This window comes from Leifsonia sp. Soil_N53 (assembly GCF_057655165.1).
In genome coordinates this window covers 1-56531 of record NZ_JBDGMM010000055.1, presented here as the reverse complement: position 1 = coordinate 56531, position 56531 = coordinate 1, and the positions used below count along the sequence as shown (strand labels likewise).

Here is a 56531-nt window from a genome sequence, read left to right as displayed (position 1 = left end):
CGGCTCGACGACGGCGTGCTGGACGTGCGCATCCTCGACGCCGGCCGGCGGCCGAAGACCCGTGGCGCGGTGGCGCTCGCGTTCGGCGGCCGGACGGACTCGCTCGTGGCGCGCCTCCCGTTCCTCCAGGGGCCGCCGGCGGTCGATGGCTTCACCGCCGAGGAGCTCTCGCTGCGTGCGCGCGGCGAGGACCCCGGCTACGCCCACGACGGGGAGGCCTCCACGACGACCCCGGGCGACGCCCTCCTGCTGCGCATCCTGCCGGCGGCGCTCGCCGTGTACGCGCCGGTCAGCTCTCCCTGACCACCTGGTCCACCCGCTTGTCGGGCCGCAGGCCGCGCCAGGACGGCTGGCGCAGCCGGTCGGTGCTCGTCCACTCGGCGAACTCGACCTCCCCGACGTACTCGGGTCGCACCCAGTGCGCGCCGCGGGCGTCGAGCGAGGGCACGCCCTCCAGCGGCGGCGTCGCGCGCGGGTGCGCCGCCAGCTTCTTCGCCAGGTCGTCCAGCATCGCGTCGGTGAACCCCGTGCCCACCTTGCCCACGTAGCGCAGCCCGTCGCCGTCCGGGATGCCGAGGAGCAGCGCGCCGATGCCGTTCGCGCGACGGCCGTTCCCGGGGGTCCAGCCGCCGATGACGACCTCCTGGGCGAGGTGGTGCTTGATCTTGATCCAGGTGCGCGAGCGCCGGCCGGTCGCGTAGGCGCCGTCGCGCTGCTTCGCCATGACGCCCTCCAGGCCCAGCTCGCGGGACGAGGCGATGGCGTGGTCGACGTCGCCGGCGAAGGCGGGCGGCACCTGGACCGGGTCGTCCTTGGGCGGCCGCAGCACGTCCTGCAGGGCGGCGCGGCGCTCGTCGTAGGTCTCGCGGCGGAGGTCCTTCCCGTCGAGCTCCAGCAGGTCGAAGACGAAGTAGTGAGCGGGCGCACGCTTGGCCGCAGCCTCCACCTCCGCCGGGCGGGTGAGGCCCATCCGGGTCTGCAGGAGGCCGAAGTCGGGACGGCCCTTCGGCGTCAGCGTCACGATCTCGCCGTCCAGGACCAGGCCGTGGTCGCCCGCGAGGTCGACCAGTCCGGCGAGGTCGGGGTAGGTGCGGGTCACGTCGTTGCCGTTTCGGGTGGTGAGGCGAACGGCGCCGTCGCGGACGACGGCGATGGCGCGGATGCCGTCCCATTTCATCTCGAACGCCCAGTCGGACTCGTCGTGGATGTCGGCGCGCGAGCCGAGCGTGGCGAGCATGGGGGAGACGGGCTCATCGGTGATGGGCTTGGCGGAGGCCGTGCGGGGCTTCGCCGGAGCCGTCTTCGTGCCGGGGACCTTCGGTGTGCCCGACTCCTTCATCAGGTGGATGAGCCAGTTCTTCTCGTCGCCGTCCTGCTTGGTCGCGATGAGGGCGAACTTCCGCGGCTCGCCGCCGAGGCCGCCGTCCGGCTGCCCGTGCAGGGTCGCGATCACCTCGTCGTCGCGCCACTTCTCGAGCTCGTACTCGCCGTGGTCCCAGATGTCGACGTGGCCGGCGCCGTACTCCCCGTGCGGGATGTCGCCCGCGAACGTGCCGTACTCCAGCGGATGGTCCTCGACGTGGACGGCGAGGTGGTTCTGCTTCGGGTCCGTCGGCGGGCCCTTCGGCAGTGCCCAGCTGACCAGCACGCCGTCGTGCTGCAGCCGGAAGTCCCAGTGCAGCCGCCGGGCGTGGTGCTCCTGGATGACGAACGAGCGGCCATCGGCGGCGTCCGGGCTGACGCTCGGCACCGGCTCCGGGGTCTTGTCGGCGTCGCGCTTCGAGCGGTACGTGGTCAGGCGGTCGGTCGCCTCGGCTGCCGCACGTCCCGCCGACAGGTCGGCCAGCGGATCGCCCCGGCGCTTCACCCGGTCCAGCACCTCGGTGTACTCCAGCTGCCGGAGGTCCTTCGACGCCAGCTCGCGCCAAGTGCGAGGCGCGGCGACCGTCGGCCGGAACCGCCCGCGCAGCGAGTACGGCGCGATCGTCGTCTTCGCCCCGTTGTTCTGGCTCCAGTCGACCAGCACCTTGCCCGAGCGCAGCGCCTTCTTCATGTCGCTCACGACGAGGTCGGGATGGTCGGCCTCCAGCGCCCGCGCCAACTCGTGCGCGACCGCCGAGACCTGGTCGCTGGTCTGCGAGCCGTCGAGCGGGGCGTACAGGTGGATGCCCTTCGACCCGCTCGTGACCGGCAACGGGTCGAGCCCCATGCCGGCGAGGATGGCGCGGGCCAGCCGGGCGACCTCCGCGCAGTCCTGGAGGGTCGCGCCCTCGCCCGGGTCGAGGTCGAGCACCAGGCGGTCGGGGTTGTGCCGCTGGTCGCCGCGGCCCACGCGCCACTGCGGCACATGCAGCTCCAGCGACGCGATCTGGGCCAGCCACACGAGGGTGGCCCGGTCGTTCACGAGCGGGTACGTGTTATCGCTGGTCTTGTGCCGGATGGTGCGGGTCTTCACCCAGCCCGGGGTGGAGGCCGGGTCCAGGTTCTTCTGGAAGAACACCTGGCCGGGATGGTCGGGCGTCCCGACGCCGTGCACCCAGCGCTTGCGCGTCGCGATCCGGTCGCGCGTGTGCGGGATCATCGCGTCGGCGATGGCGCTGTAGTAGCCGATGACGTCGGCCTTCGTAGTCCCGGTCTCCGGGTACATCACCTTGTCGAGGTTCGTCAGCCGCAACCGGTGGCCGTCGATCGAGACCGTCTCGGTGTCCTCCGCAACCATGTGGACACCGTACGCGCCCGCGCCGTCCCGCGGCAGATACCGCTTCCACTGTTGTTTTTCCGCGGAAGCGCGGACACGATGGTCCCATGAGGGCCATATGGACGGGAGCCATCACCTTCGGACTGGTCAACGTGCCGGTGAAGGTCTACAGCGCGACCGAGGATCACGACGTCGCGCTGCACCAGGTGCACGACGCCGACGGCGGGCGCATCCGGTACAAGCGCGTGTGCGAGATCGACGGCAAGACGATCCCGTACGAGCACATCGCCAAGGCGTACGACGACGGCGAGCGGACGGTCATCCTGACGCCGGAGGACCTGGAGTCGCTGCCCGCCGAGCGCAGCCGCGAGATCGACGTCGTGGAGTTCGTGCCGAACGACCAGCTCGACCCGATCATGTTCGACCGCAGCTACTACCTGGAGCCGGACTCCAAGTCGCTCAAGGCCTACGCGCTGCTGCGCAAGACGCTGGAGGACGAGGACCGCACCGCGATCGTCAACTTCGCGCTCCGGCAGAAGACCCGCCTCGGCGCGCTGCGGGTGCGCGGCAACGTCCTGGTGCTGCAGACGATGCTCTGGCACGACGAGATCCGCGCGGCCGAGTTCCCGTCGCTGGAGACGGCCCCGCGCATCACCGAGCGCGAGCTGTCGCTGTCGAGCGCGCTGATGGAGAGCTTCGCGGGCGACTTCGAGCCGGAGAAGTTCAGCGACGAGTACCAGGAGGAGCTGCGCAGGCTGATCGACGCCAAGCTGGAGCAGGGCGAGAGCATCGACACGGCCGTGACCTTCGGCGAGGAGGCCGAGGAGCCGAAGAAGGGCGGCGGCGAAGTCATCGACCTGATGGAGGCGCTGCAGCGCAGCGTCGAGCGGAGCAGGGGAGGCGCGTCCGCGGCGGACGCGGCCGGGACCAAGGCGGCGCCGAAGAAGAGCGCTGCGGAGAAGAAGGCGCCGGCGAAGAAGGCCAAGAAGCCCGCGTGACGCTGCTGGGGCTCCTGGCGAGCTGAGCGGCGCGTCACGAATCCCGCGGGGACTGCGATCCCGACTGCGCCGGCGACGCGGACTGCGCCGGAGTCTGCGCCGACAGCGGCGCCGCGATGTCCTCCAGCGACTTCCGCTCGGCGTCCACACCGAGGAAGAGTTCGACCAGTCCCGCCGCGATCATCAGTCCGGCGCCGATGTAGTACCCCAACGCGACCGCCTGCACCCCGCCGCCGATGAGCTGGCCGAACAGGATCGGGCCGACGATGCCGCCGGCGGCAGTGCCGACCGCGTAGAAGAACGCGATCGCCATCGCGCGCGTCTCCATCGGGAAGATCTCGCTCACGGTCAGGTAGGCCGCGCTGGCGCCCGCCGACGCGAAGAAGAAGACCACCATCCAGCACGCGGTGAGCCAGACGGCGTCCAGCGCTCCGGCCGAGAACAGCAGCGCCGTGCCGATCAGCAGCACGCCGGAGCCGACATAGGACAGCGTGATCATGAACCGGCGGCCGATCGAGTCGAAGAGCCGGCCGAGCAGCAGCGGCCCGAGGAAGTTCCCGATCGCGATCGGGATCAGCGACCACGGCGCGACATCGGCCGGCACCTTCAGCAGGTCGGTCAGGACCAGCGCGTACGTGAAGAACACGGCGTTGTAGAGGAACGCCTGCCCGACGAACAGCGACAGCCCGAGGATCGAGCGCTTCGGGTACTGGTGGATGCCGACCCGGATGATCTCGCCGAACCCGGTCGAGCGGCGCTGCCGGATCTCGATCGCCTTGTCGTCGGGCACGGCCTCCAGCTCCGCGCCGCGCTCCTCCTCGATGTCGTGCTCGATGCCGTCGACCTCCTTCTCGGCAGCCTCGTCGCGCCCGTGGATGAACAGCCAGCGCGGCGACTCCGGGACGTTCCTGCGCACCAGCAGGATGACCAGGCCGAGCACCGCGCCCAGGCCGAACGCGATGCGCCAGCCGACGTCCGCCGGGAAGATCGCCGTGTTGAGCAGGAACACCGTGAGGATGGCGCCGAACGCGGTGCCGAGCCAGTACGACCCGTTGATCGCGAGGTCGACGACACCGCGGCGACGGGCCGGGATGAGCTCGTCGATCGCGGAGTTGATCGCCGCGTACTCGCCGCCGATACCCGCGCCGGTGAAGAACCGGAAGACGAAGAACATCCACGGCGCGACCGAGAACGCGGTGAGCACCGTGGCCAGCAGGTAGAGGCCGAGCGTGACGATGAAGAGCTTCTTGCGGCCGTAGCGGTCGGTCAGGTAGCCGAACACCAGCGAGCCCGTGCACGCGCCGGCCACGTAGATCGCCGCCGCGAGCCCGACCTCCCCGGTGGTCAGGCCGAGACCGGAGGCCGACTCGGTGAGCCGGGACGCGATCGCGCCGACGATGGTGACTTCGAGACCGTCGAGGATCCAGACGGTGCCGAGCCCGACGACGACAAGCCAGTGGAAGCGGGACCAGGGGAGGCGGTCCAGACGGGCGGGGATCTTCGTCCGGATCGTCTTCAGTTGCTGAGAATCCGATGAATGCGCGCTCATTGCCAGAACAGTACGAGCACCTGTTTCCGGCGCGAGGCCCTTGACAACCGAACATTTGCGAGTCAGCAAGCGACACGCCTAGCGAGTCGCATCACGGCTGTCAACCCCTTGTTGGGGGACTGAGCAATCTGATTGCCTTGGCTCACGAATCGGGGCAGAAAACAGCTGCGCACGACGAAATGGGATGACACGATGACGACGCTCGAAGTGACCAATGATCCAGTTCGCGACTACCTCAATTCGATCGGGAGGACCCGCCTGCTGACGGCGGACGAGGAGGTCGCCCTGGCCAAGCGGATCGAGGTCGGCGTCCTCGCCGGCGACCGCCTGGCCACCCGCCCCGGATTGACCCCGCGCGAACGGCGGGAGCTGCAGTACCTGGCCGATGACGGCAAGCGCGCTTTCGAGCGCTTCATCGAGGCGAACCTCCGTCTCGTCGTCAGCATCGCCAAGCGCTACGCGGGCCGTGGGCTCGCCGTGATGGACCTGATCCAGGAGGGCAACCTCGGCCTGGTCCGCGCGGTGGAGAAGTTCGACTACCGCACCGGCAACAAGTTCTCCACCTACGCCACGTGGTGGATCCGGCAGTCGATCCTCCGCGGCATCGCGGACACCGCACGCCTGATCCGCATCCCGGTGCACACGGTCGAGAAGATCGACAAGCTGGACCGCATCCGCCGGGACCTCGGCGGCGAGCTGGGCCGCACGCCCACGCTCGAGGAGATGGCGGAGGCCGCCAACCTGACCCCGGCCGAGGTGCACAAGCTCCGCATGAGCGACTCGGAGACCGTGTCCCTGGCGGTGCCGGTGGGCGAGAACGAGGGCGCGGAGCTCGGCGACCTGATCGAGGACGGCGACGCCCCCGGCCCGTCGGAGTCGGTGGAGGTGGAGTTCCGCCACCGCGACCTGGAGGACCGGCTGCGCGAACTACCGCCGCGCGACGCCAAGGTCGTCCGGATGCGCTTCGGGCTCGACGGCCACAAGCCGATGACGCTGGACGAGGTCGGTGCGGTCTACGGCATCACGCGCGAGCGCGTGCGCCAGCTGGAGACCCGCAGCCTCAAGCGCCTGCGCTGCCCCGAACTGCTCGAGTACCTGCGCTGAGGCGCCGGCGCACCACCAAGACCGCCGGAACCCCCGGGCTCAGCCGAGCTCGGGGGTTTCGTGTTCGATGACCGCCTGGTCGAACGGGATGTCCCCGGGGCGATCCCCGGGGGCGGCCTCATCCGCACCGGCCTCCGCGTCCGCGGGGGCGGCGACGGCCTCCGCCACAGGCGCTTCCGCCGGAGCGGCAGCGACGAGCGGGTCTTCTGATTCCGGTGACATGGCGCGCCTCCCATCTGCCATGATCACGGCCCACACTAGGCGTGGGCCGGGAGTGGATCAAGCGTGGCTGAGGTTCTTTCAGCGAGTTTGTGGCAGCGCCGGGGCGAGGCGCGGGATCAGCGGCCGGGAGGCGAGTCCGCGTTGACCTCGTCCGCGCCCAGCGCGCCGATCTCCTCGGTGAGCTGGAGGCCCTGGGCGCTGTTGGAGGAGAGCGTGAGCTGCTCGAGCCACTGCTTGTTGATCGACGGCGGCCGTCCGCCGCTGTAGCGGAACAGCAGGGGGATCGCCGGGTCGATCCAGACCGCGCTGCGGCCGTCCCCGACCCCCTGCTCGTCGCGCCAGGAGAAGAAGAAGCCTTCCTTGCGCCGCAGCTTGAGACCGACGACGATCTGCAGGTGCGCGAGCACTCTGTCCTCGAACCCGATCTCGGTCGTGCCGCCGTATACGAGCTTTCCCATGCCAGAACCGTACCTGAACGAGCGCGAATGCTCGCATTCGGCGCGAGAACGTCGTCCGTTCAGTCGACGGGAGCCGTGACGAGCGTCGTCGCGCTCAGCTCGGTGAGGAACCGGGTGACGATCTCGCGCTCGGCCGGGCTCAGCGACCGGGCGACCTCGAAGCGCCTGGCGTGCTGGAGGCCCATCGTCCGGCGCACCTGACGGTGCGTCTCCGGCGTGATCTCGACGGTGACCGCGCGGCGGTCGGTGGGGTGCGGCTTGCGGACGATGTGCCCGGCGCGCTCCAGCCGGTCCAGCAGCTTGGTGACCGACGCGGTCGAGATGTGCAGGTGCTCGGCCAGCGCGCCCGCCGTCACCGCGACGTCGGCGTTGCTGGAAGCGATGACGTAGCGCAGCGCCTTCATGTCGGTCTCGTTGAGCTGCATCGCAGTGCGCGACTCGAAGCTCAGCCGTTGCTCGGCCTCCCGCCAGTCGCGCACCGCCTCGAGGACCGCGATGATCTGCTGAAGCTCGTCATCGCTCAGGTCGTCGTGGCGCACGAGCTCCTGCCGCGGGTCGATCACCCGCGGGTCGGTCAGCGACCCGGAGATGCGCCGGGCCTCCTCCTTCGAACTCATGCGCTCATCCTATTGCCCACGATAAGAATCGTGCTAAGTTATTTGCTAACCAGGCTAGGTAAAGGAAGCGACATGACCCAGCTGCGCCCGGATCTCACGGAGCCCCGCACCGGTGCGGACTTCGCGGTTCCCGACTCGGTCGAGGCGGACCTCCGCAGGGTCGAGCGCGAGCTGGCCGCCTTCCTCACGACCCGCGAGCACGACGCCGCGGAGTACGGCGAGGCGTACCGCCGGCTCTGGCTGGCCATCGGCGACTCCGCGCGCGGCGGCAAGCGCCTGCGGCCGCGGCTGGTGCTCACCGCGTTCCACGGCCTGACCGGCGCCTCCGCGGACCCCGCCGCGAACGACGGCGCGCGCCAGGCCGCGGTGCAGACCGCGCTGGCCTTCGAGCTCCTGCACAGCGCGTTCCTGCTGCACGACGACGTGATCGACGGCGACACCGTGCGGCGCGGGCGCCCGAACGTCGCCGGCGAGTTCAGCGCCGATGCGCTCCTCCGAGGTGCAGGCCTTCCCCACGCCCGCCTCTGGGGGGAGTCCGCCGCCATCCTCGCCGGCGACCTGCTGCTGCACTCCGCCGCCCAGCGCGTCGCCCGGCTGACGGTTCCGGAGGTCACCCGCTCCCGGCTCCTCGACCTGATCGACCGGGCGGTGTTCGTCACCGCGGCCGGCGAGCTGGCCGATGTGGGCCTGGCCACCGGGATGTCCGCGAGCGGGCTGCCCGACGTCCTGGCGATGACCGCGGACAAGACCGCGGAGTACTCGGTGTCCGGGCCGCTCGCGGCGGGCGCCGTGCTCGCCGGCGGTGGCGACGAGGTGGTCGAGCTGCTGGTCGGGTACGGCCGGCTGGTCGGCGTCGCGTTCCAGCTCGGCGACGACCTGCTCGGCGTCTACGGCGACGAGGCGGTGACGGGCAAGACTGCCGTCGGCGACCTCCAGCAGGGCAAGGAGACCACCCTCATCGCCTTCGCGCGCGGCACGGCGGAGTGGGCCGACATCGAACCGTTGTTCGGCCGGGCCGACCTGACGGCCGCCGAGACGGCCGAGCTCGCGGCGGCCCTGGAACGCTGTGGCGCCCGTGCCTTCGCCGAGCGCCTCCTGTTCGACCGGGTGTCCGCCGCGGTCGCCGCCCTGGACTCGCCGCTGCTGCCGTCCGCGCTCGCCGGCGCGCTGACCCGCATCGCCGTCGGCTGCGTCGGGAGGTCGGCATGACCCGCACCGAGCCGTCGGCGTCGGAGCTCTCCCCAGGGGAGCCGTCCGCTCCCGGCTCCGACACCGACCTGGCCTGCTACGGCCGGGCCGCGCACCGCAGCGCGGCCACGATCATCCACGAGTACTCGACGTCGTTCGGGATGGCCACCCGGCTGCTCTCGGCGTCCGTCCGGCCCGGCGTGGAGGACGTGTACGCGCTCGTCCGGGTCGCCGACGAGATCGTGGACGGTGCCGCGGCGGAGGCGGGGCTGTCGGTCGCTCAGATCCGCGAGGTCCTGGACGCCCTGGAGGCCGACACCGAGCAGGCGCTGCGCACCGGCTACAGCGCCAATGTCGTCGTGCACGCCTTCGCCCGCACGGCGCGCTCCGCCGGCTTCGGGGCCGAGCTGACCCGGCCGTTCTTCGACTCCATGCGGCGCGACCTCGACCCGGTGGACTTCTCCGCGGACGAGCTCAGCGCCTACGTGTACGGGTCGGCGGAGGTCGTCGGCCTGATGTGCCTCGCGGTCTTCCTGGCCGACTCGCCTGCGCCGGAGGCCACCCGGCGTCGGCTGCAGGCGGGCGCGCGCCGGCTCGGGGCGGCGTTCCAGAAGATCAACTTCCTGCGCGACCTCGCGGTCGACTACGCCCAGCTCGGCCGCAGCTACTTCCCCGGCATCGACCCCGCGCACCTCACCGAGCGGCAGAAGCTGGCGCTCGTGGTCGACATCGACTGCGACCTGGGGGCCGCAGCCGACGTCATCCCCGAGCTGCCGGACAACTGCCGCCGGGCCATCGCCGCCGCGCACGGACTGTTCTCGGAGTTGAGCGACCGGATCCGCGCCACTCCGGCGCGCGAGCTGCTGGAGCGGCGGATCCGCGTGCCCAACGGCGTCAAGCTCGCGATCCTGCTCCGGGCGTCGACCGGGACGCTGCGGTGACGGCGGGTCCGGTGCACGCACAGCGGGTCGTCGTCATCGGGGGAGGGATCGCCGGGCTCGCCACCGCCGCCCTCCTCGCGCACGACGGCCGCCGGGTCACGCTGCTCGAGCAGCAGGACGTGCTGGGCGGCCGGGCCGGGCTGTGGGAGGCCGACGGCTTCCGCTTCGACACCGGGCCGTCCTGGTACCTGATGCCGGAGGTGTTCGACCACTTCTTCCGGCTGCTCGGCACGAGCGCCGCCGAGCAGCTCGACCTGGTCACCCTCGACCCCGGCTACCGGCTGTTCGCGGAGGCCGGCGGCGCACCGCTGGACATCCGGGCCGACGGGGCGGCCAACCGCGCCCTGTTCGAGAGCGTGGAGCCCGGCGCCGGCGCCGCGCTCGACCGCTACCTGGCGAGCGCGGCCGAGACGTACCGGCTCGCCGTCGACCGCTTCCTCTACGCGACCTTCGCGTCCCCGGGCCCCCTGCTCGCCCCTGCCGTGCTCCGCCGCGCCGGCCGGCTCGCCCGCCTCCTCTTCGAGCCGCTCGACCGCTACGCGGCCGGCTTCGTGCGCGACGACCGGCTCCGCCAGCTGCTCGGCTACCCTGCCGTCTTCCTCGGCACCTCACCGGCCCGGGCGCCCAGCATGTACCACCTGATGAGCCACCTCGACCTGGACGACGGCGTGCGCTACCCGCTGGGCGGCTTCGCCGAGCTCATCCGGCGGATCGCCGCGGTCGCGGAGGACGCAGGCGCCGAGCTGGTGACCGGCGCTCGCGCGACGGAGATCCGTACCGAGCCGGTGGGCCGGCGGCGCGCGCGCACGGCGGGGGTGGAGTACGTCGACCGCGCCGGTCGCCGCGCGACCGTGGACGCGGACGTCGTGGTCTCGGCCGCCGACCTCCACCACACCGAGACCGAGCTGCTGCCGCCGCAGCTGCGCACGCATCCCGAGCCCGCGTGGGAGCGGCGCGACCCGGGACCCGGCGCCGTGCTGGCGATGCTCGGCGTCAGCGGCGCGCTCCCGCAGCTCGCGCACCACAACCTGTTCTTCACCTCCGACTGGGAGACGGGATTCGATCACATCGTCGGCCCCGGTCGCGACTCCGGCGGCGGTGCGAGCATCCCCGATCCGGTGTCGCTGTACGTCTGCAAGCCGAGCGAGACGGACCCGGGGGTCGCCCCGGCGGGCGCCGAGAACCTCTTCGTGCTGGTGCCGGTCGCCGCCGATGTCTCCATCGGGAGCGGCGGCGTGGGCGGCGCGGGCGACCGCCTGGTGGAACGCACCGTCGACGCGGCGGTGGCGCAGATCGGCGGCTGGGCGGGCATCGCGGACCTGGCGGACCGGATCGTCGTGCGGCGCACGGTCGGTCCCGACGACTTCGCGCAGAGCTTCAACTCCTGGCGGGGCGGGGCGCTCGGGCTGGCGCACACGCTCCGGCAGAGCGCGTTCCTGCGGCCGGGCAACGCGTCCCGCCGGGTCGACGGCCTCCTCTACGCCGGATCGTCCACGATCCCGGGGATCGGCCTCCCGATGTGCCTGATCAGCGCGGAACTCGTCCTCAAGCGCCTGCGCGGCGACGGCAGCGCCGGGCCGCTGGCGGAGCCGTTGCGTGCCGCGACCGCCGGGGAGCGCGTGCCGTGAGCGCCGCCTACCTCGCCTGCCTCCTGGTCTCGCTCGGCGCCCTCGTCCTGGTCGACCGCCGGTTCGCGCTGGTCTTCTGGCGCGGCGGCCGGGGCGCGGCGCGGCGGGCCGGTCTCGTACTCCTGGCCGGCGTGGTCTTCTTCCTCGCCTGGGACCTGCTCGGCGTCGCCCTCGGCGTCTTCGCCCGAGGCCGGTCGCCCTTCATGACCGGCATCGAGCTCGCGCCGCAGCTGCCGCTGGAGGAACCGGTGTTCCTGGCGTTCCTCTGCTATCTGACGCTCGTCCTGCTGTTCGGCACGCGCGCGCTGCTCGACCGGCGGAGGCACGGATGACCTACCCGCTCCTCAGCGCGGTGTTCCTCGCGCTCGCCGCGACAGTGCTCGTCGCGGGCCTGGTGCGCGCTCCCGACCGGTCCCGGCTCCTGACGCGCTGGCTCGTCCCGGCCCTGGTGACCGGGGTGCTGCTGGTGCTGCTCACGGTCGTCTTCGACAACGCCATGATCGCGGCCGGCCTGATGACCTACGCCTCCGCCGCGATCTCCGGCGTGCACCTCGGTCTGGTCCCGATCGAGGACCTCGCGTATCCCGTCGCCGGCCTCCTGCTGCTGCCGGGACTCTGCCTGCTCCTGCGGCGGCGGCCCGACGATCCCGGCCGGGCGCGCGACCGGGCGGGCGACCGCGGCCGGGAACGGAGCCGTCGATGACCACCACCGTCGCGCCGTCCGCCCTCCGCCAGCTCGTCCTGGCCTCCCGCCCGCTGAGCTGGATCAACACCGCGTTCCCGTTCGCCGCGGCCTACCTGCTGACCACCGGCCGCGTCGATGCGGTGCTGGTCGTCGGCACGCTCTACTTCCTCATCCCGTACAACCTGGCGATGTACGGGGTGAACGACGTGTTCGACTACGAGTCCGACCTGCGCAACCCGCGCAAGGGCGGTGCGGAGGGCGCCCTGCTCGACCGCGGGATGCACCGGCGCACCCTGGTCGCGGCCGCGGCGACCAACGTGCCGTTCCTGGTGTTCCTCGTCGTGGTCGGCTCGCCGCTGTCCTGGCTGGTGCTGGCCGCGAGCGTCTTCGCCGTGCTGGCCTACTCGGTGAAGGGGCTGAGGTTCAAGGAGGTCCCCTTCCTCGACTCGGCGACGTCGAGCTTCCACTTCGTGAGCCCGGCGCTGTACGGGCTCGTGCTCGCCGGGGCCGTGTTCACTCCCGGGCTCTGGCTCGTGCTGCTCGCCTTCTTCCTGTGGGGTGTCGGCAGCCACGCCTTCGGCGCGGTGCAGGACGTGGTGCCCGACCGGGAGGCCGGCATCGCCTCGATCGCGACCGCGCTCGGAGCCGCGCGGACCACGCGGCTCGCGATCGTGGCCTGGGCCGCCGCGGGCGCCGCGATGCTCGGGACGGCGTGGCCCGGCCCGCTCGCCGCCGTGCTCGCGGTGCCGTACATCCTCACCGCCGCGCCGTACTGGTCGGTGCCGGACGAACGCGCGAGCGCCGCCAACCGGGGCTGGCGGCGCTTCCTCTGGATCAACTACGCGTGCGGGTTCGTGGTGACGCTGCTGCTGATCGCGTACGCGATGGGGCTCTAGCGGTTCTGCGGCACGAGCTGCTGCAGGGTCCAGCCGTTCCCGTCCGGGTCGGTGTAGGAGACGAAGCGCCCCCAGGGCTGCTCGTCGACGCCCTGCGCCTCGATCCCGTTGGAGCGCAGGTGCTCGAGCGCCGCGTCCGCGTCGGGGACGACGATCTGCAGGCCCTTCATCGTGCCGGGCGCCATGTCGGTGAGCCCCTCGCCGAACGCGATCGAGCAGGCCGACCCGGGCGGCGTCACCTGCACGAACCGGAGCGTCTCCGAGACGCGCTGGTCGAAGTCCGCGTTCCAGCCGAGCGCGTCCACATAGAACGCCTTGGCCCGGTCGACGTCGGTGACGGGGACGATGATGAGCTCGATGCGCCAGTCGCTGATGGTCATGATTCCTGCCCTTTCGGTTTCCTGCGGTGTGACTCCAGGCTATGGCGGCATGCGGTCAGGTTCCGGCCTCAATCGAAATCGAGCGAATTCGCGGATCCGACCGCTACCCTCGGGAAACATGAGCGACAGTCCCGCCGCGCCGAGCGCCTACGAGGTGCTCGGCGTCAGTGCGACGGTCAGCCAGGAGGAGCTGCGCCGCGCGTACCGCCGGCTCGCCCGCCTCACGCATCCCGACACCGGCGGCTCCGCGGAGGCGTTCCAGGCCGTCCAGTTCGCGTGGGAGCAGGTCGGCGACCCGGAGGACCGGGCCCGCTACGACCGCGGCGAGAGCCTGGTGGTCGACGCGGTCTCCGGCGAGTCGGGAGGCGGCGGCTTCAGCGCGACCGTGCACCCGACCCGCTCGACGGGACGCGGCCCGACGGTGCGCGCGCGCAGCTACGGGCACCCCGGCGGCCGCGCCCGCGAGCGCTTCCTGACTCTGATGCGCGAGTGGCAGGGCCGCGGCTCCGACCTCCCCGACCCGTACGACCCCGCACTGGTGCGCTCGGCGCCCCGGGAGATCCGCATGCTGCTGGCGGAGGCGCTCGCCGAGGAGGCGACCGCGCGCGCCGTCTCCGGCCTCGGCATCGGCTTCACCATCTGGAACGACGTGGCCGTGCACCCGGCGACCGACGCCAAGCTCGACCACATCGTCCTCGGTCCCGCCGGCCTGTTCGCGATCCGCTCCGCCGATTGGGGCGCCCCGGTCAAGCTGGCGAAGGGCGAACTCGTGGGCGAGGGGATCGGCCGGGACGAGGAGCCGTTCCGCGAGCTGTACAACTCGGCGAAGAGCTTCGGCCGTCAGGCGGGCGTCCGCTTCACCGGCCTGATCGTGGTCGTCCCGGACGACGCCCTGGCCGTCCCGCTCGACGTCGTGCAGCGCGGCCGGCTGGCTGGCGCGACGGTCGTGCGCCGCTCGCTGCTGCCCAAGATCCTCCGCGACGGGGCGGACGCCGCGGGCCGCGCGAGCGTCGACCGCGCGTTCGAGCTGCGGCCGCGCCTGCAGGAGGCCGTGCGCTTCGTCTAGACGTCACCCCGACCTAGACGCCACCGCGCTCCGGGGGCAGAGTTGCCACCATGGTCAACGCAATCGACATCTTCAGCGGCTTCAGCGTCAACGACATCGACGCCGCCCGGGACTTCTACCGCGACGCCCTCGGTCTGGACGTGAGCGAGGGCCCGATGGGCAACCTCGACATCGCCCTCCCGAGCGGTGGTCACGTCTTCGTCTACCCGAAGCCCGACCACACCCCGGCGAGCTTCACCATCCTGAACCTGGCGGTGGATGACATCGACGCCGCCGTCGACGACCTCAACGCGAAGGGCGTGGTCACCAAGATCTACGACGACGACTCCCTGCCGACCGACGAGAAGGGCATCGCCCGCGGCCGCGCGGTCGACCGCGGCCCGGACATCGCCTGGTTCCGCGACCCGGCCGGGAACGTGATGTCGGTGCTGGCGGGCTAGCCCAAGCGCCTCAGCAATCCCATCGCGTCGTACGGCGCCCGCACCTTCAGGTCGTTGTCGAAGTACGCGTACACGTCCAGCCCAGCCGACAGCCGCTCGCGCAGCTCGACCGCCCAGCGATCGAGCGCCTCGTCCGTGTACCCGCTCGCGTAGAGCTCCTCGTCGCCGTGCAGACGCACGTAGACGAAGTCCGCGGTCGTCTCGCGCAGCACCGGGTAGCGCCCCGCCGTGTCGGCGAGCACCACCGCGACGCCGTGGTCTCGGCAGATGCGCACGAACGCGGGGTCGGTGAAGCTCGCGTGCCTGGCCTCCACCGCGTGGCGGAGCGGGCGGTCGGCCGTGCCGGCGTAGTCCGTGCGGTCCCGTTCCAGCGTCGTCTCCGCCGCCAGGGTCCGGGCCGCAGCCGTGGTCTTCGGCAGCATCCCGAGGAAGGCGTCCAGCGCCTCCGGGTCGAACGGGAGGTTCGGGGGGAGCTGCCAGAGCAGCGGGCCGAGCTTGGGTCCGAGCGTCAGGATGCCGGACGCGAAGAGGTTCGCGACGGCGGCCCGCGCGTTCTTCAGGCGGAGGATGTGCGTGATGTACCGGCCGGCCTTGACCGCGAACACGAAGTCGTCCGGAGTGCTCGCCGCCCAGGTCCGGTAGCTCGCGGGTTTCTGCAATGCGTAGAAGGTGCCGTTCAGCTCGATCGAGTTGAGGCGCCCCGAGGCGTATTCGAGCTCGGCGCGGTGCGGCAGGCCCTTCGGGTAGAACACGCCGCGCCAGGGCGCGTACGTCCAGCCCGAGATCCCGACCCGCGCCACCGCCATCAGCGACCGCGGAGCTGGTCGAGGACGCGGCGGTCCCGCTTGGTCGGGCGGCCGGAGCCGCGCTCGCGCGTGACGTCCGACGGCGTCTCGGTCTTCGGCGGCGGGGGAGGGGTGCGATCCTCGAAGCACTCGGCCGCGATCGCCGCGCCGACGCGTTTCACGATCAGCTTGCGGGCGATGTAGATCTTCTCCGAGCCGCCGACGTAGGCGCGCACCTCGTCGCCGATCTTGACCTGCTGCGACGGTTTCGCGCGGTCGCCGTTCACCTTGAGATGACCGGCCTTGCAGGCGTCGGAGGCCGCCGACCGGGTCTTGTACAGCCGCACCGCCCACGCCCAGGCGTCGACGCGGACGCTCGTCATGGCCGGAGGGCGGGCTCCCCGGCCCGCTCGGGCGCGGCCTCCTCCGCCGTGCCCTCGTCCTCGGCGAGCTGCGCCTTCCACTTCACGAGGCTGCGCACGGTCCTGCTCCGATCCTTCGCGAGCTTCTCCATGACATCCGCCGGCACGTAGTAGTTGACGGCCACCCAGCCGCGGACCGTCTCCGAGCGGTCGCCGGCGAGCGAGCGCAGGATGTCGCACGGCGTCGCCTCGTTCTTCGCCACGCAGCCGCGCACGCCCTCGTCGGGGTCCTTCGACAGCGCCTCGAAGAGGTCGACGGGCGTGTTGTAGCTGGACGCCACGGCCTCCCGGATCTTCGGGTTCGGGTCCGTCGCGAGCAGTCGCAGCCTCCGCAGCTTGCTCTCCGTGAACTCCGGCGCCGGATGGAGCGCGGCGGCCTCCTCCGCGGTGAGCATGGCCGGGCTGTGGTCGCGCATGGCCTGGCGCTGCGCTGGCGTGTTGAAGCGGATGCAGGACATAGGAACACCGTACGCGCTGGATCCATCGAAAGCTGGAAGCATCTCCCAGCCGCGTCGGGATACCGTGAACCCATGGATTCAGTGCTCCGGCGGCTCGACCGGATCGCGGGCGGACGCCACGCCGGTTACACCGTCCCGCAGGAGGGCCGCGACCACCCGCGCACCCGGCGGGCGTTCGTCGTCATCGCCTGGCTGCTGGTGGCCGAGCTCGTCGTCGGCAGCACGGCCGTGGTCATCGCGCTGGTGCTGACGCTCGACGGGGCGCCGGTGCCGTTCGCGGTCTGGATGCGCTCGGTCGTGGTGCTCGGCATGACGGTCACACTGTTCTATTTCGCCTGGCGTGCCCGGGAGGGCTACTACTGGGCCTACTCGCGGCTGCGGCTGTTCGCCAAGATCTTCCCCGTGGTCACGCTGGTGATCGCGGCGATCCCCGGCCTCTACCCGTTCTGGATGGTCACCGAGCAGATCGTCTTCAGCCTGATCCTCATCGGCGTGGCCGACTACCTCGACTCCGACCACATGCGGGAGGCGTTCCCGCGTCCCGTCCGCGCCGTCACGACCGCGCGGTGACGGTCTCCCCGCCACGCCGCGGGAACCACGGCACGATCGGCGACGTGCGGCGCTGGTAGGCGGCGTACTCGGGATAGCGCGAACGCGAGATGCTCTCGGTGAAGACCGTGGAGCCGATGAAGAGCCCGGTGAGCAGCAGCGGCCCGATCACGGTCCACTGCAGCAGCGAGCCGGCCGCGACGCAGCCGAACAGGAACACCACCCACCACTGGGCCTGCTCGCAGAAGAAGTTCGGGTGCCGCGAGTAGCGGAACAGCCCGGTCTGCAGGAAGCGCGGTTCGGGCTGCCGGCCGGCCGCGACCTCCGCCTTCTTCCAGCGATGGAAGTCCCACTGCTGCTGGTCGGCGATCGTCTCGCCCGCGAGCAGCACCAGGAACAGCAAGGCGCACACGAGGTCGAGGGCGTTCAGCGGAGTCCGGTGCTGGAACGCGGTCCAGGCCGGCAGGGCGATCAGCAGGAGCAGCACGTTCTGGTAGATCACGATGAAGAAGAGGTTGAACAGCGCGAAGGCGCCCCGGCTCATCCGGCCGCGCAGCACCTCCCAGCGGTAGTCCTCGCCGCCGGGCGCATAGCCGCCCTTGCGCGCGAAGTTGAAGGTCAGCCGCGCGCCCCACAGCGTCACGAGCGCCGCGATCAGGTCGAGGCGGGCGTCCTGGAGGCCGGCGGCGACCGCGAAGACCCACACGTAGACCACCGGGACGACCGACCAGATCCGGTCGACCCAGGAGTGCTCGCCGGTGATGAGCGACAGCACCCAGGTCGCGGCGCAGACGCCGGCGAGGATCCAGAGGCACACGAAGAAGGGCTCCACGCCCCACATCCTAGGGTCGCGGACGTCACTCGACGGGAGGATCACGGTCAGTAGAGTGGAATCGTGGATGGTGTCGGCGCGGTGAGCTCGCGCGTGTGGACGATCCCGAACGTTCTCAGCTTCTTCCGGCTGGCTCTGGTGCCGGTGTTCCTGGCGTTCGTGATCGAGGGGGAGGATGCGCTTGCGCTCCTCGTCCTCGTCGTCTCCAGCGTCACCGATTTCCTCGACGGCTGGCTGGCCCGGCGGCTGAACCAGGTCTCCCGGCTCGGGCAGCTCCTCGACCCGGCAGCGGACCGGCTCTACATCTTCGCGGCCCTCGTCGGCCTCGCTTGGCGGGAGGTCATCCCCTGGTGGCTGGTGGCGGTGATCGTCGCGCGGGACGTCATGCTCGCGGTGCTCGGCGTCATCCTCGCCAACCACGGCTTCGGCCCGCTGCCCGTCCACCACCTCGGCAAGGTGGCGACCTTCTGCCTGTTCTGGGCGCTCCCGCTGCTCATGCTGGGCGAGGCCTTCGACCCGCTGGCGCCCTACTCGCTGCCGCTCGGCTGGGCGTTCGCGCTGTGGGGTGCCTTCCTCTACTGGTGGGCCGGCATCGTCTACGTTCGGGAGACCGCGCGCGTCATCCGTCTTCCGCCCGATGACAGTGGCCCACATTCCGATAGGCTTGATCACGAGGAGGTTGACGGTGCCTGACGAGAAGAACCCTGGATCGGCTTCTGCTGCTGACGACGACGGCCGCGACGCCGCGAACCCCCTGCGCGATGCCGCGACGGGGAACGAGGACACGACGGCGCGCTTCGGCGAGGAGTTCGTCTCCAAGATGTTCCCGGTCGACGGAGAGATCAGTCCCGAGGAGCAGGAGGCGATCGCGGCGCTGCCGTCCGGTTCTGCGCTGCTCATCGTGCGGCGCGGTCCCAACACCGGGGCCCGATTCCTCCTCGACGCCGACGTCACGAGCGCGGGCCGGCACCCGAACGCCGACATCTTCCTCGACGATGTCACCGTCTCGCGCCGGCACGCCGAGTTCACACGCCGCGGAACGGCCTTCGAGGTCCGCGACCTCGGTTCGCTGAACGGCACGTACTACGACGGCGTCCGCATCGAGAGCGCGCTGCTCAGCGACTCGTCCGAGGTCCAGATCGGCAAGTTCCGGCTCACGTTCTACGCCTCGCGCCAAGATCTCGCCGCCGCGGCGAAGAACTAGCCAGTGGCCCGGCAAGCAGCGAGGGCGCAGGCCGCCTCGCCTGCGATGCTCTCCATCGGCCAGGTGCTCGCGCGGCTGACCCCCGAGTTCCCCGACCTGTCGTCGTCCAAGCTGCGCTTCCTCGAGGAGCGCGGGCTGATCACGCCCGCCCGTACGGCGTCGGGATACCGCAAGTTCTCGCCGGCGGATGTCGAGCGGCTGCACACCGTGCTGGCGATGCAGCGCGACAACTACCTCCCGCTCAAGGTCATCAAGGGCTACCTGGCCGCGCTCGATGCGGGGGAGAACCCCACGCTGCCGGGCGGTCGCGAGGGCCAGGCGTCCATGCTGCCCGCCGGCCGGCGGTTCCACCGCGACGAGCTGCTGCGCGAGGCCGGCGCCACGCCGGAGCTGCTGCAGGAGGCCATCAGCGCCTCGCTCGTCACGCCCGCCGAGGTGTACGGCGAAGAGACGCTGACCGTGCTCCGGGCCCTCGTCGAGCTGTCCCGCACCGGGATCGGACCGCGCCATCTGCGCGGGTTCCGCGCCGCCGCGGAGCGCGAGATCGGGCTGATCGAGACCGCCCTGGTGCCTCTCGCCCGCCGCAAGGACGTGACGGCGGGCCCGCAGACCGCGGAGCTCGCCCGTGAGATCGCCGGACAGCTCGACGTCGTCCGCGGCAGCATCATCCGGGCCGCGCTGACGCGTCTCCAGCCCTGACCGGCTCGACACGCCGAGGGCGTTTGCCGGATGTCGTTGCCCGGCGACCAGGGGATGGGTACCGTGGTTGATGCGCCTCATCACGAAGCGCGCGATCCGTCAACCGAGGGGCAGTCAACATGAGCGAACTGAGTCGTGACAGCGACGCCGCCCGGTACGATCTGGGGCTGCTGTTCACCGACGGCCTCCCGGAGATGGACGACGCCAACGGCTACCGCGGCGCCGTCGCGGCCCGCGCCGCCGGCATCTCCTACCGCCAGCTCGACTACTGGGCGCGCACCGGCCTCGTGGAGCCCACGGTCCGCGGTGCGGCCGGGTCCGGTTCGCAGCGGCTGTACGGTTTCCGCGACATCCTCGTCCTCAAGCTCGTCAAGCGCCTCCTCGACACCGGCATCTCGCTCCAGCAGATCCGCACGGCGGTCAACCAGCTCCGCGAGGCGGGCGTCAACGACCTGGCTCAGACCACGCTGATGAGCGATGGCGCCAGCGTCTACCTGTGCACCTCGAACGACGAGGTCATCGACCTGGTCAGCCGTGGCCAGGGCGTGTTCGGCATCGCCGTCGGCAAGGTCCTCCGCGAGGTGGAGTCCTCCCTGGTCGAGCTGGACACCCAGGGCGACGAACTCGACGAGCTCGCCGCTCGCCGCTCCGCCAAGTTCAAGGCCTCCTAGCCGCCCGCGAAGCGGCGCACTCTCCGCCGTCTCGGCGGTTTCCGGCCGACTTCGCGCCGTCTCGAACGCGGGGTCAGGAGCCGGCTACGGCGTACTCGCCCATTTTGGCGGTGCGGAGGACGCGCTCCAGGAGCAGGTCGAAGTTGTGGGCCATCTCCTGCGCGCTCTCGCCGGGCCAGACGTGCAGCGGCTTCGCCGCGCCCTGCGCCTGCTGCAGCGATGTGCGCTCGGGCAGCTGGGGCGAGAGCACCAGCGGGCCGAACATGTCGCGCAGCTCCTTGATGCGGAACTGGTGCTCCAGCGACTGGACGCGCGCGCGGTTGACGATGATGCCGAGCGGCTGGAGGCGCGGCGAGAGCCCGCGGCGGATCTCTTCGATCGCGCGCAGCGCGCGGTCGGCCGCGGCCACCGAGAACAGGCCGGGCTCGGTCACGACCGCCACGCGGTCGCTGGCCGCCCAGGCGGTGCGGGTGAGCGCGTTCAGCGACGGGGCGCAGTCGATCAGGACCAGCTCGTAGTCGTGCTCGACGTTGGCCAGCGCCTCCTCGAGTTTCCAGATGTCGCGGATGCTGGGGTGCGGGCCGTCGAAGTTGATCGCGGAGGGGCTGCCGATCATCACGTCGACCTTGCCCGGGCGCCCCTTGGTCCAGCCGGAGGGTGCGATCGCCGCGCGGACGATCTTCTCCTTGGGCGAGGCGAGCACATCGGCGACGTTGAGATGGCCGGCGACCTGGATGTCCATGCCGGTCGAGACGTCGGACTGCGGGTCGAGGTCGACGACCAGCGTTCGGAGCCCCTTCGCGAACGCCGCCGAGGCCAGACCAAGCGTCACCGTGGTCTTTCCGACACCGCCCTTGAGGGAACTAACGCTGAGTACGTGCACGACAGCCACGTTACCTTCACTAGTCTTGGACTACCTAACCGTTTGCTGTGTGGTGCCGACCCCTGCTCGAAAGGTCCCCATGTTCCGTAAGATCCTCGTTGCCAATCGCGGTGAAATCGCCATCAGAGCCTTCCGCGCCGCCTACGAACTGGGCGCCGCCACGGTCGCCGTCTTCCCCTACGAAGACCGCAACTCGATGCACCGGCTGAAGGCGGACGAGGCCTACCAGATCGGCGAGCCGGGCCACCCGGTGCGCGCCTACCTGGATGTTCAGGAGATCATCAGGGTCGCGAAGGAGTCCGGCGCAGACGCGATCTACCCCGGTTACGGCTTCCTCTCCGAGAACCCGGAGCTGGCCGACGCCGCGCGCGCCGCGGGCATCGCGTTCATCGGCCCGCGCGCCGAGGTGCTCGAGATGGCCGGCAACAAGGTGACGGCGAAGGAGCACGCGATCGCCGCGGGCGTCCCCGTCCTCAAGTCCACCCCGCCGTCGCGCGACATCGACGAGCTCCTCGCGGGAGCGGAGGCGATCGGGTTCCCGATCTTCGCCAAGGCGGTCGCCGGCGGCGGCGGCCGCGGCATGCGCCGGGTCGCCCGCCAGGAGGACCTGCGCGCGGCGCTGGAGGAGGCGATGCGTGAGGCCGACAGCGCGTTCGGCGACGCCACGATGTTCCTGGAGCAGGCCGTCCTCCGCCCGCGTCACATCGAGGTGCAGATCCTCGCGGACGGCGCGGGCGACACCATCCACCTGTTCGAGCGCGACTGCTCGGTGCAGCGCCGCCACCAGAAGGTGGTCGAGATCGCGCCGGCGCCGAACCTCTCCGACGAGATCCGCCAGTCGCTGTACCGGGACGCGATCGCCTTCGCCAAGTCGATCGGCTACGAGAACGCGGGCACCGTCGAGTTCCTGCTCGACACCGCGGGGGAGCGCGCCGGCCAGCACGTGTTCATCGAGATGAACCCGCGCATCCAGGTCGAGCACACGGTCACCGAGGAGATCACCGACGTCGACCTGGTGCAGTCGCAGATCCGGATCGCGGCCGGTGAGAGCCTCGCCGACCTCGGCCTCAGCCAGGACACCGTGCAGATGCGCGGCGCCGCCCTGCAGTGCCGCATCACCACGGAGGACCCGACCGCCGGCTTCCGCCCCGACACCGGCAAGATCACGACCTACCGCTCGCCGGGCGGTGCCGGCATCCGCCTCGACGGCGGCACGATCAACCCGGGCGCCCAGATCAGCCCGCACTTCGACTCCATGCTCGCCAAGCTCATCACGCGCGGCCGCGACTTCCCGGCCGCCGTGCTGCGCGCCAGGCGCGCGCTGGCCGAGTTCCGCGTGCGCGGCGTCGCCACGAACATCCCGTTCCTGCAGGCGGTCATGGAGGACCCGGACTTCATCGCGGGCAACGTCTCCACCTCCTTCATCGAGGAGCGGCCGGAGCTGTTCAAGGGCCGCGCCTCCAAGGACCGCGGCACCAAGGTGCTCAACTGGCTGGCCGACGTCACGGTCAACCAGCCGAACGGCCCGCGTCCGGAGGTCGCCGACCCGGTGGAGAAGCTCCCGCGCGTCGACCTGAGCGTGCCGGCCCCTGCGGGCTCCCGCCAGAAGCTGCTCGAGCTCGGCCCGAAGGGCTTCGCCGACGCGCTCCGGGCCCAGACCGCGCTCGCGGTCACCGAGACCACCTTCCGCGACGCGCACCAGTCGCTGCTCGCGACCCGCGTGCGCACCAAGGACCTCCTGGCGGTCGCCCCGTACGTCGCCCGCCTCACCCCCGAGCTGCTCTCGGTGGAGGCCTGGGGCGGTGCGACCTACGACGTCGCCCTCCGCTTCCTCGGCGAGGACCCGTGGGAGCGACTGGCGAGCCTGCGCGAGGCGCTGCCGAACATCAACATCCAGATGCTGCTGCGCGGCCGCAACACCGTCGGCTACACCCCGTACCCGACGCAGGTGACCGACGCGTTCGTGCGCGAGGCCGCGGCAACCGGCGTCGACATCTTCCGGATCTTCGACGCCCTCAACGACGTCTCGCAGATGCGCCCGGCGATCGAGTCGGTGCTCGCCACCGGCTCGGCCGTCGCCGAGGTCGCGGTCTGCTACACCGGCGACCTGCTCGACCCGGCCGAGGACCTCTACACGCTCGACTACTACCTCCGCCTCGCGGAGCAGATCGTCGAGTCGGGTGCGCACATCCTCGCGATCAAGGACATGGCCGGCCTGCTGCGCCCGACCGCCGCCGAGAAGCTGGTGGCGGCGTTCCGCGAGCGGTTCGACCTCCCGGTGCACGTGCACACCCACGACACCCCGGGCGGCCAGCTCGCGACGCTGCTCGCGGCGTCGCGCGCCGGGGCCGACGCGGTCGACGTGGCGAGCGCCCCGATGGCCGGCACCACGAGCCAGCCGAGCGCCTCCGCCCTGGTCGCGGCCCTCGCCCACACCGAGCGCGACACCGGCATCTCGCTGTCCGCGGTCGAGGACCTCGAGCCGTACTGGGAGGCCGTGCGCCAGGTCTACCGGCCGTTCGAGTCCGGTCTGCCCGGCCCCACGGGCCGCGTCTACAAGCACGAGATCCCCGGCGGCCAGCTCTCCAACCTGCGTCAGCAGGCCAAGGCGCTGGGCCTCGCGGAGGACTTCGAGCTGGTCGAGGACATGTACGCCGCGGCGAACCGGATCCTGGGCCGCATCCCCAAGGTCACGCCGTCGTCGAAGGTGGTCGGCGACCTCGCCCTCCACCTGGCGGCCGTGCGGGCGGACCCGGACGACTTCGCCGAGAACCCGCAGAACTACGACATCCCCGACTCGGTCGTCGGCTTCATGGCCGGCGAGCTGGGCGAGCTGCCCGGCGGCTGGCCGGAGCCGTTCCGCACCAAGGTGCTGGCGGGCAAGACCATCAAGGTCGGCGTCGAGGACCTTCCGGCCGCCGACGCGGAGGCGCTGCTGGGCTCCAGCGCCGAGCGCCGGGCGACGCTCAACCGCCTGCTCTTCCCGGCGCCCACGCGCATCTACGAGCAGATCCGGGAGCTCTTCGGGGACCTGTCGGTGGTCGACTCGGTCGACTACCTCTACGGGCTCTCCCCGGTCGAGGAGCACGTCATCGAGTTCAGCAAGGGCGTGCGGCTCTACATCGGCCTGGAGGCCATCGGCGAGGCCGACGACAAGGGCATGCGCACGGTCATGACCACGCTCAACGGCCAGCTCCGGCCGGTGTTCGTGCGCGACCGCAGCATCGTGGTCGAGACGAAGGCGGCCGAGAAGGCCGACTCCGCCAAGCCCGGTCACGTGGCCGCGCCGTTCTCGGGCGTCGTGACCCTGCACGTGGTGCCGGGCGACACCGTCGCCGCCGGCCAGGCGGTCGCGTCGATCGAGGCCATGAAGATGGAGGCCGCGATCACCGCGCCGGTCGCCGGCACGATCGAGCGCCTCGCCATCCCGAAGACCCAGCAGGTGGACGCGGGCGACCTCCTGGTCGTCGTCGCCCCCGCCTGACGGGCGCCGCCCGCAGCGCTCCCCGCAGCGGCGGGGAGCGCTGCGGCGCGTCCGCCCGCTGGCGTCGTGGGCGGGGCCGCCCGATAAACTGTCGCAGTGCCGCCGTCGCGCGGTCAGAAGGAGTGCAAGCGTGGCAGACAAGCCGGAGGAGCCGGAACGCGGCGACCTCGCGCCGCGGGACCAGGAGCCGACGTTCAGGCCGTCCCCGCTCGAGATCGACACGAAGCTGAGCATCGCCGTCGACCTGCCTCCCGTGCCTCCGCAGGAGGTCCCGGAGGACGAGGCCGCCGTCGCGATCGACGAGGTCCCTGTCGACCCGGGTTTCGTCGCATCGCCGACCGAGCCGACAACGACCTCCGTCGCCATCGTCGCCTCGCGGCTCGCGACGGGTCCGACCGTGACGCAGGAGAGCCCGTCCGCCGACGGCGGCGCGGCGCTGCCCGACCGCGACACGCACGACGCGTTCGCGCAGTCCCGCCGCGAACGGCTGCGCGGCGAGCACTCGCCTCAGCCGGAGCCCGCGGCGATGCTGACTGCCGACCGGCTGCTGGAGGTCAACCGCAAGACCCGACCCGGCCCGGAGGGACCGTGGCAGCGCTTCGTCTACAACGTCACGTTCCGCACGGTGAACCTCGGCGACTCCGCCAAGGTGCGCGCCCGCAAGGAGCTCGACCACCGCATCCAGAAGCAGTTCGAGGGCGGCACGCGCTTCGTCCCGGTGCTCACCCGCAAGGGCGGCGTCGGCAAGACCACCATCACGACCCTGCTCGGGATGGCGCTGGCCTCCGCGCGAGAGGACCGCATCATCGCGGTCGACGCCAACCCCGACCGCGGCACCCTGTCCGAGCGCGTGCCCAAGCAGACCCGAGCCACCGTGCGCGACGTCGTCCACAAAGCCGCCAGCATCGGCGGCTTCACCGACTTCTCGGCGCTCGTCTCGCGCGATGAGACCCGGCTCGACATCCTCGCGTCCGACACCGACCCGCTGCTGTCGGAGGCCTTCGACGAGAACGACTACAACGTGGTCGCCGATCTCGCCGCCCGGTTCTACTCGATCGTGCTGACCGACTGCGGCACCGGCATCGTCCACTCGGTGATGCGTGCCACCCTGCAGCGCGCCGACGAGCTCGTGATCGTCTCCGGCGGCAGCGTCGACGAGGCGCGGCTCGCGTCGGAGACGCTCACCTGGCTGGAGGCGAACGGCTACACGGACCTGGTCCGCAACGCGGTCGTGGCGCTCAACACCGCCACGCACGCGACGAACCTGGTGAAGCTCGAGGAGATCGAGTCGCACTTCCGCTCGCGGGTGCGCGAGATCGTCCGCATCCCGTACGACCCGCAGCTCGCCGCCGGCTCCGTGGTCTCCTGGAAGGACCTCAAGCCCCTGACCAAGCTGTCCGCCCGGGCGCTCGCCGCGCTCGTGGTGGAGGGCCTGCCCGCCGAGCGCGACTGATCCCGCTCCCGTCGACCCCGCGCATCCCGCGCCCGAGGAGATCCCTGTGACCGAACGTCAGATCCGCCTGTTCGGCGACCCCGTCCTGAAGACCCCGTCTGAGCCGGTCCGCGAGATCGATGAGGGCGTCCGCGGCCTCGTCGAGGACCTGATCGACAGCGTGGTCCCGCCCGGGCGCGCGGGCGTCGCCGCCCCGCAGATCGGCGTCGGCCTCCGGGCGTTCAGCTACAACGTGGACGGCGAGGTCGGCTACATCATCAACCCCGAGCTGGTGGAGGTCTCCGGCGAGCCCGAGCTCGTCGACGAGGGCTGCCTCTCGGTGCCCGGCCTGTGGTTCAAGACCGCGCGCTACCCGTTCGCACGGGTGCGCGGGATCGACCTGGACGGCAACGAGATCGAGCTCTCCGGCACCGGCGTGATGGCGCAGGCGCTGCAGCACGAGACCGACCACCTCGACGGCCGGCTCTACCTGGACCGTCTCGACAAGGACACCCGGCGCGAGGCGATGCGGCAGGTGCGGGAAAGCGACTGGTTCTGATTCCGTAGACTCGCCTGTATGGACATTGCAGTCACCGGAGGATCGGGCAAGCTCGGACGCACAGTCGTCCGCGAACTACGCGCGGCGGGTCACACCGTCATCAACCTGGACGCGACGGGGGAGCGCGGCCCCGGCTTCGTGCGCGTCGACCTGACCGACTACGGTCAGACGGTCGACGCCATCATGGGCGTCGACGACAAGCACGACGGCTTCGACGCGATCGTGCACCTGGCCGCCATCCCGGCGCCGGGCATCCTGAGCGACGTCGAGACGTTCCACAACAACATCCGGGTCACCTACAACGTCTTCCAGGCCGCGCGCCGGGCCGGCATCCGCAACGTTGTCTACGCCTCCAGCGAGACTGTGCTCGGCCTCCCGTTCGACGTGCCGCCGCCCTACATCCCGGTGGACGAGGACTACCCGGCCCGCCCCGAGTCCACCTACTCGCTGGTCAAGCACCTCGAGGAGCAGATGGCGATCGAACTCGTGCGCTGGGACCCGTCGCTCAAGATCGTCGCGCTGCGCTTCTCCAACGTGATGGAGCCCGCCGACTACGCGGCCTTCCCGTCGTACGACGCCGACCCGCGTGGACGCAAGTGGAACCTGTGGGGCTACATCGACGCCCGCGATGGCGCCCAGGCCATCCAGAAGGCCCTGGAGTGGGACGCCACCGGCTTCGACCGCTTCATCATCGCCGCGGCGGACACGGTGATGAGCCGGACGAACGCGGAACTGGTCGCCGAGGTCTTCCCCGGCGTCCCGCTCAAGCGCGACGACCTCGACGACAACGAGACGCTCCTGTCGATCGACAAGGCGCGCCGCCTCCTCGGCTACGACCCCCAGCACTCCTGGCGCGACGAGGTCTGACGCACGATCCAAACGAGCCGAGGGGCACGTCGTTGTCACTTCCGACGTCGGAAAGTGACAACGACGTGCCCCTCGGTGGTGGCGGAGACGCTCAGTGCGCGAGGGAGATTCCCTGCGTGCTGGGGTTGTCGCTGTAGACGCCGTCGATCACGTCGGCGAAGTCGGACAGGATCACGTTGCGCTTGATGCTGAGCTTGGGCGTGAGGTGGCCGCTGGCCTCCGTGAGCTCCGTGGCGAGGATGACGAACTTGCGGATGCTCTCGGCGCGCGAGACGCCGTGGTTCGCCGCGTCGATAGCGCGCTGGATCTCGGCGTTCACCGCGGGGTTCACCGACGCCTCGGCGAGCGTCATGTCCTTGTCCTCGCCGTTGTTCGCCAGCCAGGTCGGCAGCATCTCGGTGTCGAGCGTCACCAGGGCGGCGATGAACGGCTTCTGGTCGCCGACGACCACCACCTGGCCGACCAGCGGGTTGGCGCGGATCGGGTCCTCCAGCGCCGCGGGGGAGACGTTCTTGCCGCCGGCCGTGACGATGATCTCCTTCTTGCGTCCGGTGATCGTCAGGTAGCCGTCGGCGTCGAACGAGCCGAGGTCGCCGGTGCGGAACCAGCCGTCGTCGAAGGCCGCGGCGGTCGCCTCGGGGTTCTTCCAGTACTCCTTGAAGACGTTGATGCCCCTGACCTCGATCTCGCCGTCCTCGACCAGGCGCAGGTCGACGCCGGGGAGCGCGGGGCCGACCGTGCCGATCTTGAACATGTCGGGCCGGTTGACCGTCGCGGGCGCCGTCGTCTCGGTGAGGCCGTAGCCCTCGAGGATCTTGATGCCGAGGCTGTGGAAGAAGTGGCCGAGGTGCGCGCCGAGCGGTGCGGAGCCGGAGACCGCGTACTTCACGCGGCCGCCCATCGCGGCACGCAGCTTGGAGTACACCAGCCGGTCGTAGACGGCGAACTTGAGCTTCAGCCCGAACGGCACAGAGCCGGCCTCGACGGCCTTCGAGTGCGCCACGGCCACCTCGGCCGCTGCGCGGAAGATCTTGCCGCGGCCGCCGGCCTCCGCCTTCTGCTCCGCCGAGTTGTAGACCTTCTCGAACACCCGCGGCACGGCGAGGAGGAAGGTCGGCTTGAAGCTGGCCAGCGCGGGCAGCAGCTGCTTGGTGTCGGCCTGGTGGCCGACCTTCACGCCCGCTGTGACGCAGAGCGCGGCGATGAACCGGGCGAAGACGTGGGCGGTCGTGATGAACAGCAGGGTGGAGGCGCCCTCCAGGACTTCGCCGAGCGCCTCGGCGGAGTTGCGCGACAGCTCCACGAAGTTGGCGTGGGTGAGCACGCAGCCCTTGGGGCGGCCGGTGGAGCCGGAGGTGTAGATCAGGGTGCCGATGTCCTCGCCGCGGGCCAGGTTCCTGCGGCGCTCGATCTCGGCGTCCGGCACGTCCGCGCCGCCGGCCACGAGCTTGTCCAGGTCGCCCAGGTGGAGCTGCCAGACGTTCTGGATGAGCGGGAGGTCGGGGTGCACCTCGTCGAACCGGGAGAACATCTCCGCGGTCTCCAGGATGACGGCCTTCGCCCCCGAGTCCGACATGTTCCACTGCACCTGCGCGGGCGAGGACGTCTCGTAGATCGGGACGAGCACGGCGCCGGCGAACCAGGCGGCGAAGTCGATCAGGGTCCACTCGTAGCGGGTCTTGCACATCAGGCCGATCATGTCGCCCGGCTCGATGCCCGCGGCGACCAGGCCCTTGGCCAGCGCGACGACCTGGCGGTGGAACTCCGCCGCGGTCACGTCCTTCCAGCCGGCGCCGTCCGGGATGCTGAACAGCGCCGCGTCCGGAGTCGCGGCGACCCGCTGCACGAGCAGGTCCGTCGCGTTGGCCTCCGGATCGGCGGGGACGACAACGGGCGTTTCGAACTGGTTCACGGTAACTCCCTCGGTACCGGGCGGACAGGTGACCGGGCCGAATCGCTCCGGCTCGCGGTGGTTGATTACACTCTAGATGGTGCGGCAGGGAGTGTCCCGTGACGGCCCCGGACCGCGCATCCCACTGACCCGCACCAACCCGGAAGGGGCCGCCTGTGCACGCCATCGGAATCGACATCGGCGGGACCAAGATCGCCGGAGCGGTCGTCGACGAGTTCGGAGCGATCGTCCGCGAGGACCGCGTGCCGACCGACGCGTCCCGCCCGGAGGAGATCGAGAACGCCGTCGTCGCCATGATCGAGCGGCTCTCGGACGGCCCGGAGCGGATCGCGGGCGCGGGCGTCGCGGCGGCCGGCTTCATCGACGCGGCGCAGTCCACCGTGTACTACGCGCCGAACATCAACTGGAGGCACGAGCCCTTCCGCGAGAAGCTCGAAGCGCGCATCGACCTCCCGGTCATCATCGAGAACGACGCCAACGCGGCGGGCTGGGCGGAGTTCCGCTACGGGGCGGGCCGGCTGGTCAGCGACATGGTCGTCCTGACCATCGGCACCGGCGTGGGCGGCGCGATCGTCAGCAACGACCGGCTGTTCCGCGGCGGGTTCGGCGCGGGGGCCGAGATCGGCCACATGCGCGTCGTCCCCGGCGGCCTGCCGTGCGGCTGCGGCGCGCACGGCTGCATCGAGCAGTACGGCTCGGGCCGCGCGCTGCAGCGGATGGCCAACGAGCTCGCCGACGCCGGCGGCATCGGGCAGGCGCTCGCGGACGTGCGCAGCCGCACCGGCGAGCTGGCCGGGACCGACATCTCCGCGCTGATCCTGGCGGGCGACCCGGGCGCGCTGGCCGCGCTCCGCCAGCTCGGCGACTGGCTCGGCCAGGCCTGCGCGAGCCTCGGCGCCGTCCTCGACCCGCAGCTGTTCGTGTTCGGCGGCGGTGTCGCCCAGGCGGGCGAGCTGCTGCTGGAGCCGATCCGTCAGGCGTACCTGGAGAACCTGCCGGCGCGCGGCTTCCACCCCGAGCCGGAGTTCAAGATCGCGGAGCTCGTCAACGACGCCGGGGTGGTCGGCGCGGCCGATCTGGCTCGCCTGCACGCCGCGCTCTGAGCCGGTCCTCCCACTGCGCCGGTCCTCCCACTGCGCCGGTCCTCCCACTGGGCGGGGCGGGGCAGTAGGCTTTCGATCGATGTTCTACTGGCTGATGAAGAACCTGATCGCGGGGCCATTGCTCCGCGGCGTCTTCCGTCCCTGGGTCGTCGGGCTCGACAACGTGCCGGCGAACGGCGCGGTCATCCTCGCCAGCAACCACCTGTCGTTCATCGACTCGATCTTCCTGCCGATCGTCGTCGACCGGCACGTGTCGTTCCTCGCCAAGAGCGACTACTTCACCCGGCGCGGCCTGAAGGGCTGGGCGACCAGGGCGTTCATGAACGGCACCGGCCAGCTCCCCATCGACCGGTCGGGAGGCAAGGCGTCCGAGGCGTCGCTCAACACCGGGCTCGCGGTGCTGGCGCGCGGGGAGATCCTGGGCATCTACCCGGAGGGCACCCGCAGTCCCGACGGCAAGCTCTACCGCGGGCGCACCGGTGTCGCGCGCATGATCCTGGAGGCCGGGGTCCCGGTGGTCCCCGTGGCGATGATCGACACGGCCGAGATCATGCCGATCGGCAAGCGGCTGCCGCGGATCGGCCGGATCGGCATCATCATCGGCGAGCCGCTCGACTTCTCCCGGTTCGAGGGGATGGAGGGCGACCGCTTCATCCTCCGCTCGGTCACCGACGAGATCATGTACGCGCTGCACGGCCTGGGCGCCCAGGAGTACGTCGACGTCTACGCCAGCACGGTCAAGGAGAAGCGCGCGGAGCTCTCCGCCGGTGCGGCCCCGTCCGCGCCGGCCGCGGTCCCGTCACAATCTGCTGCAGCGACTCCGGAGGCCCGCCCGGCGCGATAGGCTCGGTTATCCCAATCCACCCGACCGAGCGGAACCAGAACAGTGCTGCAGACCACAGATCCCGTCGTGAAAGCTGACGACTCCGTGATCGAGGGCCTGGACTATTGGCGCACGCTCCCGATCAAGCAGCAGCCGCAGTGGCCGGACGCGGAGGCCGCAGCAGCGGCGTCCGCGGAGATCGCGACCCTGCCCCCGCTGGTGTTCGCCGGCGAGGTGGACCAGCTGCGTACGCGGCTGGCGCGCGCTGCGCAGGGCAAGGCGTTCCTGCTCCAGGGCGGCGACTGCGCCGAGACGTTCGCGGGAGCGACGGCCGACCAGATCCGCAACCGTGTCAAGACGGTGCTGCAGATGGCCGTCGTGCTCACCTACGGCGCGTCCGTCCCCGTCATCAAGATGGGCCGGATGGCCGGGCAGTTCGCGAAGCCCCGCTCCAGCGACACCGAGACCCGCGGCGGCGTGACGCTGCCGGCGTACCGCGGCGACATCGTCAACGGGTACGACTTCACCCCGGAGTCCCGCGCGGCCGACCCGCGCCGGCTGGTCCAGGGCTACCACACCGCGGCCTCCACGCTGAACCTGATCCGCGCGTTCACGCAGGGCGGGTTCGCCGACCTGCGCGAGGTGCACAGCTGGAACCGGGGCTTCGCCGCCAACCCGGCCAACCAGCGCTACGAGGGTCTCGCCCGCGAAATCGACCGCGCGATCAAGTTCATGGAGGCCGCCGGCGCAGACTTCGACGAGCTCACGCGCGTCGAGTTCTACAGCAGCCACGAAGCGCTGCTGATGGACTACGAGCGCCCGATGACCCGGATCGACTCGCGCACCGGCACGCCCTACAACACGTCGGCGCACTTCGTCTGGATCGGGGAGCGCACCCGCGACCTCGACGGCGCGCACGTCGACTTCCTGTCCCGCGTCCGCAACCCGATCGGCGTCAAGCTCGGCCCGACGACGTCGGCCGACGACATGCGCCGCCTGATCGACGCGCTCGACCCGGAGCGCGAGCCCGGCCGGCTGACCTTCATCACCCGCATGGGCGCCGGCAAGATCCGCGACGCGCTCCCGCCGCTGCTGGAGGCCGTCAAGCGCTCCGACGCCAACCCGCTGTGGGTCACCGATCCGATGCACGGCAACGGGCTGACCACGCCGAACGGCTACAAGACGCGCCGCTTCGACGACGTCGTGGACGAGGTCAAGGGCTTCTTCGAGGCGCACCGCGCCGCGGGGACGAACCCGGGCGGCATCCACGTCGAGCTCACCGGCGACGACGTCACCGAGTGCCTGGGCGGCTCGGAGCACATCGACGAGGAGACCCTCGCGACGCGCTACGAGTCGCTGTGCGACCCGCGGCTCAACCACATGCAGTCCCTGGAGCTGGCCTTCCTGGTCGCCGAGGAGCTCAGCCAGGCCTGACTCCCGCACGCACACGACCCCGAGGGGCACGTCGTTGTCACTTTTCCGCCCGAGAAGTGACAACGACGTGCCCCTCGATCGTGCGTGGGGGGAGTGCGCGGGATCCGGGGTCAGAAGCCGGCGAAGTTCACGGTGACGGTGGAGCCCTTGGGCGCCTGGGTGCCGGCGTCGGGCGAGATCTTCGAGACGACGAAGCCCGCGGGCAGCAGGTCGGCGGCCGGACTGTACTTGAGCTGGAAGCCCGCGTCGGTGAGCGCCTTCTTGGCCTTGTCCCACGTCTGGCCGACCACGTCGGGCACCGGCACCGGCTGCGGGCCGCGCGACGTCTCCAGCGCGAGCGTGTCGCCCGGGCGCACCGGCTGGCTCTGCGGCTGGGCCGAGATGACGTCGTCCTTGTCGATCGTGTCGCTGTAGCTCTGCGGGCCCGCGGTGGCGTGCAGGCCGACCTTCTCGAGTGCGGCCGTCGCGGCCGAGACCGACTTGCCCGCGACGTCCGGGATGGGTCCCACCGAGACGACGAGGTTCACCGCCGCCGCCTGGAAGTAGTCGCCGCCTCCGGAGATGTCGCTGCCGTCCGAGGCGCGCGACGCCGAGATGACCGTGTTCGCCGGGACCTTGGCGTCGAACTGCTGGGCGACATCGCCGACCTTCGCCCCTGTGGCCGTGATCGAGGACTTCGCCGCGTCCACGTTCTGCCCCGCGAGCGGCGGGATCTTCACGGGCTTCGGGCCCTGCGAGACGCGGATCGTCACGGTGCTGCCGCGGTTGGCCGACGCGCCGCCCTTCGGATCGGTGCTGGAGACCTGCCCGGCGGGCACGGTGACGCTGTACTCCTGCGCCTGAGCCGTCTTGAAGCCGAGGTTCGTCAGCGTCGTGACGGCCGCCGCCGGCGCCTGCGCGACGACGTTCGGGACCGTCACGAACGATCCGGGACCCGAGCCGAAGTACCAGCCGGTGCCGCCGGCGACGGCGGCGAGCAGGAGGACCAGCGCGAACAGCCACCAGCCCTTGCCGCGCCGGCGGCGGGCGGCCAAGGTCAGGGTGTCCGTCGCCGTCGGCGAGCTGGACGCGACCTGCTGCCGGATGGCCGGGTTGATGATCTGGGTGTCGCCGTCGGCGATGTCGAACGCGGGAGGCAGCACCATCGTCGGCTGCATCACGGCGTCGCCGCGGATCGACTTCTCGGCCTCGAGGAGCCGGTCGAGCATCTCGCGGGCGTCGGAGGGCCGGCGGTCCGGGTCCTTCTCGGTCGCCCACAGCACGAGCTCGTCCAGCTCCGGCGGCACGGCCGGGTTGACGCTGCTCGGCGCCGGGACCGGGTCGTTCGCGTGCTGGTAGGCGATCTGCATCGGCTGCTCGCCGTGGAACGGCTGCGTGCCGGTGAGCATCTCGTACATCATGATGCCGAGCGCGTAGATGTCGCTGCGGGCGTCGGCGACGCCGCGGGTGACGAGCTCGGGGGAGAGGTAGGCGATCGTGCCCAGCAGCGCCTGGCCGGTCGCGGTGTTGGCGCTCGCGGCGCGCGCGAGGCCGAAGTCGCCGATCTTGATGCGGCCGTCATCGGCCAGGAGGACGTTCTCCGGCTTGAGGTCGCGGTGCACGATGCCGGCCTTGTGCGCGGCGGCGAGGCCGCTGAGCACGGCCTCCATGATGTCGATGGTCTGCTCGGGCGTCAGCTTGCCGTAGTCCTTGAGCAGGTCGCGCAGGGTGATGCCGGGGAGGTACTCCATGACCAGGTAGGCCATGTCGGAGTCCTGGCCCTGGTCGAACACGTTCACCACGTTGGGGTGGGCGAGCCGGGCGGCCGAGCGGGCCTCCTGCACGAAGCGGCTCTTGAAGGTGCTGTCGTCGGCGAGGTGGCCGTGCATGACCTTGATCGCGACGCGTCGTTCGAGGCGCAGGTCGGTGGCGAGGTACACCGTCGCCATGCCGCCCCGGGCGATCCGCGAGCGCACCTGATAGCGGCCGTCGATGAGACGTCCGATCATCGGGTCTGTCTGGCTCGTGGTCACGGATCGAGTCTAGGGAACGGAGCCGCCGCGAACCCTGCAAAACACCGGTGTGCGGCGGGGCTGTGACCCGGCTGTGACCTTCCGGCGGCCGGGCCGCTCAGCCGAGCTGCGCCAGCCACGCGCGTGCCGAGGCCTCCCACTTGGCGTAGGCGTCCGGATGGGCCGAGATCTGCACCGCCTGAGCGGCCTGCGTGACCGTCATCGACGTCCAGCCCGGGATGTCGAGGAGGCCGCGCGTGTGGCCTCGGTTGGGGTTGCCAGCCCCGCCGAAGAACGCGAGGGTTGCGCGGGTCGGATCGAGGACCTGGTCCGGCGTGCCCCAGCCCGTGCTCGGGCGCTGCTGGAAGAGGCCGAGGGAGTCGCGGTCGCCGTAGCGCACGTTCCTCAGCCCGGACTCCTGCGCGGCGGCGGCCAGCGCGATCACGATGCCCTGGGCCGGGACGCCCTCCTGGCGGCCGATGCGGACGATGAGCTGCGCGTTGGCCCGCATCTCGTCGGTGAGCGCGACGACCTGGCCGGGCTGGATGACGGGGGCCGGCGCGGGAGCCGGCGCGGCGACGACCGGCGCGGGGGCCGGGGTCGGCTTGTTCAGCGAGGCCGTCGTCATGCCGGGGATCGCGAGCTTCTGGCCGGGGTAGATGATGCTGGCGCCGCTCAGGCCGTTGGCGGCGAGGACGGCGGCGGTGCGGAGCCCGAACCGGGCGGCGATGCCGCTGACGGTGTCACCGCGCGCCACGGTGTAGCTGGTGGCGCCCGGGGGCACCGGCGCGGGGGCGGGAGCGGCCGGAGCGGGCGCCGCCACGGGCTTCGGCGCTCCGCTGAGCGCAAGTACCTGCCCCGGGAAGATCAGGCTCTTCCAGCTCAGCCCGTTGAGCGCGAGCACGGCGGCCGTCGACAGCCCGAACCGCGCCGCGATGGCGGAGACCGTATCGCCGGTCTGCACCCGGTAACTGGCGGGAGCCGCCGCCACCGCCAGCTCGCCGGGGGAGGTCGTCGTCGTCGCCGCGCTTCCGCGGATCGTGTCGCGCGGGCCGGTGTCGCTCTTCCCGCCGGCCTCGCTCTTCTCCGGGGCGTGCTCCAGCCCTGCGCCGGTCGCGGCCTGCGCGGGCGTCAGGAGGTTGAGCGTCACCGCGATCGAGCCGGCGATCGCGATCGGCACCGTGCCCAGCACGCGGCGGTTGGTGCTCTCGCTCAGCGACATGGTCGACCCCCTTCTGAGTGGCAAAGCCGTTCCCACGCTGTCACAGCCTGAGTAAGGAGTCAACCAGCGTGACGCGTGTGACAACAGTTAACATAACCGTAACATTCGCCCGATCGTGTGAACTCCCGCCGGACGTGGCACGCTTGTCTCTGTGAACGAGCAGGTCCAGGCCACAGAGTGGCTCACCATCCCCGACCTCGTGGAGCAGCTCGGGCTCGGCGTCAGCCGCGTCCGCCGCCTCATCGAGGACCGTCATCTCGCCGCGAAGCGCATCGACGGTGTCCTGAAGGTCCCCGCCGTGTTCCTGCGCGACGGGGAGCCGCTCGGCGAGCTGCACGGCACGCTCGTCGTGCTGGCCGACAACGGCTTCGACGACGACGAGGCGGTCGACTGGCTGCTGACCGAGGAGGACAGCCTCGGCATCGCCCCGATCGAGGCGCTGCGCGCCGGCCGCAAGGCCGAGGTGCGCCGCATCGCCCAAGCTCTGGCCTGACGGCTCTGTGCTGACGGCTCTGGCCTGACCGCGGACCGGTCGGGCCGCCCGCTCAGGAGGCCCGGCGGGTGACCGTCACCGCGAGCTCGCGCAGCTGAGCGCGCGCGGCCGGGCCGATCGGCGCATCGTCGAGCGCATCGATGGCGCGCGCGACGTTGTCCGCGATCATGCGCTCCACCTTGTCGACAGCGCCGGAGTCGCGGATCGTCATCTGGAGGGTCTGGATCTGCTGCGGCGTCAGGTCCGGGTCGCCGAGCAGCTCGTCCAGCGTCGACCGCGCGCCCGCCGGGATCGCCTGGCGGGTGAGCGCGATGAGGACCGTCCGCTTGCCCTCCCGCAGGTCGTCGCCGCTCGGCTTGCCGGTGACGTCCGCGTCGCCGAAGACGCCGAGCAGGTCGTCCCTGAGCTGGTAGGCGATGCCGAGCGGGAGGCCGAAGCGGCGCAGCGCGTCGAGCTGGCCGACCGTGGCGCCGGCGAGGCTGGCGCCGATCAGCAGCGGCGACTCGATCGAGTACTTGGCCGACTTGTAGACGATGACGCGCTCGGCCCTGGCCAGCTGGTCGGCGTCGGGCCGGCCGGCCCAGCCGATCTCCTCGAAGATGTCGAGGTACTGGCCGGCGGTGACGTCCAGGCGCATCCGGTTGAACTCGGCGCGCGCCGACCGCCGGGCCGACGCGCTGACGGTCTGGGTGAGGCCCTCGTCGAACAGCTCGTCGCTGAGGATGAGCAGGTAGTCGCCGAGCAGGGTCGCCGCGCCGGTGCCGAAGGCGGAGGCGGAGCCCTGCCAGCCCTCCTGGTCGTGCAGCCGCTCGAAACGGCGGTGCGCCGACGGCGCTCCGCGGCGCGTGTCGGAGTTGTCGATGAGGTCGTCGTGCACGAGTGCGGCGGCGTGGAACAGCTCGAGAGCCGAGGCGACGGAGACGACCGCGTCGAGCGGGCCGCCCGCGGTCACCCCCGCGTCATCGCCCGGCTCGTCGCCCGCCGTCCGGACCGCTTGCCAGCCCCAGAAGCAGAACAGCGCCCTGAAGCGCTTGCCGCCGCTGAGAAAATCCCTCGAAAAAGCCGCGATCGGGGCGAGTTCGTCGGCGATGGAGACGAGAATGGATGCACGTGCATCGAAGAATCCATCGATTCTTGACTGGATGAGGTCGGCGAATCGGATGCTTTCGGACACACGTATAGCCTAGTCAGAGTGGTGCGGCTACAATCGGCCACACAACGCCTAGAACCCGCTAGAAAGAGGGGGATCCGGATGCCGCTTTCAGAACATGAGCAGCGCCTCCTCGAAGAGATGGAACGCAGTCTCTACCAGAACGACGCGGACTTCGTAGCGAAGGTCGGAGGCAAGCGGGCTCGCCCCGCCTACCGCTCGATCGTCCTCGGTGTGCTCGTCGCGGTCATCGGCGTCGGAGTCCTGGTGACCGGCGTCTTCGTCCAACTCCCCATCGTCGGGATCCTCGGATTCGTGGTGATGTTCGGCGGCGTGCTCCTGGCGATAGCCCCGGGCAAACGCGTGGCGATCGACCCCGACGCAGCCGCTTCCGGCTCGTCCAGCAAGCCGACCCGTGGCCAGCCCGGTTTCATGGACCGGATGAACGACCGCTGGGACAAGCGGCAGGACGGGCAGAGCTAGCCCCTCCACCGCACCCCACACCGCACCACACCCTTCGGGCCGATCTTCGGATCGGCCCTTTTTTCGTGCCCGGACACTCCACGGCGGTGCTTTCGCCCTCCATTTCCCTCCACCGGCTTCTGCCGCGTATTTCCGGGCCTGAAACACCCCTAAACGGGGCAAAATTCCCGATTGTGCTGATTTTGTGGATGAGAGTGGAGTAAAGTGGAGGCACACCGCAACCGTGGCCGGGAGAGTGGGGGTGGCACCGATGTTCCTCGGCACCTATGCCCCCAAGCTGGACGACAAGGGGCGCATCATCCTGCCGGCCAAATTCCGGGATGAGCTCGCGTCCGGTCTGGTCCTCACCCGTGGTCAGGAGCACTGCGTCTACGTCTTCTCGCAGCGTGAGTTCGAATCGCTGCACGAGAAGATCCGCCAGGCGCCGGTGACCAGCAAGCAGGCCCGCGACTACCTGCGCGTCTTCCTCTCGGGGGCGAGCGCGGAGGTCCCGGACAAGCAGAACCGGGTCACCATCCCGACCCCGCTGCGGTCGTACGCGGGTCTCGACAGGGACCTGGTCGTGATCGGTGCGGGCAGCCGCGCCGAGATCTGGGACGCCGAGGCCTGGGAGACCTACCTCGCCGAGCAGGAGGCAGCATTCGCGAACACGGAGGAGGAGGTGATCCCGGGATTGTTCTAGCGCCTGGCGCCGGACTCCCAGCCATACGCCCTGACACCACTTCCCCGGTGGCAGGTCGGAATGGATGGGGATCCGGCTCCAGGAGCCGATCCTCCCGGGTGCGGACATGACAGACGACATCCACACCCCCGTCCTCCTCGAACGCTGCATCGAGCTGCTCGGCCCCGCGCTGCAGAAGCCGGGCGCCGTCTTCGTGGACGCGACGCTCGGCATGGGCGGCCACTCGGCCGGCGTGCTGGAGCGCTTCCCCGACGCCGTCCTGGTCGGCCTCGACCGCGACCAGGAGGCGCTGGCCATCGCCGGCGCCCGGCTCGCGCGCTTCGGAGACCGCGTGCACCTCGTCCACACCGTGTACGACGGCATCCGCGACGCGCTCGACGGTCTCGGCATCGACGAGATCGACGGCATCCTCTTCGACCTCGGCGTCTCGTCCCTCCAGCTCGACCGGGTCGAGCGCGGATTCTCGTACTCCAAGGACGCTCCGCTCGACATGCGCATGGACGGCACCAGCGAGCTCACCGCAGAGGTCGTACTCGCCACCTACTCCGAGGCCGACCTGCGCCGCATCTTCCGCGACTACGGCGAGGAGAAGCTCGCCGCCCGCTACGCCCGCCGCATCGTCGAGGAGCGCCAGTCGGCGCCGATCGTCCGCTCGGGCCAGCTCGTCGACATCCTGCAGAAGGCCACGCCCGTCGCCGTGCAGCGGCAGGGGCATCCGGCCAAGCGCGTGTTCCAGGCGCTGCGCATCGAGGTGAACCAGGAGCTGGCGGTGCTCGAGCGCGCCATCCCGGCCGCGATCGACGCGCTGGCCGTAGGCGGCCGCATCGTCGTGGAGGCGTATCAGTCGCTGGAGGACCGCATCGTCAAGCGCGAGCTGCAGACGCGGTCGCGCTCCAGCGCGCCGGCAGGGCTTCCCGTCGAGCTTCCGGAGCACCGGCCGGAGCTGAAGCTCCTGATCCGGGGCGCCGAGCTGGCTGACGACGAGGAGAAGGCCGCGAACCCGAGGGCGACCCCGGTGCGCCTGCGCGCGGCCGAACGAGTGAGGAGGGGCTCGTGAGCAGCAACCCGATGGGAGCGGCCGTCCGCCGACGGCCGACCCTGACGTGGCACGCGCCGGCGGCGGCGACTGCGGCCACGGCGCCCGCGCTGGACCGCGTCCCGCTCCTCGACAGGCCCGAACAGCCTGCGCGCGAGCGCCGCTCGCACCTCGAGGTGGTGTCGACGCGCAGTCAGCGCCGGGCGCGCCCCCGCACGCTCTACGCGATCACCGCGGTGTCCTCCCTGCTCGTGATCGTGGTCGCGCAGCTGCTGCTCAGCATCGGCGTCTCCCAGGGCGCCTACCAGCTCAGCTCCCTGCAGACCCAGCAGACGCAGCTCCAGCGCAGCTACCAGGCCGCGTCGGAGGACCTCAACCGGCTCACGTCGCCGCAGAACCTCGCCGCCAACGCCAACGCGCTCGGCATGGTGAGCAACAGCAATCCTGCCTACCTGCGGCTCTCCGACGGGGCGGTCCTGGGTGCGCCGCTCGCGGCGACCGGGGCGGCGGGCACCGTGACGGGAGGCCAGGGCAACCTGGTCCCGAACTCGCAGCTGAACGGCGTGCCGCTCGTCGCGGCGGGGCAGACCGTGACCGGCGGCCCGGCCGCAGCGGGGGCGGGCGCCCAAGCTGGGAGTTCCACAACCCCGGGTGCGGCATCCACGCCTCCCGCCAAGCCGTCCGTACCGTTGCAGGGAGCGTTGCCGACACCGGTGACGCACTGACGACGGTTCGACGGGACGGGCGCTGGGCGTGATCAACAGGAAGATGCTCCGGAGGCGGACGGCCCTCACCGTCGTGGCCGTCGCGGCGTTCGTCGCCATCCTCGGCGGCAAGCTGGTCGACATCCAGGTGGTCCGCGCCGACGCCCTGCAACGGCAGTCGGTGGACGCCAAGGAGGACTCGAACACCCTCTACGGCAACCGGGGCGACATCGTCGACGCGAGCGGCAAGCTCCTGGCGACGACGATCTACACCTACACTGCGCAGGCCTCGCCGTCCGACGCGATCGCGGGCGGCCGGGACAAGATGGTGCAGGCCGCCGCCCAGATCGGCGCCATCACCGGGCAGGGTGGCGACGCGGTGGTCGCGCTGTTCGACGCAGCGCTGAAGGCGGACCCGAAGTCGAAGTACGTGCTGATCAAGTCGGGCATGGACGTCACCACGTTCGACAAGCTCGACAAGCTGCCGTATCCGTGGCTGACCTTCGGCAAGACCCAGGCGCGCAGCTATCCGAACGGCGCCGTGGCCGGCAACCTCCTCGGCTACGTGTCGCAGGCCGGCAACGGCGGCCTGGAGGAGAGCGAGAACGGCTGCCTCGCCGGCCGGAACGGCGTGGAGACCTACCAGCGCGGCGCCGACGGGGTCGCCATCCCCGGCAGCACGGTCGTGCAGAAGAAGGCCAAGGACGGCGGCACCCTGGAGCTCACCGTCGACAGCGACCTGCAGTGGTTCGCCGAGCAGACCCTCGCTCAGCAGGTCGGCGCGACCGGGTCGAAGTTCGGCTTCGTCACGGTGGCGGAGGCCAAGACCGGCAAGATCAAGGCGATCGCGCAGTGGCCCGCTCTCGACCCGAACAACATCGACGCCACCGACCCGTCGTACTGGCGGCTCCAGTCGCTGACCGACCCGCGCGAGCCGGGGTCGACCTTCAAGGCGCTCACGGCCGCGATGCTCATCGACCAGGGCAAGGCGACGCCGACCAGCCAGGTGCTGGCGCCCTACGAATGGAAGTCCGGCAACGGCGCGGACCTGCACGACTCGGGCTACCACGACCCGCTGCGGCTGACGCTGACCGGCGTGCTGATGATGTCGTCGAACACGGGCATGTCCCAGCTCGGCCAGCGGCTGAGCGACCAGACCCGCTACGACTACCTCAAGAAGTTCGGCATCGGCGACGACACCGGGCTGCCGTACCCCGGCGCGTCCTCCGGCATCCTGAACCCGGTGAAGGACTGGGACGACCAGACCAAGTACGCCACCATGTTCGGCCAGGGCGTCTCCACGACGCAGCTCCAGATGGTCAGCGCGTACCAGGCGCTCGCCAACGGCGGCACCCGGGTCCCGCTCACCATGGTCGAGGGCTGCAAGCAGGCGGACGGCACCGTCACCGACGTCCCGAAGCCCACCGCCGAGAAGGTCGTCTCCGCGAACGCGGCCAACACGACGCTCGGGATGATGGAGTCGGTGACGACCCAGGGCGAGCTCGCGAAGCAACTGCAGATCCCGGGCTACCGGGTCGCCGCCAAGACCGGAACGGCCCAGCAGCCGGACGGCAAGGGCGGCTATCTGCCGTCGTACTACGTGTCCGTGATGGGCGTCGCGCCGGTGGACGATCCGCAGTACGTCGTTTCGGTCAACCTGGGGTTCCCGACTACCATTACTTCGTCGGCTGCCGCGGCTCCGCTGTTCCACACGATCATGAGCCAGGTGCTGAAGACCTACCGGGTGAAGCCCTCGACGTCGAGCCCGGCCGATTACCCGCCGTACTACTGAACCCCGACCGAGACGCCGTCCGTGACCGTCTCCCGAACCAGAACCGCCTAGTGAAAGTGAGCCCCGTGACAGGACCGGCGCCCTCCTCCCTGCGCCCCGAGCATCCCGTCGCCCGCCCGCTCGCCCAGCTGGTCGCGGAGTTCGGGCTGGATGTCCGGGGAGACCTCGACGCCGTCGAGGTGACCGGGGCAGCCCTCGCGAGCTCGGCTGTCGAGCCGGGCGACCTGTACGTGGGTGTTCCGGGCAAGAACGTGCACGGCGCGAGCTTCGCCGCCGCCGCGGTCGAGGCCGGCGCGGTCGCCGTCCTCACCGACGCGGCGGGCGCCGAGCTCGCCGCCGACGCGGGCGTCCCCGTGATCGTGACACCGGACCCGCGTGCCGCGCTCGGCGCAGTGGCCGCCTGGGTCTACCGCACCGACGAGAACTCCGCCACGCTGTTCGGCGTCACCGGCACCAACGGCAAGACGAGCGTGGTCTACCTGCTCTACGCGATCCTCGGCCAGCTCGGCGTCGTGGCCGGGCTGTCCTCCACCGCGGAGCGCCGCATCGGCGAGCACGCGATCGCCAGCAAGCTGACCACCCCGGAGGCCAGCGAGCTGCACGCGCTGCTGGCCCGGATGCGCGAGGAGGGCGTGCGCGCCGTCGCACTCGAGGTCTCCGCCCAGGCGCTCAGCCGGCACCGCGTCGACGGCATCGAGTTCGACGTGGTGGGCTTCACCAATCTGAGCCACGACCACCTCGACGACTACGCCGCGATGGACGACTACTTCGCGGCCAAGCTGGAGCTCTTCCAGCCCGACCGCGCGCGCCGCGGCGTCGTCACGGTCGACTCCGAGTGGGGCCGTGCGCTGGTCGAGCAGTCCCGCATCCCGGTCTCCACGCTCGCGAGCGTGCCGGGTGTCGACGCCGACTGGACGCTCACCGTGCTGGAGGAGACGCTCTCCGAGACGGTGTTCGAGCTCGCCGGCCCCGACGGGCGCCGCCTGGAGACGAGCGTTCCGCTCCTCGGCGCCTACAACGCCGCCAACGCAGCACTCGCGATCGTGATGCTGGTGGAGTCCGGCTACGACCTCGACGCCATCGGCGCAGCACTGGAGCGCGACGGCGGCATCGACGCCTACGTCCCCGGCCGCACCGAGCGGCTCTCCGGCGACCGCGGCCCCGTCGTCTTCATCGACTACGGGCACACGCCGGACGCCTTCTCGTCGCTGCTGGGCGCGCTGCGTCGCGTGACGGACGGCCGCGTCGTGATGGTCTTCGGCGCCGACGGCGACCGCGACACCACCAAGCGCGCCGAGATGGGCGCGATCGCCGCGCGCGGCGCCGACGCCGTGGTCATCACCGACTTCCACCCGCGCTCGGAGGACCCGGCCCTGATCCGGGCCGCACTGCTGGACGGCGCACGCTCGGCCGTGCCGGACGCCGAGCTCTACGAGGTCGCCGACCCGCGCGCCGCCTTCCGCACGGCGCTCTCGCTCGCCGGCGAGGGCGACGTGGTGCTCTACGCCGGCCCGGGCCACGAGGACTACCAGGAGGTCGCAGGCAAGCGCCTCCCGTACTCGGCCCGCGACGACGCCCGGCTCGCGCTGCGAGAGGCCGGGTGGCTCTGATGATCGCCCTCAGCCTCGCCGAGATCGCCGACGCCACCCGCGGAACGCTCCTGCTCGACGGCACCGCCGCCACCCCGGAGACGGTCGTCTCCGGCCTCTCCACCACCGACTCGCGGGAGGTCGTGCCCGGCACGATCTTCTTCGCCAAGCCCGGCGAGGTGACCGACGGCCACCTGTTCGCCCCGCAGGCCGTCGAGGCCGGCGCGGCCCTCCTGGTCGTCGACCACGCGCTCGACCTCGCGGTCCCGCAGCTGCTCGTCGCGGACACCGTGGTGGCGCTGGGCGACCTCGCGACCGAGGTGATCGCCCGCGTCCGCGCGCTCGGCACCCTGAAGATCGTCGGCGTCACCGGCTCCAACGGCAAGACCACCACCAAGAACCTGCTGCGCGCCATCCTGGAGCAGCTCGGCCCGACCATCGCCCCGCGCGCGTCGTTCAACAACGAGGTCGGTGCGCCGGTCACGATGCTGGAGGTCACCGAGGAGACGCAGTACCTCGTCGCCGAGATGGGCGCCAGCGGCATCGGCGAGATCGCCCGGCTCGTGCGCATGGCGCGGCCGGACATCGGCATCGTCCTCAAGGTGGGCCTCGCGCACGCCGGCGAGTTCGGCGGCATCGAGAAGACGCTCGCGGCCAAGACCGAGATGGTGAGCGACCTCCTGGAGTCCGACGTCGCCGTCCTCAACCTGGACGATCCGCGCGTGGCGTCGATGGCCGACAAGACCGCCGCCCGCGTGCTCTGGTTCGGGTTGGACGACCGCGCGGAGGTGCGGGCCAGCGACGTGCGCTCGACCGCGCGCGGCACCGCCTTCGTACTGCACCTTCCGCCGGCCGACGGCGGTGCGGGCGCGGGGGAGTCGCGTCCCGTCCGGTTCGGCGTGCTCGGCGAGCACCACGTGATGAACGCGCTGGCCGCCGCGGCCGCCGCGCACACCCTCGGCGTCGACATCGACACGATCGTGGCGGCGCTGGAGACGGTGCAGCGCGCCGAGCGCTGGCGCATGGAGGTCATGGGCGGCGCCGGCGGCGTCACCGTCATCAACGACGCCTACAACGCCAGCCCTGACTCGATGTCCGCCGCGATCAAGACGCTGGCGCAGATCGCCGAGCCGGGGGAGCGCACCATCGCCGTCCTCGGCGAGATGAGCGAGCTGGGCGAGTTCTCCGGCGAGGAGCACGATCGCATCGGGCTGCTGGCCGTGCGGCTCGGCATCGACCAGCTCGTCATCGTGGGGCCGTCCGCCCGGCGGATGCACATCACCGCCATCAACGAAGGCTCGTGGGACGGCGAGTCCCTGTACTTCGAGACCCAGGACGCGGCGTTCGACCACCTCACCGGGGCGCTGCGCTCCGGCGACACGGTGCTCGTCAAGTCCTCGAACTCGGCGGGGCTGCGCTTCCTCGGCGACCGACTGGGAGAATTCTTCTCGTGAGAGCCCTTCTGACCTCCGGCGCGCTGGCCATGGCGTTCACGCTGTTCCTCACCCCGCTGTTCATCCGGCTGTTCCGGCGGCTCCAGTGGGGCCAGTTCATCCGCGACGACGGGCCGCAGAGCCACCACGCCAAGCGCGGCACCGCGACCATGGGCGGCATCGTCGTCATCCTCGGCACGCTGTTCGGCTACTTCACCGCGCTGCTGCTGACCGGCGACGAGACGAGCGTGTCCGCGCTCCTGGTGCTGTTCCTGATGGTGGGCCTCGGCGTGGTCGGGTTCGTGGACGACTTCCTCAAGACCCGGCGCGAGCGCAGCCTCGGCCTGACCGGCTGGGCGAAGGTCGCCGGCCAGGTGATCGTCGCGACGGTCTGGGCGTTCCTCGCGATCCGGTTCCCGGACGGGCGCGGCTACACGCCCGCGACGATGAGCGTCTCGTTCATCCGCGATCTGCCCATCGACTTCGGCTCGATCACCAAGTTCGGCGTGATCGGCGTGCTGGTCGGGTACGGCCTCTACCTGATCTGGATCAACTTCCTGGTCGCCGCGGCCTCCAACGGCGTGAACGTCACCGACGGCCTGGACGGCCTGGCCTCCGGCGCGAGCATCCTCGCGATCGGCGCGTACATCATCATCGGCTTCTGGCAGTCGATCCAGTCCTGCGCGAGCCCCAACCTCAACCCCGAGAACATCGCCAAGTGCTACGACGTGCGCGATCCGTTCGACCTGGCGATCGTGGCGACGGCGATCGTCGGGGCCGTGGTCGGCTTCCTCTGGTGGAACACCTCGCCCGCCCAGATCTTCCTCGGCGACACCGGCTCGCTGGCGCTCGGCGGCGCGGTCGCGGCGCTGGCGATCCTCAGCCGCACCGAGCTGCTGCTCATTCTGATCGGCGGCCTGTTCGTGATCGAGGCCGGCTCGGTGATCGTCCAGCGGGCGTACTTCAAGCTCACCCGCGGCAGACGCATCTTCCTGATGAGTCCGATCCATCACCACTTCGAGCTCAAAGGCTGGGCGGAGGTGACGGTCGTGGTCCGGTTCTGGATCATCGGCGGCCTCCTGGTCGCGGCCGGCGTCGGCTCGTTCTACCTCGAGTGGCTGGCGACGTGACCGGAGCCGTGGAGCGCCTGGAGTCCCTGACCAGCTGGCATCACGACTGGTCGGGCCTGCGCGTCGCCGTGTTCGGCCTCGGCGTGACCGGGTTCTCGGTCGCCGACACGCTCGCCGAGCTGGGGGCGGAGGTGCTGGTCGTCACGTCCCGTGCCGACGAGGAGCGCGCCATGCTGCTCGAGGTGATCGGCGCCGAGCTGCTGGAGGAGCCCGACCTGAGCGCGCCGCCCGCGCGGCTGGTGGAGTTCGCCCCGGAGCTCGTGGTGGTCTCGCCCGGCTTCCACTGGGACCACGCGCTGCTGCTCTGGGCAGAGGAGGGCGGCATCCCGGTCTGGGGCGACATCGAGCTCGCCTGGCGGCTGCGCGACAAGGTCGCCCCGCCCGGATCGGGCAACGCCCCCGCCGACTGGATCTGCGTCACCGGCACCAACGGCAAGACCACGACCGTCCAGCTCACCGCGACAATGCTGCTCGCCGGCGGCTCCCGGGTGGCGCCGTGCGGCAACATCGGCGTGCCGGTCCTGGACGCGATCCGCGATCCGGAGGGCTTCGACGTGCTCGTGGTGGAGCTGTCGAGCTACCAGCTGCATTGGATCAACCGGAACCGCGGCGGCGTGCTCTCGCCGTACTCCTCGGCCTGCCTGAACATCGCCGACGACCATCTCGACTGGCACGGCTCGCTGGAGGCGTACATCGCGGCCAAGGCCAAGGTCTACGACAACACCCAAGTCGCCTGCGTCTACAACCGCGCCGACCGGAACACGCTGCGCATGGTGGAGGAGGCCGAGGTGATCGAGGGCGCCCGCGCCATCGGCTTCGGCCTCGACATCCCCGGTCCGAGCGACTTCGGCATCGTGGACGGCATCCTCTGCGACCGCGCCTTCCTGGAGGACCGCCGCAACAGCGCCATCGAGCTGACCACGCTCGACGAGCTCGCCGAGGCGGGGCTCGCCGCCCCGCACGTCGTCGCGAACATCCTCGCCGCCAGCGCGCTGGCCCGGTCGTACGGGGTCGAGCCGCAGGTCATCCGCGACGTGCTCACCGCGTTCCGTCTCGACGCCCACCGCATCGAGCTGGTGCGGGTGGAGGCCGGCGTGAGCTGGGTGGACGACTCCAAGGCCACGAACCCGCACGCCGCCGACGCGTCGCTGCGCGCCTACCCGTCGGTCGTGTGGGTCGTCGGCGGCCTCCTCAAGGGCGTCGACGTCGACCAGCTCGTTGCCGCGCACACGGCCCGGCTGCGCGGCGCCGTCCTGATCGGGGTCGACCGTGCGGCACTGCTGGCCGCATTCGAGCGACACGCCCCGGGGCTGCCGGTGCTGGAGGTGGACGCCGACGAGACTGAAGGGGTCATGCCGGCGGCGGTGCGGCTGGCCGGCGGTCTCGCCCGCGAGGGGGACACCGTCCTGCTCGCACCGGCGGCGGCGTCGATGGACCAGTTCTCCGACTATGCGGAGCGCGGGCGTCTCTTCCAGGCGGCCGTCAACGAGTTCTTTGGAGGTGAGGCGGATGACGACGAGCCCGCCTCGCGTCCGCCGGGTGCCTGAGCCGCACGAGAACCCCGGGGAGCCCGCGGAGTCCCGTGGCGGCCTCTCCGCGCGCATCTCGCTCGGCCGCGCGATGAACAGCGAGTCCTCCGACTACTTCCTGCTGCTCGGCATCACGCTGTTCATGGTCGTGTTCGGGCTCGTCATGGTGCTGTCCTCGTCCTCCGTCGAGTCGCACAACGACACCGACAACTTCTTCTCCCGGTTCTGGTCGCAGGGCATGTACACGCTCGTCGGCCTCCCGCTCATGTTCATCGTGTCGCGCATCCCGCTGAACTTCTGGAAGCGCTCGATCTGGTTCATTCTCGGCGCGGCCTGCTTCGTCCAGTTCCTGGTGCTCGTGACGCCGCTCGGTGTGGAGATCGGCGGCAACCGCAACTGGATCCGGATCGGCGGCTTCGTCGGCCAGCCGTCGGAGGCCATCAAGCTCGCGCTCGTCGTCTGGCTCGGCGTCGTGCTCGCCCGCAAGCAGGACCGCCTCGACGACTGGCGGCACGTCGCGGTCCCCGTGCTGCCGATCGCGGGCGGTGCGATCGGGGTGGTCGTGCTCGGCGGCGACCTCGGCACGACGATCGTCATGTCGGCGTTCGTCCTCGGCGGGCTCTACTTCGCGGGCGTAAGGCTGCGCTACCTGTTCGCCGGATTGGTGGGCGTGGCCATCGTGGCCGTCGTGGTGGCGATGTCGAGCGCGAGCCGCATGGGCCGGATCGCCGCGCTCTTCGGAGGCGCGAGCGCAGCGAACCCCGACGTCAACTGGCAGATCGACAACGGCTTCTACGCCCTCGCCTCCGGCGGCGTGTTCGGCGTCGGCCTCGGCAACTCGCACTCGAAGTGGTCGTGGCTGCCCGCCGCGGACACCGACTTCATCTTCGCGATCATCGGCGAGGAGCTCGGGCTGATCGGCGCCGTCGTGGTGCTCCTGCTGTTCGTGATGCTCGCGATCGTATTCCTGCGGATCATCCACTCGTCCACCGACACCTTCCCGCGGGTCACGACGGCCGCCATCATGGTGTGGCTCATCTTCCAGGCGTTCGTGAACATCGCGGTCGTGCTCGGGGTCATCCCGGTGCTCGGCGTGCCGCTCCCACTGATCTCTGCGGGAGGTACTGCGATGATCAGTTCCATGATCGCTATCGGCATCGTGATGTCCTTCGCCCGCCACAACGCCCGGAGCTCCCGCAACGGGCAGAGCGCCCGTCGCGCCAACGGCATCGGCCTGTGAGCCGCTACCTCCTGGCCGGCGGCGGGACCGCGGGCCACGTCAATCCGCTGCTCGCCGTCGCCGACCGGCTGCGCCGTGACGACCCCGCTGCGGAGGTCGTCGTCCTCGGCACGAAGGAGGGGCTGGAGGCGCGCCTCGTCCCCGAGCGGGGCTACGAGCTCGCGACCATCCCGAAGCTGCCGTTCCCGCGACGTCCCAACGCGGCGGCCCTGCGCTTCCCGGGCGAGTACCGGCGCGCTGTGCGCTCGGTCGCCGACCTGATCAGCAGCCGCGGCATCGACGTCGTGGTGGGCTTCGGCGGCTACGCGGCCGCGCCCGCCTACTCGGCCGCCCGCAGCGCGCACGTGCCGTACGCGCTGCACGAGGCGAACGCGCGTCCCGGACTCGCCAACCGGCTCGGTGCACGCTCCACCCCGTGGGTCGGCGTCGCGTTCGAGGGCACCCCGCTGCCGCACGCCCGGTTCGTCGGGATGCCGCTGCGCCGCGAGATCGAGGAGCTCGACCGGGAGGCCTCCCGCGCGGAGGCGCTGGTCGAGTTCGGGCTCTCCGCCGGCCGTCCGACGCTGCTGGTCACGGGCGGCTCGCTCGGCGCCAGGCGGCTGAACGGCACGATCGCCGAGCGGGCCGCTAAGCTGACCGCCGCGGGCTGGCAGGTGCTGCACATCCAGGGCGGCCGCGGCGAGCTGACCGACCCCGGGATCGAGCACTACCGCCTGCTGGACTACTGCGACCGGATGGACCTCGCCTTCGCCCTGACCGACTTCGCCGTGGCGCGCGCCGGGGCGGCCACGGTCTGCGAGTTCGCCGCCCTCGGCATCCCCGCGGTCTACGTGCCGTTCCCGATCGGCAACGGCGAGCAGCGCTTCAACGCCGCAGGCGTGGTGGCGGCGGGCGGCGGCATCCTGGTGGACGACGCGGAGTTCCTGCCCGCGTGGGTGGACGGGAGCCTGCTCCCGCTGCTCGCGGACCGTCCGGCGGTCGCCGAGATGGCGCGCAAGGCCGCGATCACCGGCGTGCGCGACGGCTCCGACCGGATGGTCGCGCTGATCCGGAGTGCCCTGACCCGATCCTGAGGTTCGCCGCGTAGCCTGTACCCTGTCAATTCGACTCGCGGAACGAAAGCAGCACCTGTGACGATCAAACCCGACCTCAACGCCACCATCCCCGACGAGCTGGGCAGCGTCCACTTCGTCGGCATCGGCGGTTCGGGCATGAGCGGGATCGCGCGCCTGTTCCTGGAGTCCGGGCACACCGTCACCGGCTCCGACGTGCGGCACTCGGCCAACGTCGACGCACTGCGCGCGCTCGGCGCCACCATCGCGATCGGCCACGACGCGGCGAACGTCGGCGACGCCGACACCCTCGTGGTGACCGGCGCGCTCTGGCAGGACAACCCGGAGTACCAGCTCGCGCTCGCGCAGGGCATCCCGGTGCTGCACCGCTCGCAGGCACTGGCCTGGCTCATCAACCGCAAGCGGCTCGTCGCCGTCGCGGGGGCGCACGGTAAGACCACCTCGACCGGCATGATCATCACGGGGCTGCTCGGCCTCGGCGAGGACCCGAGCTTCGTGAACGGCGGCGTCATCGCCTCCCTCGGCAGGAGCTCGCAGACCGGCAGTGGAGAGCTGTTCGTCGTGGAGGCGGACGAGTCGGACGGCTCGTTCCTGCTCTACGACACCGCGGTCGCGCTGATCACCAACGTCGACCCCGACCACCTCGACCACTACGGCTCGCTGGAGGCGTTCGAGGACGCCTTCGTGACCTTCGCCCGGGAGGCCGACGAGCTCGTCGTCGTCTCGTCCGACGACGCGGGAGCGCAGCACGTGCACCGCCGGCTGGCGGAGGTCGCGCCGGACAAGCGCGTCGTCACCTTCGGCGAGGCGGAGGACGCGGACGTGCGCGTCCACTCGATCGTCACCGACGGTCCCGTCGCCTTCTCGCTGAGCTACGCCGGCGCCGAGTACTCGGCTCGCCTGCGCGTCCCCGGACGCCACAACGCGATCAACGCCGCCGGCGCCTTCGCCGTGCTCACCGGGCTCGGCTTCGACCCGGCAGCCGCGCTGGCCGCGATCGCGGAGTTCGGCGGCACCGAGCGCCGCTTCGAGCTGCACGGCAACGTGGGCGGCGTGAGCGTCTACGACGACTACGCCCACCACCCGACCGAGGTCGCCGCCGCCCTGTCGGCCGCGCGCACGGTCGTGGGCGACGGCCGCATCATCGCCGTGCACCAGCCGCACCTCTACAGCCGGACCCGGCTGTTCGCGAAGGAGTTCGCCGAGACGCTGGAGACCTACGCCGACGAGACCGTCGTGCTCGACGTCTACGGCGCGCGCGAGGATCCGGAGCCCGGCGTCACCGGCGCACTCGTGGCCGACCGGTTCGAGCATCCCGAGCGCGTCGCGTTCATCGCGGACTGGCAGGAGGCGGCCGACCACACCGCGCGGATCGCGCGCGAGGGCGACTTCGTCATCACACTCGGCTGCGGCGACGTCTACCGGATCGTCCCGCAGCTCCTCGACTCGCTCCGTCGCGTGCGGGAGTAGCCCGGGTGAAGCGTCCTCAGGGGTTCGACCGGTCGGCCGCGCGGCAGGGCGCTCCGGCGCCGTCCGAGCGGGAGACCGCGACGCCGGCGCGCGCCGAGGCGGCCGCACCTTTCGCATCCGCCGCACCTGTCGCATCCGCTGCACCTGCCGCATCCGCCGCACCTGTGGGGACCATCACCGAGCCCATCCCGATCGTGCGCACGGAGGACCCCGTCCCCGCGCAGAAGGTCCGTCCCGCCCGCGCGACGTCGCACCCCGCGCTCACCGAGCACGTGCCGTCCAACCGCGAGATCGCCAAGGCCCTGCGCACCGCCCGGGCGGAGCGCAGGCGGGTGGAGCGCGGCGAGGTCCGCCGGTTCACCAAGCGCTCGCGCCGGCGCAGGATGGCGTGGCTCGGCGCCGCCGGCGTAGCCGTTGCGCTCGTGCTCGGCGTGGTGCTGGTCGGCCTGTCGCCGCTGCTCGCCCTCAAGCACGTCGAGGTCGTCGGTGCGTCGCGCCTCGACGCCGGCGCGATCGCGACCAGTCTCGGCGACCAGGTGGGCCGCCCGCTGGCCCTGCTCGATCAGGCCGAGATCTCGAGCGACCTGGCGGCGTTCCCGCTCATCCGCAGCTACACGCTGGAGAGCCACCCGCCGGACACGCTGGTGGTGCGCATCGTCGAGCGGGAGCCGATCGGCGCCATCCAGCAGGGGTCGGCGTTCGTGCTGGTGGACGCCGCCAAGGTGCCGATCTCGTCGAGCTCGACCCGGCCGGCGGGGTACCCGGTGATCGCGGCGTCGGGCGCCGCCGCCGACGCCAACGCGGACTCCGGCTTCGCCGCAGCAGCGGCCGTGCTCTCCGCGCTGCCCGCCGGAGTGCTGAGCCGGGTGGACACCATCTCGGCGAAGACCAAGGACGACGTGTCGTTCACGCTGCGCGACGGCGGTGCGACCGTGGTCTGGGGGAGCGCGGAGGACTCCGCGCTCAAGTCCGCGGATCTCGCAGCGCTGCTCATCGGCGCGCCCCGGGCGGACCGCTACGACGTCTCGTCGCCGCACAGTGTGACGACGGGATGACCGGGTTGACGGCGCATTTGCCGACACGCCTGCGAACTGCGGCGGGTGGGGGCCAAGCGCATCTACCGTCGAAATCGAGAATTGCATACTCAGCATAACTTTAAGCCTCGAGTTGAGGTTGAAGGTTCCCGTGGAGGCCGGACGTGACAGCAAACCAGAACTACCTCGCCGTGATCAAGGTCGTCGGCATCGGCGGCGGCGGCGTCAACGCCGTCAACCGCATGATCGAGCTCGGCCTGCGCGGCGTCGAGTTCATCGCCATCAACACGGACGCCCAGGCGCTGCTGATGAGCGACGCCGACGTGAAGCTCGACGTGGGCCGCGAGATCACCCGCGGCCTCGGCGCCGGCGCCGACCCCGAGGTCGGCCGCCGCGCGGCGGAGGACCACGCGGAGGAGATCGAGGAGGCGCTCGCCGGCGCCGACATGGTCTTCGTGACCGCGGGCGAGGGCGGCGGCACCGGCACCGGTGGCGCACCCGTCGTGGCGCGCATCGCGAAGTCCATCGGAGCGCTCACCATCGGTGTCGTCACCAAGCCGTTCTCGTTCGAGGGCAAGCGCCGGCAGCAGCAGGCCGAGTCCGGCGTGCAGCGGCTCAAGGAAGAGGTCGACACCCTCATCGTCGTGCCCAACGACCGGCTGCTGGAGATCAGCGACCGCGGCATCAGCATGCTGGAGGCGTTCTCCACCGCCGACCAGGTGCTCCTCGCCGGTGTCCAGGGCATCACCGACCTGATCACCACCCCGGGACTGATCAACCTCGACTTCGCCGACGTGAAGTCCGTCATGCAGGGCGCGGGCTCCGCGCTCATGGGCATCGGCTCCTCGCGCGGCGCCGACCGCGCCATCAAGGCCGCGGAGCTGGCCGTCGCCTCTCCGCTGCTGGAGGCCTCTATCGACGGCGCCCACGGCGTGCTGCTCTCCATCCAGGGCGGGTCGAACCTCGGCATCTTCGAGATCAACGACGCCGCCCGCCTGGTGCAGGAGGCCGTCCACCCGGAGGCCAATATCATCTTCGGTGCGGTCATCGACGACACCCTCGGCGACGAGGTGCGGGTCACGGTCATCGCGGCCGGCTTCGACGGCGGCGAGCCCAAGACGGTCCAGGCCGCGGCCGCGGACTCCCGGCGTTCGACCTTCGTCGAGTCCGGCTCGGCGGAGGCGGCGGTCGCCTCGTCCGCGGCGGTCGAGGCCGACGAGGTCGACCCGCCGGCCACCGAGTGGCACGCGACCGGCGAGGCGCCGGTCACCGAGACCGCGCAGAAGGACCCGGCGTTCGACGACGAGAATGACGACCTCGACATCCCCGACTTCCTCAAGTAGCCCGCTCGCCGAGCGGCTCGCCGCGGTCCGGGAGGGCGTCGCAGACGCCGCCCGGGCCGCCGGCCGCTCGCCGGACGAGCTGACGACGATCGTGGTGACCAAGTTCCACCCGGCGTCGCTCGTGCGCGAGCTCGCGGCGCTCGGCGTGCGCGACGTGGGGGAGAACCGCCACCAGGAGGCGCAGGAGAAGGCGGCGGAGCTCGCCGACCTCGACCTGCGCTGGCACTTCGTCGGCCAGCTCCAGAGCAAGAAGGCGAAGCAGGCGCGGCGGTACGCGTCCGTCATCCACTCGGTCGACAGGCTGTCCCTCGTGGACGCCCTGAGGCTGGAGGACGCACCCGATGTCGACGTGTTCGTGCAGCTCAACCTCACCGACGACCCCGCGCGCGGCGGCGTCGCGGACCGCGACCTGGAGCCGCTGGTCGAGCACGTGCTCGGCGCCGTCGGCCTCCGCCTCCTCGGCGTGATGGCGGTCGCGCCGATCGACGAGGAGCCGGCACGGGCCTTCGAGCGGGTGCGGCTCGCCAGCGAGCGGGTCCGCCGGCTCGCTCCGGGCGCGTCGGCCATCTCGGCCGGCATGTCCCAGGACTACCGGGAAGCCGTCGCCGCCGGTGCGACACACCTTCGCATCGGCACCGCCATTACCGGGAATCGGCCGAGCCTTCGTTAATCTCGAAAGAGAAGAAGGTTCATTCAGTGCGTGCGAGGCGTCGGCGCACCGGTCTACACGGAGGAAGCGCATGGCGAACCCGCTGAAGAAGACGATGGTCTACCTGGGCCTCGCCGACGAGGAGCTGGAGTACGACGAGCAGGAGCAGGTGCAGCACCAGCCGGTGCAGCAGCCGCGCCGCGAGGCCCCGGCCCCGTCGCCCGTCCAGCCCGTCCCGCACCCTGCACCGGTCGCTCCCGTGGCCGGCCGCGCTCCGGTCACCCCGCTGCGCAAATCGTCCACCGCACGGAATGTTTCGGTACAGGAAATGAACGAGATCCTCACAGTCCACCCCCGTCAGTACCGCGACGCGCAGGCGATCGCCGAGTCGTTCCGCGAGGGCATCCCGGTGATCATCAACCTGTCGCAGATGAGCGAGGGCGACGCCCGCCGCCTGATCGACTTCGCCAGCGGCCTCTCGCAGGGCCTCTACGGCAAGATCGAGCGGGTGACTCCGAAGGTGTTCCTGCTCTCGCCGTCGCACGTCGTCGTCTCCGGCGAGCACGGCGGCCAGGACGCCGACGTCGACGCCTCCTTCTTCGCGCAGGCCTGATCGTTCCTTAGAAAGCGCACCGTCCGGCAGGGCGGTGCGCTTTCGTGCATACGCGGTCGTTCATACTGGAGGGGTGCTTGTCGTCTCGATCATCGCGAACGTGCTCTACTACGTCCTCCTGATCTACTTCTTCGTGCTCTGGGCACGGTTCGTCCTCGACCTCGTGCGCACCTTCGCGCGGCAATGGCGCCCGCGCGGCTTCGGACTGGTCCTCGCGGAGTCGACGTACGTCGTCACCGACCCGCCGATCCGGTTCTTCCGCCGCATCATCCCGCCGCTGTCGATGGGACCCGTGGCGATCGACTTCGGCTGGAGTCTCACCATGCTCGTCGTCATCATCGGGCTCTACGTGACCCTGAGTTTCACCTGACGTCGTCCGAGCGTCGGTTGGGGGCGTCCTGCGCTCCCGTTGTAATGTGGTCGAGGCCGACGCACCGTGGGTGCGGCGGAGTGCGCGCCCGGCGCGCACTTTGCTAGCGTTGGCTGAACGCACTCAATGTTCGTCTTTTTCAAGATCTAAGGTGGCTTGCCATGGCGCTGACTCCGGAAGATGTAGTCAACAAGCGGTTCCAACCGACGAAGTTCCGTGAGGGCTACGACCAGGACGAGGTCGACGACTTCCTCGACGAGGTCGTCGTCGAACTCCGACGGCTGACCCAGGAGAGCGACGAGCTCAAGCAGCGCCTCGTGGCCGCCGACTCGCGCATCGCAGAGCTGCAGCGCAGCGGGGGCTCCGCTCCGGCCGCTGCCGCTCCGGCCGCCGCCGCGGACACCGGCGAGGTGCAGCGCCTCCAGCAGGAGAACGACGACCTCAAGCAGCGCCTCGCCGCCGCGCAGCAGCAGGCCGCCCAGGCCCAGCAGGCGGCCGCGGCCGCTCCGGCTGCTCCG

At 71.1% G+C, this 56531-nt stretch carries 56 protein-coding genes and 1 pseudogene (1 of these 57 running past the window's edge); 42 read left to right on the top strand and 15 right to left on the bottom strand.

Translation table 11 applies throughout. The annotated features are described in order from the left end of the window. On the top strand, positions 1-303 hold part of the coding region annotated (locus tag AC3A3H_RS08245) for a diacylglycerol/lipid kinase family protein (RefSeq protein ID WP_487614073.1) (this coding region is incomplete at its 5' end). Its footprint begins 726 nt before the window's first position; 303 of 1029 annotated nt are visible. On the opposite strand, the gene AC3A3H_RS08240 is transcribed toward AC3A3H_RS08245, so the two are convergent. Beyond that, a complete protein-coding gene (locus AC3A3H_RS08240) occupies positions 290-2719 on the bottom strand; it encodes an ATP-dependent DNA ligase (RefSeq protein WP_487614072.1) in 2430 nt (809 codons plus the stop codon). The genes AC3A3H_RS08245 and AC3A3H_RS08240 overlap by 14 nt on opposite strands. 86 nt (positions 2720-2805) lie before the next feature. On the opposite strand from AC3A3H_RS08240, the gene ku reads away from it, so the two are divergent. Beyond that, positions 2806-3696: a non-homologous end joining protein Ku gene (ku, locus tag AC3A3H_RS08235; protein ID WP_487614071.1), complete on the top strand. Its 891-nt coding sequence runs from the start codon at positions 2806-2808 to the stop codon at positions 3694-3696. 34 nt (positions 3697-3730) lie between these two features. Here the strand turns inward: ku and AC3A3H_RS08230 are convergent, their stop codons facing one another. After that, a complete protein-coding gene (locus AC3A3H_RS08230; protein WP_487614075.1) occupies positions 3731-5182 on the bottom strand; it encodes an MFS transporter in 1452 nt (483 codons plus the stop codon). Positions 5183-5437: 255 nt separating this feature from the next. Between AC3A3H_RS08230 and AC3A3H_RS08225 the strand changes: the two genes are divergently transcribed. Further along, positions 5438-6349: a sigma-70 family RNA polymerase sigma factor gene (locus tag AC3A3H_RS08225; RefSeq protein WP_487614070.1), complete on the top strand. Its 912-nt coding sequence runs from the start codon at positions 5438-5440 to the stop codon at positions 6347-6349. A 39-nt stretch (positions 6350-6388) separates the two neighbouring features. Here AC3A3H_RS08225 and AC3A3H_RS08220 read toward each other — a convergent pair whose 3' ends face one another. From AC3A3H_RS08220 to AC3A3H_RS08210, 3 genes are all read right to left on the bottom strand, one after another. Beyond that, the gene (locus AC3A3H_RS08220) at positions 6389-6571 is read right to left on the bottom strand and encodes a hypothetical protein (RefSeq protein ID WP_487614069.1); all 183 of its coding nucleotides are present in this window, start codon (positions 6569-6571) and stop codon (positions 6389-6391) included. A 116-nt stretch (positions 6572-6687) separates the two neighbouring features. After that, on the bottom strand, positions 6688-7029 hold the full coding sequence (locus AC3A3H_RS08215) for a DUF7882 family protein (RefSeq protein ID WP_487614068.1): 342 nt from the start codon (positions 7027-7029) through the stop codon (positions 6688-6690). A gap of 59 nt (positions 7030-7088) precedes the next feature. Further along, the gene (locus tag AC3A3H_RS08210) at positions 7089-7646 is read right to left on the bottom strand and encodes a MarR family winged helix-turn-helix transcriptional regulator (RefSeq protein ID WP_487614067.1); all 558 of its coding nucleotides are present in this window, start codon (positions 7644-7646) and stop codon (positions 7089-7091) included. Positions 7647-7718: 72 nt separating this feature from the next. Between AC3A3H_RS08210 and AC3A3H_RS08205 the strand changes: the two genes are divergently transcribed. Genes AC3A3H_RS08205 through AC3A3H_RS08180 form a run of 6 tightly spaced genes read left to right on the top strand, consistent with a single transcriptional unit; the run spans position 7719 to position 12984 of the window. After that, on the top strand, positions 7719-8855 hold the full coding sequence (locus tag AC3A3H_RS08205; RefSeq protein WP_487614066.1) for a polyprenyl synthetase family protein: 1137 nt from the start codon (positions 7719-7721) through the stop codon (positions 8853-8855). Further along, positions 8852-9775 (top strand): phytoene/squalene synthase family protein, encoded by a 924-nt coding sequence (locus AC3A3H_RS08200; protein WP_487614065.1) that lies wholly within the window; start codon positions 8852-8854, stop codon positions 9773-9775. Before AC3A3H_RS08205 ends, AC3A3H_RS08200 begins: the two co-directional genes overlap by 4 nt. A gap of 11 nt (positions 9776-9786) precedes the next feature. Then, entirely contained in the window at positions 9787-11403 is a 1617-nt protein-coding gene (crtI, locus tag AC3A3H_RS08195; RefSeq protein ID WP_487614064.1) for a phytoene desaturase family protein, read from the top strand. Continuing rightward, on the top strand, positions 11400-11735 hold the full coding sequence (locus AC3A3H_RS08190; protein ID WP_487614063.1) for a lycopene cyclase domain-containing protein: 336 nt from the start codon (positions 11400-11402) through the stop codon (positions 11733-11735). Before crtI ends, AC3A3H_RS08190 begins: the two co-directional genes overlap by 4 nt. Beyond that, positions 11732-12106 carry a lycopene cyclase domain-containing protein gene (locus AC3A3H_RS08185; protein ID WP_487614062.1) on the top strand — a complete coding sequence of 125 codons (375 nt, stop codon included), beginning with the start codon at positions 11732-11734 and terminating at the stop codon, positions 12104-12106. The genes AC3A3H_RS08190 and AC3A3H_RS08185 overlap by 4 nt, the downstream gene beginning before the upstream one ends. After that, positions 12103-12984, top strand: a complete 882-nt coding sequence (locus AC3A3H_RS08180) for a prenyltransferase (protein ID WP_487614061.1) — start codon at positions 12103-12105, stop codon at positions 12982-12984. Before AC3A3H_RS08185 ends, AC3A3H_RS08180 begins: the two co-directional genes overlap by 4 nt. Here AC3A3H_RS08180 and AC3A3H_RS08175 read toward each other — a convergent pair. Further along, complete coding sequence (locus tag AC3A3H_RS08175) at positions 12981-13364, bottom strand: glyoxalase superfamily protein (RefSeq protein ID WP_487614060.1); 384 nt, start codon at positions 13362-13364, stop codon at positions 12981-12983. The two genes, AC3A3H_RS08180 and AC3A3H_RS08175, sit on opposite strands and share 4 nt — an antisense overlap. 118 nt (positions 13365-13482) lie before the next feature. Between AC3A3H_RS08175 and AC3A3H_RS08170 the strand changes: the two genes are divergently transcribed. After that, entirely contained in the window at positions 13483-14430 is a 948-nt protein-coding gene (locus AC3A3H_RS08170) for a J domain-containing protein (RefSeq protein ID WP_487614059.1), read from the top strand. A gap of 50 nt (positions 14431-14480) precedes the next feature. Then, positions 14481-14870, top strand: a complete 390-nt coding sequence (locus AC3A3H_RS08165) for a VOC family protein (RefSeq protein ID WP_487614058.1) — start codon at positions 14481-14483, stop codon at positions 14868-14870. Here AC3A3H_RS08165 and AC3A3H_RS08160 read toward each other — a convergent pair. From AC3A3H_RS08160 to AC3A3H_RS08150, 3 genes are read right to left on the bottom strand one after another with little or no spacing between them, the layout of a single operon-like run. Continuing rightward, complete coding sequence (locus AC3A3H_RS08160) at positions 14867-15676, bottom strand: DUF72 domain-containing protein (protein WP_487614057.1); 810 nt, start codon at positions 15674-15676, stop codon at positions 14867-14869. The genes AC3A3H_RS08165 and AC3A3H_RS08160 overlap by 4 nt on opposite strands. After that, complete coding sequence (locus AC3A3H_RS08155; protein ID WP_487614056.1) at positions 15676-16038, bottom strand: RNA-binding S4 domain-containing protein; 363 nt, start codon at positions 16036-16038, stop codon at positions 15676-15678. The genes AC3A3H_RS08160 and AC3A3H_RS08155 overlap by 1 nt, the downstream gene beginning before the upstream one ends. After that, positions 16035-16535: a hypothetical protein gene (locus tag AC3A3H_RS08150; RefSeq protein ID WP_487614055.1), complete on the bottom strand. Its 501-nt coding sequence runs from the start codon at positions 16533-16535 to the stop codon at positions 16035-16037. The genes AC3A3H_RS08155 and AC3A3H_RS08150 overlap by 4 nt, the downstream gene beginning before the upstream one ends. 72 nt (positions 16536-16607) lie before the next feature. On the opposite strand from AC3A3H_RS08150, the gene AC3A3H_RS08145 reads away from it, so the two are divergent. Beyond that, positions 16608-17105: a hypothetical protein gene (locus AC3A3H_RS08145; protein WP_487614054.1), complete on the top strand. Its 498-nt coding sequence runs from the start codon at positions 16608-16610 to the stop codon at positions 17103-17105. On the opposite strand, the gene AC3A3H_RS08140 is transcribed toward AC3A3H_RS08145, so the two are convergent. Then, entirely contained in the window at positions 17089-17916 is an 828-nt protein-coding gene (locus tag AC3A3H_RS08140) for a DUF1295 domain-containing protein (protein ID WP_487614053.1), read from the bottom strand. The two genes, AC3A3H_RS08145 and AC3A3H_RS08140, sit on opposite strands and share 17 nt — an antisense overlap. Before the next feature lie 63 nt (positions 17917-17979). On the opposite strand from AC3A3H_RS08140, the gene AC3A3H_RS08135 reads away from it, so the two are divergent. The 4 genes from AC3A3H_RS08135 to AC3A3H_RS08120 all read left to right on the top strand — a co-directional run bounded on the left by AC3A3H_RS08135 (position 17980) and on the right by AC3A3H_RS08120 (position 20490). Next, the gene (locus AC3A3H_RS08135) at positions 17980-18609 is read left to right on the top strand and encodes a CDP-alcohol phosphatidyltransferase family protein (RefSeq protein WP_487614052.1); all 630 of its coding nucleotides are present in this window, start codon (positions 17980-17982) and stop codon (positions 18607-18609) included. Then, the gene (locus AC3A3H_RS08130) at positions 18602-19120 is read left to right on the top strand and encodes an FHA domain-containing protein (protein ID WP_487614051.1); all 519 of its coding nucleotides are present in this window, start codon (positions 18602-18604) and stop codon (positions 19118-19120) included. The genes AC3A3H_RS08135 and AC3A3H_RS08130 overlap by 8 nt, the downstream gene beginning before the upstream one ends. 3 nt (positions 19121-19123) lie before the next feature. Continuing rightward, positions 19124-19819, top strand: a complete 696-nt coding sequence (gene ftsR / locus AC3A3H_RS08125) for a transcriptional regulator FtsR (protein ID WP_487614050.1) — start codon at positions 19124-19126, stop codon at positions 19817-19819. Positions 19820-19938: 119 nt separating this feature from the next. Further along, complete coding sequence (locus AC3A3H_RS08120) at positions 19939-20490, top strand: MerR family transcriptional regulator (protein ID WP_487614049.1); 552 nt, start codon at positions 19939-19941, stop codon at positions 20488-20490. Between the two features lie 73 nt (positions 20491-20563). On the opposite strand, the gene AC3A3H_RS08115 is transcribed toward AC3A3H_RS08120, so the two are convergent. Further along, positions 20564-21382 carry a ParA family protein gene (locus tag AC3A3H_RS08115; protein ID WP_487614048.1) on the bottom strand — a complete coding sequence of 273 codons (819 nt, stop codon included), beginning with the start codon at positions 21380-21382 and terminating at the stop codon, positions 20564-20566. 70 nt (positions 21383-21452) lie between these two features. Here AC3A3H_RS08115 and AC3A3H_RS08110 point away from each other — a divergent pair, with 70 nt between their 5' ends. From AC3A3H_RS08110 to AC3A3H_RS08095, 4 genes are all read left to right on the top strand, one after another. Continuing rightward, positions 21453-24857, top strand: a complete 3405-nt coding sequence (locus AC3A3H_RS08110) for a pyruvate carboxylase (RefSeq protein ID WP_487614047.1) — start codon at positions 21453-21455, stop codon at positions 24855-24857. 130 nt (positions 24858-24987) lie between these two features. Beyond that, positions 24988-26310: a MinD/ParA family ATP-binding protein gene (locus AC3A3H_RS08105; RefSeq protein WP_487614046.1), complete on the top strand. Its 1323-nt coding sequence runs from the start codon at positions 24988-24990 to the stop codon at positions 26308-26310. Between the two features lie 46 nt (positions 26311-26356). Next, entirely contained in the window at positions 26357-26848 is a 492-nt protein-coding gene (gene def, locus AC3A3H_RS08100; protein WP_487614045.1) for a peptide deformylase, read from the top strand. An 18-nt stretch (positions 26849-26866) separates the two neighbouring features. Beyond that, positions 26867-27715 (top strand): NAD-dependent epimerase/dehydratase family protein, encoded by an 849-nt coding sequence (locus tag AC3A3H_RS08095; RefSeq protein ID WP_487614044.1) that lies wholly within the window; start codon positions 26867-26869, stop codon positions 27713-27715. Between the two features lie 91 nt (positions 27716-27806). Here AC3A3H_RS08095 and AC3A3H_RS08090 read toward each other — a convergent pair whose 3' ends face one another. Continuing rightward, positions 27807-29627, bottom strand: coding sequence for an AMP-dependent synthetase/ligase (locus AC3A3H_RS08090; RefSeq protein ID WP_487614043.1), 1821 nt, complete (start codon positions 29625-29627; stop codon positions 27807-27809). 155 nt (positions 29628-29782) lie between these two features. Between AC3A3H_RS08090 and AC3A3H_RS08085 the strand changes: the two genes are divergently transcribed. The 3 genes from AC3A3H_RS08085 to AC3A3H_RS08075 all read left to right on the top strand — a co-directional run bounded on the left by AC3A3H_RS08085 (position 29783) and on the right by AC3A3H_RS08075 (position 32987). Then, complete coding sequence (locus AC3A3H_RS08085) at positions 29783-30730, top strand: ROK family glucokinase (RefSeq protein ID WP_487614042.1); 948 nt, start codon at positions 29783-29785, stop codon at positions 30728-30730. A gap of 79 nt (positions 30731-30809) precedes the next feature. After that, positions 30810-31574 carry a lysophospholipid acyltransferase family protein gene (locus tag AC3A3H_RS08080; RefSeq protein ID WP_487614041.1) on the top strand — a complete coding sequence of 255 codons (765 nt, stop codon included), beginning with the start codon at positions 30810-30812 and terminating at the stop codon, positions 31572-31574. A gap of 66 nt (positions 31575-31640) precedes the next feature. Continuing rightward, positions 31641-32987: a class II 3-deoxy-7-phosphoheptulonate synthase gene (locus AC3A3H_RS08075; protein ID WP_487614040.1), complete on the top strand. Its 1347-nt coding sequence runs from the start codon at positions 31641-31643 to the stop codon at positions 32985-32987. A gap of 110 nt (positions 32988-33097) precedes the next feature. On the opposite strand, the gene pknB is transcribed toward AC3A3H_RS08075, so the two are convergent. Continuing rightward, a complete protein-coding gene (gene pknB / locus AC3A3H_RS08070; RefSeq protein WP_487614039.1) occupies positions 33098-34999 on the bottom strand; it encodes a Stk1 family PASTA domain-containing Ser/Thr kinase in 1902 nt (633 codons plus the stop codon). Positions 35000-35096: 97 nt separating this feature from the next. Next, positions 35097-36200 (bottom strand): LysM peptidoglycan-binding domain-containing protein, encoded by a 1104-nt coding sequence (locus tag AC3A3H_RS08065; protein WP_487614038.1) that lies wholly within the window; start codon positions 36198-36200, stop codon positions 35097-35099. 151 nt (positions 36201-36351) lie between these two features. Here AC3A3H_RS08065 and AC3A3H_RS08060 point away from each other — a divergent pair, with 151 nt between their 5' ends. Next, positions 36352-36693, top strand: a complete 342-nt coding sequence (locus AC3A3H_RS08060; RefSeq protein ID WP_487614037.1) for an Rv2175c family DNA-binding protein — start codon at positions 36352-36354, stop codon at positions 36691-36693. 52 nt (positions 36694-36745) lie between these two features. Here the strand turns inward: AC3A3H_RS08060 and AC3A3H_RS08055 are convergent, their stop codons facing one another. Beyond that, entirely contained in the window at positions 36746-37867 is a 1122-nt protein-coding gene (locus tag AC3A3H_RS08055) for a polyprenyl synthetase family protein (protein ID WP_487614036.1), read from the bottom strand. A 78-nt stretch (positions 37868-37945) separates the two neighbouring features. Here AC3A3H_RS08055 and AC3A3H_RS08050 point away from each other — a divergent pair, with 78 nt between their 5' ends. From AC3A3H_RS08050 to AC3A3H_RS07965, 18 genes and pseudogenes are all read left to right on the top strand, one after another. After that, positions 37946-38326, top strand: a complete 381-nt coding sequence (locus tag AC3A3H_RS08050; RefSeq protein WP_487614035.1) for a DUF3040 domain-containing protein — start codon at positions 37946-37948, stop codon at positions 38324-38326. A 250-nt stretch (positions 38327-38576) separates the two neighbouring features. Next, a complete protein-coding gene (mraZ, locus tag AC3A3H_RS08045; protein WP_487614074.1) occupies positions 38577-39008 on the top strand; it encodes a division/cell wall cluster transcriptional repressor MraZ in 432 nt (143 codons plus the stop codon). A gap of 106 nt (positions 39009-39114) precedes the next feature. Further along, positions 39115-40065, top strand: a complete 951-nt coding sequence (rsmH, locus tag AC3A3H_RS08040; RefSeq protein ID WP_487614034.1) for a 16S rRNA (cytosine(1402)-N(4))-methyltransferase RsmH — start codon at positions 39115-39117, stop codon at positions 40063-40065. Continuing rightward, positions 40062-40769, top strand: coding sequence for a cell division protein FtsL (ftsL, locus tag AC3A3H_RS08035; RefSeq protein WP_487614033.1), 708 nt, complete (start codon positions 40062-40064; stop codon positions 40767-40769). The genes rsmH and ftsL overlap by 4 nt, the downstream gene beginning before the upstream one ends. 28 nt (positions 40770-40797) lie before the next feature. Continuing rightward, positions 40798-42540, top strand: a complete 1743-nt coding sequence (locus tag AC3A3H_RS08030; protein ID WP_487614032.1) for a peptidoglycan D,D-transpeptidase FtsI family protein — start codon at positions 40798-40800, stop codon at positions 42538-42540. A gap of 65 nt (positions 42541-42605) precedes the next feature. Then, the gene (locus tag AC3A3H_RS08025; RefSeq protein WP_487614031.1) at positions 42606-44150 is read left to right on the top strand and encodes a Mur ligase family protein; all 1545 of its coding nucleotides are present in this window, start codon (positions 42606-42608) and stop codon (positions 44148-44150) included. Next, positions 44150-45583: a UDP-N-acetylmuramoyl-tripeptide--D-alanyl-D-alanine ligase gene (locus tag AC3A3H_RS08020; protein ID WP_487614030.1), complete on the top strand. Its 1434-nt coding sequence runs from the start codon at positions 44150-44152 to the stop codon at positions 45581-45583. Before AC3A3H_RS08025 ends, AC3A3H_RS08020 begins: the two co-directional genes overlap by 1 nt. Next, positions 45580-46692, top strand: a complete 1113-nt coding sequence (mraY, locus tag AC3A3H_RS08015) for a phospho-N-acetylmuramoyl-pentapeptide-transferase (RefSeq protein WP_487614029.1) — start codon at positions 45580-45582, stop codon at positions 46690-46692. The genes AC3A3H_RS08020 and mraY overlap by 4 nt, the downstream gene beginning before the upstream one ends. Continuing rightward, entirely contained in the window at positions 46689-48239 is a 1551-nt protein-coding gene (murD, locus tag AC3A3H_RS08010) for a UDP-N-acetylmuramoyl-L-alanine--D-glutamate ligase (RefSeq protein ID WP_487614028.1), read from the top strand. Before mraY ends, murD begins: the two co-directional genes overlap by 4 nt. Beyond that, positions 48202-49461 carry a putative lipid II flippase FtsW gene (gene ftsW / locus AC3A3H_RS08005; RefSeq protein WP_487614027.1) on the top strand — a complete coding sequence of 420 codons (1260 nt, stop codon included), beginning with the start codon at positions 48202-48204 and terminating at the stop codon, positions 49459-49461. Before murD ends, ftsW begins: the two co-directional genes overlap by 38 nt. Next, positions 49458-50534 (top strand): UDP-N-acetylglucosamine--N-acetylmuramyl-(pentapeptide) pyrophosphoryl-undecaprenol N-acetylglucosamine transferase, encoded by a 1077-nt coding sequence (locus AC3A3H_RS08000; RefSeq protein WP_487614026.1) that lies wholly within the window; start codon positions 49458-49460, stop codon positions 50532-50534. The genes ftsW and AC3A3H_RS08000 overlap by 4 nt, the downstream gene beginning before the upstream one ends. Positions 50535-50591: 57 nt before the next feature. After that, positions 50592-52035 (top strand): annotated as a pseudogene (gene murC / locus AC3A3H_RS07995) (UDP-N-acetylmuramate--L-alanine ligase); the annotation flags it as partial. Between the two features lie 133 nt (positions 52036-52168). After that, positions 52169-53059 carry an FtsQ-type POTRA domain-containing protein gene (locus tag AC3A3H_RS07990; RefSeq protein WP_487614025.1) on the top strand — a complete coding sequence of 297 codons (891 nt, stop codon included), beginning with the start codon at positions 52169-52171 and terminating at the stop codon, positions 53057-53059. 143 nt (positions 53060-53202) lie between these two features. Beyond that, complete coding sequence (gene ftsZ / locus AC3A3H_RS07985; protein ID WP_487614024.1) at positions 53203-54381, top strand: cell division protein FtsZ; 1179 nt, start codon at positions 53203-53205, stop codon at positions 54379-54381. Continuing rightward, the gene (locus AC3A3H_RS07980; protein ID WP_487614023.1) at positions 54347-55051 is read left to right on the top strand and encodes a YggS family pyridoxal phosphate-dependent enzyme; all 705 of its coding nucleotides are present in this window, start codon (positions 54347-54349) and stop codon (positions 55049-55051) included. The genes ftsZ and AC3A3H_RS07980 overlap by 35 nt, the downstream gene beginning before the upstream one ends. A 70-nt stretch (positions 55052-55121) precedes the next feature. Beyond that, complete coding sequence (locus AC3A3H_RS07975) at positions 55122-55643, top strand: cell division protein SepF (protein WP_487614022.1); 522 nt, start codon at positions 55122-55124, stop codon at positions 55641-55643. 73 nt (positions 55644-55716) lie between these two features. Then, a complete protein-coding gene (locus AC3A3H_RS07970) occupies positions 55717-56013 on the top strand; it encodes a YggT family protein (RefSeq protein WP_179605620.1) in 297 nt (98 codons plus the stop codon). Between the two features lie 161 nt (positions 56014-56174). Next, the coding region (locus tag AC3A3H_RS07965; RefSeq protein ID WP_487614021.1) for a DivIVA domain-containing protein at positions 56175-56531 on the top strand (357 nt) is incomplete at its 3' end.

Coding starts and splice junctions, on each gene's coding strand:
- AC3A3H_RS08160 (WP_487614057.1), bottom strand. CDS start 15,676: ATGGCGGTGGCGCGGGTCGGGATCTCGGGCTGGACGTACGCGCCCTGG.
- rsmH (WP_487614034.1), top strand. CDS start 39,115: ATGACAGACGACATCCACACCCCCGTCCTCCTCGAACGCTGCATCGAG.
- AC3A3H_RS08080 (WP_487614041.1), top strand. CDS start 30,810: ATGTTCTACTGGCTGATGAAGAACCTGATCGCGGGGCCATTGCTCCGC.
- AC3A3H_RS08050 (WP_487614035.1), top strand. CDS start 37,946: ATGCCGCTTTCAGAACATGAGCAGCGCCTCCTCGAAGAGATGGAACGC.
- AC3A3H_RS08065 (WP_487614038.1), bottom strand. CDS start 36,200: ATGTCGCTGAGCGAGAGCACCAACCGCCGCGTGCTGGGCACGGTGCCG.
- AC3A3H_RS08095 (WP_487614044.1), top strand. CDS start 26,867: ATGGACATTGCAGTCACCGGAGGATCGGGCAAGCTCGGACGCACAGTC.
- AC3A3H_RS08155 (WP_487614056.1), bottom strand. CDS start 16,038: ATGACGAGCGTCCGCGTCGACGCCTGGGCGTGGGCGGTGCGGCTGTAC.
- AC3A3H_RS08145 (WP_487614054.1), top strand. CDS start 16,608: ATGGATTCAGTGCTCCGGCGGCTCGACCGGATCGCGGGCGGACGCCAC.
- AC3A3H_RS08170 (WP_487614059.1), top strand. CDS start 13,483: ATGAGCGACAGTCCCGCCGCGCCGAGCGCCTACGAGGTGCTCGGCGTC.
- mraZ (WP_487614074.1), top strand. CDS start 38,577: ATGTTCCTCGGCACCTATGCCCCCAAGCTGGACGACAAGGGGCGCATC.
- AC3A3H_RS08215 (WP_487614068.1), bottom strand. CDS start 7,029: ATGGGAAAGCTCGTATACGGCGGCACGACCGAGATCGGGTTCGAGGAC.
- AC3A3H_RS08180 (WP_487614061.1), top strand. CDS start 12,103: ATGACCACCACCGTCGCGCCGTCCGCCCTCCGCCAGCTCGTCCTGGCC.
- AC3A3H_RS08175 (WP_487614060.1), bottom strand. CDS start 13,364: ATGACCATCAGCGACTGGCGCATCGAGCTCATCATCGTCCCCGTCACC.
- ftsW (WP_487614027.1), top strand. CDS start 48,202: ATGACGACGAGCCCGCCTCGCGTCCGCCGGGTGCCTGAGCCGCACGAG.
- AC3A3H_RS08020 (WP_487614030.1), top strand. CDS start 44,150: ATGATCGCCCTCAGCCTCGCCGAGATCGCCGACGCCACCCGCGGAACG.
- AC3A3H_RS08240 (WP_487614072.1), bottom strand. CDS start 2,719: ATGGTTGCGGAGGACACCGAGACGGTCTCGATCGACGGCCACCGGTTG.
- ku (WP_487614071.1), top strand. CDS start 2,806: ATGAGGGCCATATGGACGGGAGCCATCACCTTCGGACTGGTCAACGTG.
- AC3A3H_RS08110 (WP_487614047.1), top strand. CDS start 21,453: ATGTTCCGTAAGATCCTCGTTGCCAATCGCGGTGAAATCGCCATCAGA.
- AC3A3H_RS08220 (WP_487614069.1), bottom strand. CDS start 6,571: ATGTCACCGGAATCAGAAGACCCGCTCGTCGCTGCCGCTCCGGCGGAA.
- AC3A3H_RS07980 (WP_487614023.1), top strand. CDS start 54,347: ATGACGACCTCGACATCCCCGACTTCCTCAAGTAGCCCGCTCGCCGAG.
- AC3A3H_RS08165 (WP_487614058.1), top strand. CDS start 14,481: ATGGTCAACGCAATCGACATCTTCAGCGGCTTCAGCGTCAACGACATC.
- AC3A3H_RS08210 (WP_487614067.1), bottom strand. CDS start 7,646: ATGAGTTCGAAGGAGGAGGCCCGGCGCATCTCCGGGTCGCTGACCGAC.
- AC3A3H_RS07975 (WP_487614022.1), top strand. CDS start 55,122: ATGGCGAACCCGCTGAAGAAGACGATGGTCTACCTGGGCCTCGCCGAC.
- AC3A3H_RS08205 (WP_487614066.1), top strand. CDS start 7,719: ATGACCCAGCTGCGCCCGGATCTCACGGAGCCCCGCACCGGTGCGGAC.
- AC3A3H_RS08200 (WP_487614065.1), top strand. CDS start 8,852: ATGACCCGCACCGAGCCGTCGGCGTCGGAGCTCTCCCCAGGGGAGCCG.
- AC3A3H_RS08185 (WP_487614062.1), top strand. CDS start 11,732: ATGACCTACCCGCTCCTCAGCGCGGTGTTCCTCGCGCTCGCCGCGACA.
- AC3A3H_RS08150 (WP_487614055.1), bottom strand. CDS start 16,535: ATGTCCTGCATCCGCTTCAACACGCCAGCGCAGCGCCAGGCCATGCGC.
- AC3A3H_RS08120 (WP_487614049.1), top strand. CDS start 19,939: ATGAGCGAACTGAGTCGTGACAGCGACGCCGCCCGGTACGATCTGGGG.
- AC3A3H_RS08225 (WP_487614070.1), top strand. CDS start 5,438: ATGACGACGCTCGAAGTGACCAATGATCCAGTTCGCGACTACCTCAAT.